Raw genomic sequence first — 57,466 nt, 5'->3', positions numbered from 1 at the left:
CCCGAGCGCGTCAGGCACGCGCCCCGGCAGACCGGCTCCCTTGGACATCCGCACGGTGACGGCGACCGGCTCTTCCGGAAGTGTGAGGTCATCGCGCCTCAAAGCCTGAAGTTCTCCTTTGAGTAGTAGTCCGTTCGGGTGGAAGGCCCTCGCGCCGCGAAGCGCCGCCAGCGCGTGAAATCCGGCGTGGAAAAGCCTGCCGACCGGTCCTGCCTGCGGTGCGTTGTCCTCGGCCACGATTTCCACCCTCCTGGTGACGTGTGTGCTCCGCGGGGGCTACCCCGGGCGAGCCGGATTACACGGGAATTCCCACGGAATCGAGAACGCCGGTTTTCCGGTGTGAGCGGCTTCCGCCCGGGTACTCGACGTGCTGTTCGCTCATCGTGTTCCACCTGGATCGGAGGAAATCCATGACTGCATCGCCGGCCACGGTTCGGCGGGCTCCGCGCCAGCTCATCGCCCTCGGCCTGGTCGCGGTCTTCCTGCTCGTCGGCATTCTCGGCTTCATCCCCGGCATCACGACGAACTACGAGCAGCTGAGCGGTGCCGGGCACCAGTCCGGCGCGTTGCTGCTGGGCGTGTTCCAGGTGTCGATCCTGCACAACATCGTCCACCTGGCGTTCGGCGTCGCGGGCATTTTGCTGGCCCGGACGGCGACCGGCGCGAAAGCGTTCCTCGTCGGCGGCGGGGTGATCTACCTCGTGCTCTGGCTGTACGGGCTGCTGATCGACCACGGGTCGGCGGCGAATTTCGTGCCGGTCAACACCGCCGACAACTGGCTGCATCTCGGGCTCGCCGTCGGGATGATCGCCCTCGGGCTCATTCCGCTCTCCGGTTCGAAGGCGCCGATCGCCGACTCGCGCTAGTCCGTTCCCCTGAATTCTCTGGAGGTTGTCAGTGTTCCGTCATACCAAATCGCTCCAATTCGAGGCCAAACCGGAAAAGCCGGACGCTTTGTACGCCCGTAAGCTGCAGGAGCTCATCGGCGGCGCCTACGGTGAAATGACCGTCACCATGCAGTACCTGTTCCAGGGCTGGAACTGCCGGATCGAGGGCAAGTACAAGGATTTGATCATGGACACGGCGACCGAGGAGATCGGTCACGTGGAAATGCTCGCGACAATGGTCGCCCGGCTCCTCGAAGGGGCGCCTGCCACCACGGTGGCCGAAGCCGCGAAGGATCCGGCCACCGCGGCGATCCTGGGCGGGATGGATCCCCAGCAGGCGATCATCTCCGGTGGCGGCGCCACGCCCAGCGACAGCCAGGGCTATCCCTGGAACGGCCGCTATGTCGTGGCATCCGGCAATCTGCTGGCCGACTTCCGGGCGAACGTCGCGGCCGAGGCGCAGGGCCGCTTGCAGACGGCCCGGTTGTACAACATGACCGACGACCCCGGTGTGAAGGCGATGCTGCAGTTCAACCTCGCGCGGGACACGGTGCACCAGAAGCAGTGGCTCGCCGCGATCGAGGAACTCAAGGCCGACGGCCTGGAAAGTGACATCGCGCCGACGGCGTTGTTCGACGAGGAGAACCGGGAGCACAACAACACCGTTTGGCACCTGTCCGACGGTCCGGACGGTTCGAAGGGCGGCTGGAGCTTCGGTGAGGACGGGATCGAGTACCTGATGGAACCCGAGCCACTCGGCGGACCGGGCACCGCCCCGAAGCCCGATCCGGCGCTTTACGGCACGTACGCGCCGCTGCAGGACGCGGTCGGGACCGTCAAGGGGAAGGTCAAGGACGCCAAGAAGAAGGCCACCAAGTCGAGCAAGAGCTAGGCATCCCTTCAGTAAGGAAAGTCCGTGAAGGCCTCCTTCCCTACCCTGAAAGTAGGGAAGGAGGCCTTCACGGCCAGGCGCATAGATGATCAGTCGGTGGTCTTCGTTTCGGCTTCGGCGACCGCGGCTGCTTCGTCGTCGTCCATCGCCTTGGTGTCACGCGGCGGGAGGAAGGGTTCGTCGTCGGCGGGGGATCCGGCGGCGCGCTCCTTGCCACGCGCGAGTTCGGCGTCCAGTTCGGCGCCGAGGAGGACGGCGATATTCGAGATCCACAGCCAGATCAGGAACACGATGACACCGGCGAGCGAACCGTAGACCTTGTTGTACGACCCGAAATTGCCGACGTAGAAGGCGAACCCGGCGGTGGCCGCGGCCCAGAGCAGTACGGCCACGAGGCCGCCCGGGGTCAGCCAGCGGAATTTCGGCTGCCGCACGTTGGGGCTCACCCAGTAGAGCATCGCGAACGCCAGCCCCGCGAGCAGCACGATCACCGGCCATTTCGCGATGTCCCAGACGAGGACGCCGGTCGAACCGAGGCCGATCAGGTCGCCGAGGTAGCGGGCGATCCCGCCGGTCGCCACCACTCCGGCGGCGCACAAGGCGAGCACGACCAGCACGGCGATGGTGAGTCCGACCCGCAACGGCACGGTCTTCCAGATCGGGCGGCCTTCGGGCATCGAATAGAGGACGTTGGACGCCCGCATGAACGCGCCGATGTAGCCGGACGCGGACCACAACGCGCCTGCGGTGCCGAGGATCGCCGCCGGTCCGGCAAGGCCGCCGGTCTGGGACAGCTCTTCGATCGCACCGATCAGGATGTCCCGGCCCTGACCGGGTGCTATCCGGCCGACGTTTTCGACCAGGGCCTGGGTGGCCGACGGACCGAGTAGACCGAGGATTCCGGTCAGCACGAGCAGACCGGGAAAAAGCGAGAGCACGCCGTAGTAGGTGAGCGCGGCGGCCCAGTCCAGCATGTTGTCGCGGTTGAACTGGACGAACGTCCGTTTGAGCACCGCCCACCACGATCGTCGGGACAACTCGGTGGGACCGTCCGGGTCTTTCGCTGTGGCAGCCACGGGAACCTCCTGCTGGGATTCCTTGGCTTACCCGGTGGTGCCGGGGCGAAACGGGTGGTCAGGCCCGGCGTGGCCGCGATGGTGGTGGCGGGACAGTCTTCGCCAGCACGATGTCCGCCAGCCGGATCGTCGCGAGTCCGCGTTTGGTCTCCACGGTGCACTCCGTGTCGCCACGGGAACGGAGGTAGCCGAGCGCGTCGGTGAACCCGCCCTCGATCCGGTACCGGACGACGACCCTCGTGCCGGGCGGGACGTCCGGAAGGGTCACCGGTTCAGGTGGGCGGTGAGCTCGTCGTCGCTCGGCTCGACCAGGTGGGTGCCGTCCGGCCAGACGATGGTCGGGATGCGCCGCGCACCGTTCTGCAGCGCCCGCACGGTCTCCTCGGCGCCGGAATCCGCTTCGACGTCGATGTAGTCGTACTCGATGCCCTTCGAATCGAGGAGGGCACGGCTGCGTTTGACGTCGGGGCACCAGCCGGCGCCGTACACGATGAGGTCACTCATGGATCACAGCATGCCAGGTCGTGATCCGGCGGCGCGTTCGGCGAGGGCCGCCCGGTCGGCGAGCCCGGTCTTGGCGAGCAGGCTCGCGACGTGCTTCTCGACCGTCCGCGGCGAGATGTGCAGGCGGGCGCCGATGTCCTTGTTGCCCATCCGCTCGGCGAGCAGCACCAGGACCTCGTACTCGCGCACGGTGACGCCGGACGCTCGTAGGTCGCCGGGGACCCGGTCGACCCCGGAGCGGCGCTGCCGGACGGGTGCGCCGAGTTTGCGCAGGAGACTCCGGCAGGCGGCCGCGACCGCTGGGATGTCCCTGCGGTGGAAGTATTCTTCGGCCTCTTTGAGCCAGCCCGCCGGATCACCCCAGCCGTCGGCGGCGGCCGGTTCGGCGATGAGCCGGAGCCCGAGATGGCGGGCCAGGGGATAGGGCGCCGACGTCTCCAGCGCGGCGGCCACCGCCTGTCCTGCCGCCGCCGCGTCACCTCGCCTGCCGTGCTCGACCGCGTGCGCGAATTCGACGAACTGCCGGTTCCACCGCATCCCGCTCACGGCGGATCCGTTCTCCGGGCAGGGCGCGCCGCCGAGGGTGTCGACGAGCGTCCGGAGCCCGTGCTGGCCGGCGAGGTGGAACCGGCTCGGCCGCCGGTCCTCCAGCTCGATGACCTGGTCGAGTTCGCGGCGAACCCGCTCGAAGTCCTCTTCGAGCAGTGAACAGAAGACCCGCGCCAGCCCGATGCTGAGCACCATCTCCTGCGCGTTCTCACCGCCGCTCTCCCGGAAGTCGTCGAGCGCCTGCTCCATCGCGGGGCGGTCGGCCCGGTGCCCGGCGGACATCGCCCTCGTCATATGGGCGTACTGCAGCAACGCGGTCAGCCGGAGCCTGCCCAGCACGGCGAGGTTCTCCGCCAGCAGCGCGTGCGCGGTGCCGAATTCGCAGCGCAGGATCGCGTGCATGGTGCGCACGGAATCGACCGCGCAGTGCAGGGTGATCGACCCGGTGCGCTGGGCGTCCGCGCGGGCGAGCAGCAGGGTCTGCTCGTCGCCGTTCATCAGCACGCGATGCCCGCCCAGCCGGACCAGCGCCTGGGTGCGCAGGTGGTGGAGATGGTTGTCCTCCGCGGTCCGCCGTGCGAGCTGCATGTAGCGCTCGGATTCGGTGAGGTCCCGCGACAGCGCGAGCATGCCGAGCACCTGCAGCGCCTGGCAGACGACGAACGGCTGCTCGGTGGCCTCGGCCACCTTCCAGGCCTGACGGGCGAGCCGTTCCGCCGTGCCCGCCCGGCCGGGCACGTCCAGCCAGAGGTTCGCTTCGACAGCGTCGAGCGCGGCCTGCTGAGCAGGCGAGATCGCCGAACCGAGTGGAGCGCGGGCGCGTTCGATCTGGCCGAGGCATTCGTCGTGCCGTCCGGCGATGTAGGCGGCCCAGGCCAGCTGGGTATGCAGTTTCGCGGCCCGTTCCAGAGTGCCGATCTCGCCGAATCCGGCGGAAAGCTCGACGGCGCGGTCGAATTGACCGGTCTGCCCGAGCGCGTGCACCAGCGTCTCCAGCACCTCGGCCCGATCACCCGCGTCGGCCCCGGCGAGCAGGTCGACGGCCTTGGTGAGCATCGTGACCGCCGAGTCGGCGGCTCCCGCGTCGAGGGCACGGCGACCGGTTTCCGCGAACAGGCGGCCGGCCGCCTGTTCGTCCAGCGCGGTCAGCCGGAGCGACGCGACGAGCGCGCACAGGTCGCCCGGCAGCCCCGGGTACAGCTTTTCGACGGCGTCGGCGGTCTGACGCGCGAGCGCCGCCTTCCGTGCCGGTGACTGGCGTGCCAGTAACGCTTCCGCGGTCAGCGGATGACGGAAGGCGTACCAGCCGGGCGTCGTCTCGTCGGTGGTCACCAGGTTCGCCGAGACCGCGGCGCTCAGGTGGTTGTGCAGGGTGCGGTCGTTCGTGCCGGTGACCGTCTGGACCACCGTCAGCGGGAAGCGGCGGCCGATGATCGCCGCGACCGACAGCAGCTCGCCCGCCTGCTCGCCGAGTTGCTCCATCCGGACGCCGATGCTGGTGACCAGTGCGGCGGGAACGCGGGCGCGGAGCTCGCCGATGACGCGCCAGCCGTCGCGGCCCTCGACCAGCAGTCCGTCGTTCACCATGCCGTGGAGCAGTTCCTCGACGATGAACGGAAGGCCGGCACTGTTGCGCCACAACAGTTCCGCCGCGGCCGACGGAAGCAGTCCCGGCTCGGTCTCGAGGCAGGCGGCGGCGAGGGCGCGGGTGTCGGCGAGGCCGAGCCTGCCCAGTTCGACGAGGGCGCAGCTCATCCGCTGCGCGCCGGAGGTCGCCAGGCGCAGGGCGTCGGAGGGCTCGTTGCGGAGGGTGCCGACGAACAGGGCCTGCGCCGCGGGCAGGTTGTCGACGAGGTATTCGAGAATGAACAGCGTCTCGGCGTCGGCGTCCTGGAGATCGTCGAGGACCAGGAGCGCACCGCGGTCGCGGCTCGTGACGGCCAGCAGCCGGAACACCGCTTCGGCGAGCACCAGCAGGGAGCCCGATTCCCGCGGCCGGTCGCCCCGGCCCCAGTCGGGGACGAGCTGGGCGAGCACGGGGATGAACGGGTCGAGTTCGGCGGCCGCCGGCGGGCCGCCGCCACGGAAATGCGACCACAGCGCCTGGGCCAGCGGCCGGAACGGGACGAGCGGGCCGATCGAACTGGCCCGGCCTTGCAAGACCGGGATGTCGGCGGCGACCGCTCGTGAGGCGGCCTCGATGGCGAGCCGCGATTTGCCGACGCCGCCTTCGCCCACGAGGAAGATCGCGCCGCCGCGGCCTGCGATGGCGCGATCGAGAGCTCCGGAGAGCTCGGCCAGTTCGGCGTCGCGGCCGATCACCCGCGACGAACGGATCCCCACCGCCGTGACTATAGCGAGCGGATTTCCCCGCCACGGCCAATAAATGATCACGAAGGCGGGCGGCGCGAACCCGCCTTCGTGAGCCTGTCTCAGATCCGATAGGCGGAGCTGAGGATGTAGCGCAAAAGTGACCGAACGCGTGAACCCGCCCGGCCGAAAGGCCCGGCTATCGCGGTCGCGGGTTCACCGGCGGCTACTCAGATCCAGCCGCCGGTGAAGACGCTGACGACGGACGGAGAACCGGGGTCCGTGGACAGGGTGGCGAGCGGGTTGGCGCTCAGCCGCGGCTTGCCGCCCGCCAGCGCGTGGTTGCGCGAGCCGACCTCGAGGGCGCGCGGCAGGTTCACGGCGCCGAGGACGTCTTCGGTGGCGGGCAGATCTCTTTCGTACATGCGGGTTTCTCCTCATACTCGATTTACCGGCGGAACAACGGTGGCCGCGGGATGCGGCCGGTCGGGGCGGAGCAGGAGCGCGGAGGGGACCCGGTCACCGAATCCCAGCCGCAGCAGGCCGTAACCGATTCCCGCCAGACCGCTCAGCAGCCCTGGCGAGGGGACCGCGCCAGGTGTCCCGCAGCGGGCACCGCGCTGGTCGATGGCGGCGAGCAGATGACCGGTCCGGCGGCGGACCGCGGCGGCGGCGCCAGTGTGCCCGTTCTCCGCCAATACGCACAACACGTCCACCACTCCGGACTCGCCGTGGCAGAGGCTGAGATCCTTCAACGGTGCCCCGTCGGCCAGCCGCTTGACCGTCCGGTCGAGATCCCTGGCGTGTCCGGGATCGGGCAGGTGAGCGGCAAGGCCGAGCGTGGCACCCGCGAGACCGGCGCACCATCCGCCGGTGCTTTCCGCCCGATCGTCCGCCCTTCCGGGTGGTTCTTCGCCGGAACGATCGTGCGCCCGCAGTACCCAGTCGACGCCGGCCGAACCTCGGGCGAACGACTTCTCTTGTGGACGTTCGCGGCCGAGCAGTTCTCCGGCGTACCGGTCCGCTCGTGCCAGTGCCGAGTCCAGTCCTGTTTGGACATACACCGACCGCATCGACGCGACACCGCCCGCCAGCCCCGTCGTGAACCCGGAGGGTGTTTCGGGGGTCGCGTCGGGCATCAGGTCGACGGCCTGTTCGATGAGATCGCCGGCGGGAAGACCGACCAGCGTGCTGAGCCGCGCGATCGTGTACGCGACGCCGCCGAGCCCGAGAAGGCCGCCGCAGCCGGCGGTGGCGGCCAGCTCGCGGTCCGCGCGGAGCGTGGCGAAAAGGCCGGGGAGCGGGCTGATCGCATACGCGGCCAGATCGCGGTATCGCGCGATCCCGGTCAGTTCGGCGAGCTGGGCGAGGAACAACGCGACACCGCAGTAGCCCTCACCGAGCCCGGCGCCCATCGGCAGCACGGTCCAGTAGCGGTCGTCGACGAGTTCGATCCCGAGCCAGTTGGAGCGGTGTTCGTCGGAGAAGGCGTTGGCGACGATCTGGTCGGCGATACCGCACGCGGTGACCAGCAGTCGTTCCGCGTCGGGCGCCTGGTTCGGCGTCGCCGTTTCCGCGGTCTCGCCGACACCGTGATGACCCTCGGTCGCCGTGCTGATGGCGAGGGTGGCCGAGATCAGCCATTCCTGGTCGCGTTGGTCGAGGGGGTCCATGTCGGCGAGCTTCGCCAGCACGGTGTCCAGCGACGCCCGGTCGACCACCCCCTCGACGCTCTCGCCGCGTGAATCCAGCAGCGACGTCGAGCCGGGGTTCGAGGTGAACATCGGCACGTCGCCCGCCCAGAGGTCGTCCCGCTCGTGTGGCACGAGGCGGAGCAGCTTCTTCTCGTCGGCGGAATCCTCTTCGAGCAGGTCGAACGCGTGGTCGCGGTCGGCGGCGTCGCGAAGCAGATCGGGATGGGTGGTCTCGTCCAGCAGCCGGAAGTAGAAGTTCGTCGGCCGGACGAGCACCCGGATGGGATCCTCGGCGCAGCGCCGGAGGTGCTCGGCGAGTTCGTCCCGCCCGGTGGAGATCGCGTCGTAGCCGAGGCGGAATCCGGCCAGCAGCGCGGCGCTGTGCTCGGCGGGCGTGATGTCGCGGCCGTCGAGCCGCGGCAGGTTGTTCCCGCCCGCGAGTTCGCCGGGCACCCGGACCAGCCGCATGCGGTCGGTGCCCGGATCGGCCCACTCGACGCGGTCGGTGGGAAGCTTGCCGCCGCGGCCGGCGAGACCGGAGATGTCGACGGCGCCGTGTTCGCCGGCGAAGAGCTGGGGGAGCAGCAGCGTGCGCTGGACCGATCGCGCCAGCATCGCCGCCGCGGGGTCGCCCGACGGCGGATCGGGGGGCGACGGCTGGAACAGCGTCTCGATGTCGATCAGCACCGGCTGGTCGCCGCAGGCGATGATGTTCTCGTAATGGACGTCGGTGGCGTCGAGCGCGTACAGGAGCGCCAGGAGGATGCCTTGCCGCCGGTAGAAGCGGTCGACGTCGCCGATATCGGCGCACGGCCGGTGCTCGACGAACCGGAGCCAGCCGTAGCCCGCACGCGGTAACGCGTCCGCGGTCCGCAGTTCGAGCCCGGGCAGTCGTTTGTTCAGCCGCGCGACGATGTCGGTGAACCGTTCGTGCAGGATCAGCGGCCGGGGTTTGTAGATCACCTTGGCGCCGCTGGAGAACCGGAGCAGCCTGACCGAACGCCCGCGTGCGTGCGAGTCACCGATCCCGCCCGCGACCTCGACGAGCGTGCCGAGTTCGCCGTCGACGACCGAACAGGGCAGCAAGGCGGCGTCGGCCGAGAACCTGGCCAGCGTTTCGGCGTGGGCCTCGGCGGCATGGAGGCACGCCTGGGCGACGAGCCGGGCCAGGACCGGGTACTCGCCGAACAACCGGACGAGTCCGGCCGGAGTGGCTTGCCTGCGCACGAAATCGGAGAAGCGCTCTTCGGGAGTCTCTCCCCGGAGTTTTCCGGCCGTGCGGTCGCGGTGGAGTTCGAGGACCAGTGTGCGGATCGCGAGTTTGAGCAGATGCTGGCCGAGTTGGGCCGCGAAACCCCGACGGAGGGCTTCGACATCGGCTCCGGGAAGGTCGTCCGGGATCGCGTCACGCGAAGCGGTGTGGACGAGCGACCTGAAGACCCCGGCGAACTCGACACGCCAGTCACCGACTGGGGGACGCTCCGGCAGAAGCGCGGTGACCGCGTGTTCGGCGAAATCCGCCCATGCGGGCTTGTCCGCTGTCCGTTCGCGCGGGGTCTGGCCGTGCACCCACCACCTCGGCGGCAGGGACGTCGCCGATGGTGGGGGCGTCACGGCGGTCATGGTTTCAGTTCGGCGGGGCACGCACATGGGGGTGGCACCCCCACATTCAGCGCACGCACGAAGATGTCCGGAGAGTGACGGCCGGGCACCCTGGCGGGCCCTCACCGGAATATGGGGTCCCGGCCCCCATGCGCGGGGTCCGGTCCCGGCCGCACCATGGTCGGGTGGCGCGGTGGTCGCCAGGGGGGATCACCGCGGTGCCGGGCGCGGGCCGGTTACTGGGGGTCCGGCCCGCGCCGCCTGTGGGCCGGGCGAAAGAAGAATCCGAGAATCGACGGTCAGCTTTTTCTGCGGTGGAAAACCGGAACCCGGTAAAGGGACACGGGTGTGTCCCTTTACCGGGTCGCAAACACGAGGGGCCGACCCGCGCCAACAGATTGGCCCCCGTCAATCCCTGTTGCTCAGAGCGTCAGACCAGCCATCCGAGCACGTGGGCCAGGTGCGCGAGCAGACCCGAGATCAGGTCGTGGCCGTGGTGCACGTGCTGGGTGAACATCTGCATTGAGGGGCTCCTTGTTTCGGATTTCGTGTTCGGTTGTGCTCTCGCGAGGAGCGACCGAAGATTTTCACCAGGTTGGCGCTCTGTCAAAAAACGATTTCCCGGGCCATCGGCGACTCGTGAATCTTCCTACGATAAACACGTAAGTCTTTCGTGTTTTGCGCCAGGGGTGGGCTTCACGGGCGTTGACACTGTGTGTAGCGAGCCCGAGGCGAGCCGATGTGGAAGCTGGGCCTCCGCTACGGCAAGTGGGCGGGCGCGTGACACGAACCGGTGATCCACATGCCACGAATGGTGAGTCGGCGAGAATCACTGATACGGGTGACGAGCGAGTGGGAAAGGATCGCTTCCGATCGCACAAGGGAAGACGTGTCCGGTGCCGCCGGGTGGTCGTCACCGGGACGGTGAACTGACAGCGCCGCGGGTTCGCGCCCTGTCTCCGGCGGCGCGAATCCGCGCCGCCGGAGCGAGTATCGCGGGCTACCGCTTGATGTAGAGGTCCCACGACCAGGTCGAGGCGGAGCAGAAGTAGGCCGACCATCGGCCACTCTGCTGGCCGGAGTGGCCGTTGATCCGGCAGTCGCCCTCCGTCGACCAACTGGACTCGTAGTAATACTTCGGATCGACACCCGCGCCGGCAGGCTGCGCGAACGCGATCGTCGACGCGAGCGCGCCCAGGACGACGGCGGTCGCCGCGATCTTCTTCTTCACTTGTGTAACCCCAGTTCTCTTCTTGGAACACGTGCGTGCCCAAATAATCATGAATCGGACTCGCTTGTCTGCCGAATGGGTGGTTTCGCCGGGTCCTGGCGGCACTGCCCGACTCACTCGGGAGGGTGAAAACAGGTGGTCGACCGGGTGTTCTACGCTCTTGGCTGAGTGGCCGCCTTGTCCCGCGCGGCCGTAGCGATGGGGGGCAAGGGGGTCGCGATGGCGCTCGCGCAGGTCGAGGAGACGGTTCCGCTGAGACCGGAGCCGGCCGAGCCACGCGTCCAGCGTCCGGATATCCAGGGGTTGCGCGCGCTGGCGGTCGGTTTGGTGATCGTCTACCACCTTCGGCCGGAATGGCTGCCTGGCGGCTTCGTCGGTGTCGACGTCTTCTTCGTCATCTCCGGCTACCTCATCATCGGCACCCTCGCCGGCGAGCTGCGCCGCACCGGCACCATCCGCCTGCGCGAGTTCTACGCTCGCCGCATCCGGCGCCTCTTGCCCGCCGCGTCGGTGGTCCTGCTGAGCACCGTGCTCGTGACCTGGCTGGTCCTGCCGATCTCACGCTGGCCCGCCATCATGAGCGATGTCCTCACGTCCGCGCTGAACGTCCAGAACTGGGCGCTGGCCGCCCAATCCGCCGACTACGCCCACGCCACCGCCGCCGCGTCACCGGTCCAGCACTTCTGGTCGCTCAGTGTCGAAGAGCAGTTCTATCTCGTCATCCCGCTGGTCCTGCTCGTCTGCGCCCGCCTGGCCCACCGCGCCGGGCCGAAGGCCGCCCGTCACGCCGTCACCGCGGTCGCCATCGTCACCGCCGCGTCGTTCGTGTTCTCCGTGGTCTACAGCGAGCTCGACCACGGTCGCGCCTACTTCGTCACGCCCACCCGTATGTGGGAGCTCGGACTCGGCGGCCTCGCCGCGATGACCGTCCACCGGATCCGGCTCAAGGGTGGGGTCCGGCTGCTTGTCGGCTGGAGTGGGATGGTCGCGGTGGTGGTCAGTTCGTTCGTGCTGACCACCGCGATGGCGTTCCCCGGCTACCTCGCCCTCCTGCCGACGCTGGGCACCGTCGGCTTGTTGCTGGCCGGGGTCGTCGCCGCGGACCAGCGCGTGGCACGCCCGGAAGTCGCTTTCGTGCTGGGTCTCCAACCGCTGCGCCATCTCGGCGACATCTCCTACAGCCTGTACCTCTGGCACTGGCCCGTCATCGTGGTGGTCCTGCAGCTCGCGGGCAGCTCGGAACTGACGCGGCGGCAGGCGGTGGGTGCCTTCGTGCTCAGCCTGGCACTGGCCATGGTGTCCAAACACGTGGTCGAAGACGCCTTCCGCGGCGGGAGGACCGCACGGCCGCCGTTCCGGCGCCGCCCGCCCCGGCTCCGCAGCGCCTACCTGCTCGGAGCGGCCTTGGTCGCCGCCACGACGGTCGTCGCGACGGTGCCGTGGCAGTACGCCTCGGCGGAACTCGATCGCCTCGCGTCGGCCACCGGCCTCGATGAAAGCCACCCGGGCGCCCTCGCGCTCGACAGGGACAACCCGAGACCGGCGCCGGAGGGCGTCCCGCTGACCCCTGACCCGGCTGTGGCGGGACGGGACTGGCCGCTGCAGGACCAAACCGTCAACTGCACGTCATACGACATCGAGAACTGGCCGCCCACCGGTGACGAATGCGCCTACGGCACGGCGACCGCGCCGAAGACACTCGTACTGGTCGGTGACTCGCACGCGGCGATGTTCAGTACTGTGTTCGCGCGATTCGTGCGCGAGCATCCTGAGTGGCGGGTGAAGATGATGCTGCGCAACGGCTGCCCCTTCACCGCCGTCGCACCGGCAGGCCTCACCGTCTGCTCCGACCAGAACGAACGTGAACTCGCCGGAATCCTCGCCATGAAGCCGGATCTCGTGGTGACCTCCGCGATGTCCCCCGAGTCCTATGACAAGGACCTGAAATGGCGTTGGGAGTCGCGTGCGCGGACCGTGGACGGTTACGAGTCCCTGTTGCGGCGTATCTCGGACGCCGGTATCCGGTCCGGCGTGATCCGCGACGTGCCCCAGCCCGCCAAGAACACCCCGCGTTGCCTGGAAAGCAACCCCGGCAGGCACGCGAATTGCGACACGGCCGTGGGTGACGCCTTCGGCCGGGACAAGGACCCGTTGGTGGAGGCCGCCGAACGCGTGCCGGGCACGACGGTCGTCGACCTGACTCCGTGGCTGTGCGTCGGCGACGTGTGCCCGGCGGTCATCGGTAACGTCGTGGTGTACCGGGACAATCACCTCACGGACTCGTACGTTCGTACTCTCTACGGACCCCTGACCGCGGGACTCGGCCTGGGATGACAGGCGCCCGAGTGGGTCTTCACACGCCGTCCACCAGGCGGTGGCAGGGGGTCGGCGGGCTCCGACACGCTGGTCGGTGAACGCGCCGCGGCGGAGTACGTCGCCGAGAAGCTCACCGACGCGGGCTACGAGATCACCTATGTCGAGTCCGGGGGCAAGGACCGCCATAACGTGATCGTCCGGCTGCCGGGCGCCGACCCGTCGCGCGGCGCGCTCCTGCCGCGCTGCACCTGTTGTGGCAGCAGTATTTCCTGGCCGATCTCGCGCACCCGCTGGACCACGCGCTGGAAACCCGCCCTGCACGCCTTCGACGGCCGCCTGGCCGCCGGACGCAAGTAGTTTCCTTCAACCCGAGTTACACCGTTCGTTTGACAGACCCTGCGATCATGCCGATGTGCGGACTTTGCCGGGGTTGGTTCGTCTGGTGTGCATTCTGTCGGTATTGCGGTGGAATGGCGTCATGGCTGGACTTCCGATCCGCGATCGTGCCGGCAACGCCTTGGTCGACTTTCGTTTTGTCGCGGAAGAGGAGCTGGGGCGTCTGGTCAAGCACATGGCTGTGCCCGCGTCGTTGGTCGTCGCCATCCACGCGGAAGCAGTCCTGATGATGTTCGATAGCTGGCGGAGGCAGTGGGAGCTTCCGGGAGGAATGCGGGAGACGGGTGAGAGCCCGCGCGAGGCCGCGGTGCGGGAGCTGGGTGAGGAGACCGGCATCCACGGCGTGGACCTGTCGTTCGCCGCCGTGGCCGAGTTCGATCTCACGAAGCCGGAGCGTCGGGAACTCCTAGCCGTATATCGGGTTCACCTCCAGGTCGTGCCTCGGCTGACCGTCAACGGTGAAGCGCTGGACTTTCGTTGGTGGCCGCCATCGGAACCGGTGAGCGAGGATATGAGCCCGCTGGACGCGGAGATCGCCAGGCGCGTGGTCCGATCATCTGCCAGCTGAATGGCCGGTCGTGCTGTCAGACCGCCACCAGGGGTGGCGCGGTGGCCATTGAAAGGGCCACTTCCCAGCTGGGCAGGCAGGTACGATCATGATGATGAACCAGCCCTTGGAAAAGGCAAAGAATTCACCTCACAGGTGCATACGGTTACGATTCAAGCGCAGGAGACCTTCATGCCACATGTCATCTTGTTCGAGCATGTCCGTTTTCATGGAGCACATAAGCACGTCTTCGTCGCGGAACCCAATCTCAACGCGTCAGACGACAGGTTCTTTAATGACAAAGTCTCTTCGGTTGTCGTTCTAGATGGCAGGTGGGCTTTCTTTCGGCACGGCAACTTCAGTGATCTATTAGGCGTTCTCGGGCCAGGCAATTACCCATCGCTGCAAAATGTTGGAATCGCGAACGACGCCGTCTCGTCATTGCGGCCCGCACTCGGCGCAGAGGCAGACAAAGGTCTGATCGAGCCTCAAGGTGAATAGGTACCGGGAAACGCGAAGTCGCGTCTGACCTGCCCGCTGAGCTCCCGGACCGCTGCTGTGTCGGAGAGGTCGAGCCCCTCAGTCCAGCCCCTCGGAAACCCGCATTCTTCATGAGGCAGCAGATAGCCGTGTTCGGCAAGGTATCAGGCGGCCCCCCAGAAGCCGGATGCGCGGATCCGGGCGGAGTGCCGAACATCAGCGTCCAACCGTCGAGAACCGGGCTCGAACGGCTCGACTACCAGTTGATGATGTTCCGCGATGCGTGGGCCCCGCGCGCTGCGCCCGAACGCGCCTCGTTAGAGCGCGGCCATACCCGAGGCGGGCGTAGGCCGCCGTCATCCCGCAAGGTCAACTGGAGCCAGAGCCGGGAATCAGCCGGCCGGAATCGCCGCGATCGCCTCGACTTCGGCCGTGTAGTCCGGCCCTGCCAGTGCGGCGACGACTGCGAGCGTCTGGGCCGGGAAGTCGCCGTCCGGGAACCACTTCGCGAAAGTCTCGGCCTTCGCCGAGTGGTAGCCGGCCAGATGCTCGGTGCCCGCGAGCAAGGTGACGAGCTTGACCAGGTGCTGCGGCCCGACGCCCTGCGCGGCGAGCAGGGCCTCGATGTCGGCGAAGATCCGCCGCGTCTGCGTTTCGGCGTCCGGGCCGGCGAGGGTGCCGTCCGGGTTGACGTCGAGCTGGCCCGCGACGAAGACGAGCCGGTGGCCCGGCGGCACTTCCGCGAGAGGGCTGTACCGCCCGAACGGCGGTGCGACTGCCGGAGGGTTCCAGCGGCGTGGCTTCATGCCACACCCATGATCGCACGACATCCAGTGGGGCAAGGGCGAGACGGAAGCATCATGAGGCGAAGCCACCGTGCTCTGCACAGCCTCTGCCGCGCATCGTCCTTCACGACCCGGTTCGGCGGCTTCTCGCCTTCGACAGTGACCTTGGGCGCGTGATGGCTGTGCCGACGTGACCGATGCGGGCGATGTGCGGCAACGGCTCCAGCGCCGCCCATTGAGCGTCGGTCAAGTCAAACCATCTCCGCCGACTTCGATACAGGCCCTACGCGGCCCCGGCCGACGCGTTGTCGTCCCCGCGCACGCGAGGCTGGTCCGGAGCGGATCGTCGATCTCACGGGACGGTGCTTCCTTGTAGCTGTAAATTCGGCGGAAAGCCGGGGCGCGACCTGCGGACCACCGGCCGGAGCCTGGGGGAGACGAGATGCAGGGCGGATACGGGGGACGCACGCGCGGGGCGGCGGTACGGGAACGGGGAGCTGGACACGTCGGCCGGGGCGGACCGGGGGCAGGCACGCCGCACATACTGTTCGAGGGGGACGATGTCGAGGCGCTGGACGAGGTAGTGACCGGGGAGTTCTCGCCCCATTGTCTGCGCGTCGGCCGAGGGCACCGGTCGCCCGGCCGCTTCCGCCGCCTGCACCGGCGGGGTCTGGCGCTGTACGAGCTGGGGTGGGGCGTCCCGGTTGAGGTCGCGGCAGGCGAACTGCCCGACTTCTACAACGTTCACATCCCGCTCGCGGGTGAAGGTACGGTCCGGGTGGCGGGCCGCGAAGTCACCGCGTCGTGCTCGGTCGCCGGGCCCGGGATGACCCTGGACATGTCCCTGTCGGCCAGGGCGGACACGCTCATCCTGTGTCTGCCGCAGGCGGTGGTGGACAACGCCGTCACCGCGCAGACCGGTGAACCGCCCGCCGCCGCCGTGCGTTTCGCCCCCGCCCTCGCGGACGGCGACCCGGCGGTGGCCGCGTGGCTGGGGACCGCGCGAGCCTTCGCGCAGTTCACCGCGTCACCCCTCGCGGCCCGGTCACCGCTGGCCGCCGCGCACTTCGAACAGGTCCTCGTGCACGGTCTGGTGGACCTCCAGCCGCACGACCATTTCACCGCCCTTCCCGCGTACGCCCATCCGGCGCTGCCGCGTGCCGTGCGACGGGCCATGGCGTACTGCGAGGAACACGCGGGTGAGCCGGTGTCGGTCGCGGACATGGCCGCGGCGGCGCGGGTCAGCCCCCGCACTCTCCAGGAGCGCTTCCGAATCGACTTCGGGACCACCCCGGCGGCCTACCTGCGGCGCGTACGACTGGACCGGGTGCACCAGGACCTGCTGCGCATCGCGGACGGTTCCGCGTCCGGGACGGTCGCCGAGGTCGCGACGCGCTGGGGCTTCACCCACCTGAGCCGGTTCGCCGCTTACTACCGCGAGGCGTACGGACAGGTGCCGTCCCGCACCGCCGAAAGGCGCTACAGCCCGCCGGCTTGAGGCGTACTCACGACCGTTTCAGTAACGGACCCCGGGATTCCCGGGGTCCGTTTTCTTTCCGGGCCTATCCGCCGGAGCGAGACGGGTCCGGGCCGTGCCGGCAAGCCGATACACGCAGATCACTCGGCGGATAACGGATAGAGGGCGGTCGTCCGCCATCCGTACGCTGAACCGAGGCTGTCGTCAGGGTCTAGGGGGTTTCAATGCAGTTTGAAGGACGTTTACGACACAGTTTTAGCCCCGCTACGGTTTGAGAAACGATCCTGATCGTTTTTACTCGAACGCCCATCAGAGTGGATCTGCGAACAGCTGGAGATATCATCTGCAGCGCCAGTGGTAACTGGTCCGCCTGCTGGATCTGAATGGGGTGGCCTTATGCGCAGTCGCACTCGAATGGCGGCAGCCGCAGTCGATCACTGAGTTCAGTTGCACGACGATACCGTCGAGGCCGGAATACCTTCCCGGCTGCTCTCGACACGATCGTTCCTTTCCGACGAAATAGAGGAGAAAGACATGATTTCTCGCGCCAAGGGAATCGCGGCGTTCGCTGCCGCAGTGGCGGCGGTGGCGCTCACGCCGGCCACTTCGGCCCAGGCCGCCACCTCGGCCACCTACGCCGAGTTCTTCGACAACGCCAACTACTGCTGCTCTTCGATCTACGACCCGGGCGACGGCGGCCGGTGCTACAACCTCCCGACTTACTTCGTCAACACGATTTCTTCGGTCCGGTCCAACGCCCGGTGGATCCTGTACTCGCGCGCCAACTGCTGGACGGATTCCGGCGCGCCGGCTCTCGATCACACCGGCAGCCTTTCCTACGTCGGCGACCAGATGAACGACAAAACGGTCTCGGTCAAGGTGTTCTGACACACGGTCGGCGGTGCCGGGTGACGGCACCGCCGACCGCTCCGGCGTCGACCGCGCCGCGTATCCGCATGTCCGGCCGGCCGGCGCTGACACGTGCCAGGTCATAGTACCCGGCAATTGCTGGTATTCCCGGGCCCGACTGCAACGCGCCTGGGCGATGATTCGGATTCGGGCGCCGCCCCCGAGGGGCGTGAGCCGCTCATCGCCGGCACCGGACAGCGGGGCGAACAGTCGGGTAAAGAACCAGTAGGCGAACCGGAAGTCCGATCGGTTGCGCAGGTCCTTGCGCGGGTTCTCGGCACCTTCGCGCTCCACTGCGAGAACACGGGGCTCAAGTTCCGTGCCGCGTGAGCGCACCGATTGAGCAACTCGACCCCTCTAGTGGCGGTCAACGGTAATGGCCGGAAATCAGCGTTCGGTCGAGTGATCGGCAGTCAGGCTTGACGACAATACGCCCGTGTCGTGCATTCGCCTGCTGTGGCCTCGTGACGGGCGCGTCCTGGCTGCCTAGCCTGGTCTCGGCGGGGTGGTGCGCATGGCCACGTTGGTGTTCTCCAAGGAGGAGCCGGATCAGCTGCCTTGGTCACCTGAGATCGACCGAGGGAGGCTGATCGGTTTTGTGCTGGCTCATTTTCCAAGACGACGCCCCTGTTCGTCGCTCGGGCTACAGCACCGAAGCCAGGCCCTTCGCAGCCGGCTCCTGCGCACCGCCGCCACAGGACAGCCGGCGACTTCGAGTGGCACGCACCGGACACGAGCCGGGAAGGCTTGCCGGTACCGGCATTCGAGCCGCGCCACGACACACCATCAGGAGATTCTCATGGAGATGCCCGTGGTGACCACGTGTGAGGTCGACACGTGCTCCTACAACCGCGACCGTGGCTGCCATGCCCTGGCCATCACGATCGGCGACCCCCTGCATGCCCACTGCGACACGTTCTTCCACGCCTCCTTCAAAGGCGGGGATCCAGCCGCCGTCGGGCATGTCGGCGCCTGCAAAATGTCCGACTGTCGGTACAACGTCGACCTGGAGTGCCAGGCACCTGCCATCGAGGTCGGCCATCGTCAGGATGACGCGGACTGCCTGACCTACGCGCCGCTGTAGTACGGCGAGGACGGGTGAGGACCAGCGTGGGCTTCTGTCCCTTGGATATGGCCACGACGCTACGCGGACTCCGACGCCTGGTGCACCGCTGACCGGAGTCCGGAACGAAGTGACCGAGTCGCGCGTCCACGTGCCAGCTGGCGGATCGGCGCCGGCCGGGTGCCCGCGGCCGGCGTCCTGCCCGCGATCATGCGCTCGATCTGGTCGTAGATCGGCCGCCACGGCGGGAGTCCGCTGGCGGTGTCGATGGTGACGCGCAGGGCCGTCATCGGTCAGCTCGTGGCCGCAGCTCCGGACGAATCCTGCTCGATTTGCTTGATGGCCACTGTCTCGTGGTCGACCCTCATCGAACGCCCGATGCCACGCGACGCTTGCCCGGAATGCGGCTTCAGTCTCCAGCGGCCAGCGCCGTTGTGCTGCCAGACGTCGGTAGTGCGTCTCCACGTCGCCGGAAGATCGGTCACTACCAGAGTATGCCGTCGGGAGCTAGGAGACGTCTGTCCGGATCTCGCCCTCCGCGTCGCCTCCGACGGCGACAGCTCCAGGCCCGGAGGCCGCGACGTCGGCGGACGACGGCGGCTGCGTGCTCCCAGTGCCGCGGACCTTCGTCGTGATCGGAGCCGAAGCCGATCCTCCGACGGCGACCGACCCCGCCCCGGACGCCCCCACCGTCGGCTCCTTCCTGCCCGGCGAGTTGAGGACCAGTTGCAGCACCACGTTGAGGACGACGAGGACCCCGAGCGCGAGCCACCATGTCAGTGACCAGCTGTCGCTCAGCACGTTGGTCACCACGCCGGTCGCCGCGGCCACCACGACCGATGCCACTACCGCCACCACGCGTTTGCGGCCGCCTGGACTCATCGGTGCCTCCGATTCGATCTCGGGTTTTTCTCAGGTAAGGGACGTGGCCTGGTGGGCCAGCGCTTCGGGTCCGCCGATCGCGAGCGTGGCCGGTGCTGCGGCTCCGATGATCGCCACCAGGCCCTCGTATCGGGGGACGGCACGCCACAACCGGCGGAGCAGGCCTGCGATCTGATCGATGGTCATCTCGGACGCGAGTGCCCCGATGCGCAGTGCGACGGCGGTGAACACGGCCTTGTCGTTCAAGGCCATGGCGAGCTCGACGGCCTCCGTGAGCTGATCGGCGCTGAGGTGCGCCGCCAGCACGGTCAGCGCTTTCACCGCGACGATCTCGTTCCCTTCGTCCCGGATTCGGCCCAGAGCGTGCTCCGCAGCTTGAGGGCGTTGGTGGCGGTCCAGGCGCGCGATCGCCCTGACCATCACGGTGGTCCGGTCGTGGTCGAAGGTGAGCGAGTCGACGGCGTCGAGTGCGAGGGCTTCGATCTCGGGGGAGGTCACGCGGGCGGCCAGCACGGCGAGCGCTTCGGCACGCTCGGTGGAGTTCGGCGCGGACTTCACGACTTCCACCGCACGACCCAGCTGGGCCTCCTGCACCACCGGCAGAACCAGCAGGACGGTGGACGGCTCCGTGGCGGCGTCGAGCACCTCGTCCACCAGGGGGGTGCGGGCAGCGGGAGGCAGGCTGGGCGCGAGGGCGGCGAGGGCCCCGGCCCGTGACCGCTCACTCCGAATCGCCCGCGCGGTCTCCACAGTTCGATCCAGCAGTTCGGCGGCGTTGTCCTGGGCCGCCAGTCCGGTGACCACCCACGACCAGAATCGCGCGTCGTCGACGGCGATCGCGGCCTGGACGGCCAGGTTGAGCAGATCCCCTCGGGCGGCGGCTCCCAGGGGCGCGACGATGTCGGCCAGCGTCGACTCCCGCATCTGCACGCCGGGATCTCCGATAGCGCGCCGGATCTCGCCGTCGTCGAGGACACGGATGCCGGCCGGGCCGTCCAGCAGGTCGCGGAACTCACGCAGCCGATCGGCGGTCGAACCGGTGGCGTCCGCGTTGGCGGCGCTGATCATCACCCGCTCCAGCCGTCCGGCGTCCACGTGCGGCGCGACCGCGGCCAGCAGCGTCAGTCGCGTGTCCCGCAGCATGAAACTGCTGATGTCGTCCAGCGCCTGGTCCAGGGCGCGGTCGCGGGCGGGACCGGTCAAGTGCGCGGATACACCGATTCCCAGTGGTGCCCGGAACCTCAGGTCCGAGATGGTGGCGATGTCGGCGGCCGAGCGGTGGACGGCGTGCGCGCGGCGTGGGCCGCCGAGATGTGCGGCCATTCTGATGAGTGCTTCGGCTCGTGCCGTTCTGTGCTGTTCGTACTCGAGGCTCACGATGGTCCTGATGAGCTTCTCGACTTGATCGGCGTTCAGGTGGCCGGAAATCGTGCGCAGCACGCGGACGCCGTGGCGGCGTTGGTCTTCGCTCGTGATCATTTCCGTGAGGGCTTCGCGGTCGAGTGAGTTCAGCACGCGGGTCAGTTCGCGCGTCTTGGCCGGCTCCGTCAGGAGGGTGGCGGCCAGAGCGAGTGGTTCCCGGTTGAATTCGCCGATCCTCGATACCTGGTCGTAGGCTGCGACGACGAGGTCGAGCATTTCGTCGCGTAATGGCCCGCTCAGATGCCCGGCGGCGAGGGTGGCTGCTTCGGCCTGGTAGGGGACATGGTCGATCTCGGTGATGGCTTGCCATGCCTGCTCCAGCAAAGGACCACGGAGGAACGCGAACATTCCGGCGAGCACACGTCCGCGGCGGTGCAGGTAGTAGATCTGGCCGGCCATCTCGACGGCTTCTCGCATCGCCCGTTCACCGGCCTCGCCGGTCAGCCGTCGGCTCACCACGGCCAACGCCTCAGCCCGGAGGTCGGAGAAGTACACGTTCCTCGCGATGTCCACGGCTCGTTCGAGCTGGGCGTCGTCGAGCAGGTCGATCACCAGTGCCAGCACCTTCGCCTGTGTCTCGGAAGCGTGGTACTCGAGACCGGCGGTCAGGTCGAGCACCTCGTCCACCAGCGCCGAGCGGGTGGCGTCGTCCAACGGCGCTGTCGCCGCTGACCGCGCCAGCATCACCGCCTTGGTCTCCTCGTGCTCGTCCTCCCGGATCAGATCCAGGACGTGGTCCAGCTGATCGCCAGTGAGGAACCGCGACAGCTCGGCGAGCAGGTCTGCCCGGCTCCACTCGCTTTCGACCGCCTGCACCGCGGCGAGGACCTCGTCCCGGGCGTCGCGGGCCTCGTCGGGGTCCTGGAGCAGGGGCAGCATGGCGAGCAGGTCCTTCGCCCGGCGTTGGGGGTCGGCGATCCGGTTGACGTGGGCGAGTGCGCGGCGGGTGTCCCACATCCCCACGCGCACGAGCGCCGGAAGCAACGCGGTCGGCACCGCCTTCGCGCGTCCCACCAGCACGGCGGCCAGCATCGCGTATTCGCTCTCGAGGGCGATGTCCCGAGCCGGCCCGCCCGCCGCGATCTGAGCGTCGGTCCGCTCTTCCGCGACGGCGCGCCCCAGGGCGATGCTCGCCAGGTAGTCGTCCAGTGTGCCGGCGCGGTCGTGGACGTCGGCCCACAGTGTGCCCGTGGTCATGGCCGGGAACCGGTCGACGCACGTCAGCAGCTGTTGCAGGTCGTCGTGCCGTCCGGCTCGGTGCAGGTGCATGGGCAGGTGGTAGAGCGGATACCGGTCGTCGACGTCCGCCAGTTCGCGGTTCGCCTGCAGCGAAGGCAGGCCTCCGGCCAGGCCGCCGAACTCCGTGAGGTAGAGGTCGGCGAACCGGTGGTGCGCCTCCCGCGCAGCCTGCCGCAGATCCGCCTCCGCCACCGGGTTCGCCTCCGGATCGGCCGGGTCGGTGTCGCCATGAAGGAACTCGCGGAGGCTCGAGTGGTGGATGGCGTAGCTCGGCGCCCGATCGAGGTCAGCGGTGTCGATGGCGAGGAAGGGCCGGTACCTGTGGTTGCACAGCTGCCGAACTACGCCCGGGTCGAGCTTGGTCAGCCGCGTGAGCTGGGCGGCGGTGACGGGCTGGGCGGCGGTCGCAAGGGTCGTCAGCAGCACGAGGTCCTGGGTGTGGAAGAGCGCGTTGTCCCAGGACGCGGTGACTTCCCGCCGGTAGTAGGCGGTGAGGCCCTTCGGCAATCCGTCCAGGGCGGACGCGTCGAACTCGCCGTCCTCGAGCCGCAGCACCATGTACCGCAGGTATACCCAGACACCGCCGGACCGGTCGAGCAGGCGCTCGACGAACTGCGACTCGGTGATGCCCGCGGCAGCGAGCCGGGTGGAGAGTGGCTCGGTGCGCGCCCGAACGGCCAGGAACTGGCGGACATCCTCGAGGTTCGCGGGATCCTCGGCGGCGAAGCGGGCCACCGACACTTGCTCACCTGCGGGCAGACGGGTCGCCGGGACGCCCTCGCGGTAGGTCGCGACGATCTGCACCCCATCCGGCAGCGTGCTGGGCAGCCCTAGGGCACGCTCGGCTCCCGTGGCTTCGTCCAGGCCGTCGACGACTATGCGCAAGGGTTCGCCGGCCGTCGCCGCCACCTCGGCCGCCGCAGCGAGGATCGCGGGGAAACGGGAGGGATCGCCCGCCCAGCCGGGCAGGCGGCCTCCCGGCGCGAACTCCTCTTCGAGCCCGTAGCGGGTGACGAGCTGGGCGGCGAGGCTCTGCAACGCTGTCCTGGTGTCGCCGCCGCCGACCACCTGGGTGAAGTGACGCGGGCACCGCCAGCGCTCGGAAAGCCATGCGGCGAACGCCGTCTTGCCGACGCCTGCCGTCGCCGCCACGAGTACATAGCGGCCCTCGCGCCCGCTCAGCCGCTTTTCAATGGTGTCCAGCAACCACTTACGACCGACGAACCGGTCGAGCCCCGCAGCGGCGAGTACTTGCGAGTAGTTCAGCGTGGCCACCGACAGCGGCAGGATCTCGACACCGTGATAGTGGTCGTCGCCCACTCGCGTGCTGGCATGGGTGAGGGACTCGCCGGCAGCGATGGCACCTGGACCGCTGGCCGTGACCTTCTTACCTGTCACCGGGCCGCCCGTTCACACCGTTCCCGCCGCTCGTCCACGGGTCTTATATCGGCGCCGAGTACCTTTTCGTTCCGCCGCTGCCGGAGAAGACCAGCAGCACGCGGAGCCCTGCAAGCTACGGCCCGCGAATCGGCACCCGCAACAGGGTTTCATGCCACCTCCAGGCGCAGCGCGCTTCTCTTTTCCTCCGCATAGCCTGCAGCCATCCCCGCCCCATCACTTTCCCGACGCGCAGCCGCCGCCGAAGAAGCGCCGCCGCGGCGTGAAAGTCGCGCTCGCGCTGTCTTGGTCGCAGTTCTCGGCTTCGTCGGCACAGCCGTCGTACGCTCGTGGATGTCGCCATCGGCACGAGATAAGACACCCGATCAGCGGACCTCGGACCGGGTTCGGTGACAGATCCCATTAGGTGCACCGTCAACGTTCCCGCCGGCGAATCCACCAGTCCGGACGAAGCACAGTCGCTGATCGAGGCTGGCAGTTCATCACTGGCTGCGACATCGATCTCGGCGCGTGTCGATCTGAGTTGCCCGTCGACATACCTGTGCCTCGAGATGACGAACTCACGTCCGCGTCCGCCCGCCGCTACCAACGGCGGCAGCCCGCCCGAGCCGTACCTATGCCCGTCCCAAAGCCCAAGAACAGACGAACGTCCTTTCATGCCGCGAGGCGGTCGCTACGCGCAACGACCAGGCGCGCGGTCATGCCGATGAGAGGAGGTGGTCGTTGGCGCTGGTACTGCCCCGGCAGGGATAGTGAGATCGTGCCGAATCTCGACTTCTACGCCGTTGACGACGATTGGTCCGCGGTCCTCGAGACCGTATTCGATCTCGGCTTGTTCCGTGTCTTCGAATCCGACTCAGAGCCGGACCGCGAACTGCGCGAATTTCATGCCCTCACGGAGGTCCCTGACGGTCGACAGGGACGAAGCCTGGCGTTGTTCGCCATCGGGTCGGGCCCGGGTCCCATCGCGAAACGGATAGATTTCCTTCCAGGAGTGCATCCCACCGCGACCTTCCGCTACAGCTGCGAAGGCTGGGGACTCATCCAGCTCCACCACGGCGCGGCGGCCGGGACCCGGGAGCTGCGATGGAGCCATACGAACCACAACACGGAGAAACGGGCCGCGGCGTGGTCCGCGACTGTGCAGCGACTCGGTGACCCCGCCGAGTGGAACTGGGCGGCGGTCACCAGCGCCTCCGGCCGGCTCAACCGAGCCATTCGCCGGATGGCCGTGAGCAAGATCGGCTCGCACCCGGTACTGGCGCACGCGGCGCATTTCATCGCGGACGCCGGCTTGCAGTACGAGTACGGCATAGGCGTCCACGCAACTCCCGCCTATGGCATGAGCCGTCGCTGACGGCGCACGCTTCTGCCCCGAGTCGCGCGCGGTCATGCCGATGTGCGTGATCGGCGGTCCGAGCACTGCAGGTTGCGCGATTCAGTAGGTTCGGGTGCCGGAGGTGAGAGTCCACATGGAACTGATGAAACTGGAGATCGAGCGGTACGACTGGGCCGCGATGGAATGTGGGTGCCGTCGTTCCTCAGAGCACCTCGCTGGTGACTTTGTGGCGCTGGCGCGGGGAGCGGAGGGCCTGGATCTGGTCGACCACGTGGTGGCCCCAGGCGAGATCCTCATCGAAGTGTCATTGCCCGCTCTGGCCGTGGCACTGGCTGCGATCACCAGCGGCGTCATGGGGCAGTCGCGGGCCAAGTTCTTCCACGTCATCCTCTGTCTCATCGGGGACAATGGGCACGCGTCCGGTCTGTTCGAGGGAAGGAATCCTGTCGCGGAGTGCCGTGACCTGGCCCGGACAGGGCTATGGACGTTCTATGGTGAGGTGCTGGCGGGACAGTCCGAATCGGCCGCCGCCTCCTACGCCTTCGAAATCGTGAGTATCCTCGAGGCGGACGGAAACAACCGAGATCGAGTACTGCGGGTGCAGGCTGCGGCGGCTGAGCGACTGTCGTGGGACTTGCGCCCGCCGCATGACCCTTTCGAGAACTGATCAGCCGGCCGGCCGGCGCCACCTGCGAAGCATTCACCTCGGCGATCTATCGCGCTCTCATGCCGCGGGTGGCGCGCTCCCCGGCCTTGTGTAAGGAGCGATTTCGCCCAGCATCGAAGGTCATGGAGCCCTCAGACCTGGACGAAACTGTGTTACGACTGGCGGCTGCGGCGTACCTCGCACGCTACTCGGGCGTGTCGCGGACGCATTCGGAGTCGGACCTGCGGATCTTCTTCACCTGGTGCGGCGAACGCGACCTCGCTCCGCTGGCAGCGCGCCGGGCGCAGATTGAGCTGTACGTGCGCTGGATGCACGAGGTGCGACGGTTCAAGCCCTCCACGGTGTCGCGCAGGATGTCAGTGGTCACCGGCTTCTACCGCACCTGCGTCATCGACGCCGTGCTCGAGCACTCGCCGGCGGAGTACGTCCGACGCCCCGTGGTGCCCAACGAGTCACCGACCCTCGGCTTGTCACACCTGCAGTTCGAGGCCCTACTGACTGCGGCCCGGGAGTCGGTCAACCCGTTCGACTTCGCACTGGTCGCGATGCTCGGCCTACTCGGCCTCCGGGTATTCGAGGCCTGCTGCGCAGACATCGGAGACCTCGGCGAGGAACACGGACACCGGGTGCTGCGGGTGGTCGGCAAGGGCAGCAAGGTCGTGCTGGTGCCCCTACCGCCGGCGGTCGGACGGGCTATCGACCGAGCCGTTGGCGACCGCGATCACGGTCCGATCCTGCTCAACCGACGAGGCGTCCGCATGGACCGGCTTTGCGCAACCCACCGGCTACGCCGGCTGGCCGGGGCCGCGGTGGTGCGGCTCCCGAGGATGCACCCGCACATGCTCCGCCACACCTTCATCACCACAATGCTTGACGCGGGGGTCGACCTACGCGACGTCCAGATCGCAGCCTGCCATGCCGACCCGCGCACGACCATGCGCTACGACCGCGCCCGCAAAAACCTCGACCGGCACCCGAATTACATCCTGGCGGCGTACATGGCGTCCGCAACCTGACGCCTGACGCACTGTCTTGCCGACGGTCGTGCGCTGGTTGGCGGACGTGTCGGTGGACCGGCACATAACCGGTCGGGGCGGCTGCTCGTCGAGAGGCCCTGGTCAGGCGTCGTTCGCCGCGTTGGGCCCGTCGAAGGGCCGGGTGATCTCGAAAGCGTCCTGGAACCGCCAGGGGATGCGGGACTCGCCGGCCTTGCGGATCAAGACGTCCTCGGTGCGAGCCGCTTTGTCCAGGAAGAACGGCATGGTTCGCAGGGGGCGGTCGAGGGGGCGCGAGAAGTCGTCCCAGTGCACCGGAACGATGAACGACGGGCTGGCGGCCTCGACGACATGATGCCAGTAGTCGTCCTGGAACTGCTTGCCCTGGGCGCCGACACCTCCGACTCCCAGGCAGAGGAAGTCGACGTCGAGCCCGTCGAACTGGTGAGGGACGAAGTCGGCGCTCGGGTGGACGAGCATTCGTCCAGCGGGGTGGGTGAGCAGGAACGAGTAGCAGCCTCCGGTGCGGTAGGCGGACGCTTTGGTCGATGTGGTCAAGGGCTCGTCGATCGTGCCCGGGTAGTGATCGCCCGGGCTGTGGAGCCCTTGGAAGACGCGAACGGTGAAGTCTCCCAGCTTGACCTGGTCGCCGTCAGCGATCACGCACATGGAGTCGTCGGGCAGGCCCGCTCCGCGGCCGACGTTGAGCGTGGACGGCGAACCGTACAAGGTGCCACCACGAAGGCGGACGACGTCGGGAGCATCCCTGACGTGGTCGTGGTGGGAGTGAGCCACGAACAGGGCATAGAGGTGGTCGATCCCGCCGCGCTCGAGCGCGGCGGTGATGCGCTCTTGATCGGGAGCGATCTTCCCAGCCACGACCCGCGCCCCCTGGAACACCGAGAGGGGACGGCCTGACGGACGCGCCCCACCATGACCGCGGCGGGAGCACGCTGAACGTTCGCGCAGGGCGCGATCAGGGTGTTTCTCAGGCGGATGGGTAGGCTGCCCGCGTGGAGTTCGTGGTTGCCGAGGACGAGGTGTGGCTCACCGCGTTCGGCGTTCTCCCGCAGGCTGAGAAGGTGTCGGGCGACGATTGGGTACGAGAGGTGCGCGTCCCCGTCTCCGTGACCGAAAAGCTTCACATCACCTGGGATGTGATCGGGCAGGGCGTCCGCGTCCGATACGAGCAGTCATCGAAGGTCATCGTCGATGTCTACCGCGAACAGGCAACCCTTCTCACGATTGAGGCTCACGAGACTGGGCCCGTCGTCGCGTTGGAGTACTACGCAGAAGGCTGCCGCGGCCGGACGCGCGTGCAGACTCAACCGAACTTCGCCCTGCAGGACACCTTCCTACGTACGTGACTGTCCGCTTCCCGCGGTGGATCGCGACTCGATCAACGCTGGTCTTCGAGCTCGATCGTCCAGGTGCTCACGCTCGCACGGCAAGATCAAGAGATCCAAGATGTGTCAGGCACCCCTTTGTCAGCGCCCACCCGCTGTGATCGCACGATACCCGAGTGGTCCCTTGTCGTGCACCTCACCCATTTCTAGGGTAGTTACACGGCCGTGAAAATTCGTCGCACTCCGGCGTCCGGCCTGTCGGGGGTTTTCGCAGGCACGGCGGCCGTGGGGACAAATGTTGCCAGTCGCGCGAAAGGAATGGTTATGTCGGTCGCTCCGGACGGTTCGGTCTGCACTCGATGCGGTATGCCCATGGGGTACGACAAATTCATCGCCTGCCTCGATGGCAGGGATCCATCGCCTGATCTCGCACTGTGCACCCATTGTTTGAATCCGCCGGATCCAGCGGAATTGCCTGCCCAGGAAGACCGCGGCAGGTTACTTGATCTGGTCTTCCGAGTGGCCCGCGGCGAAGTGGCGGGAGAAGTACCGGCCGAACTCGACGAACTTGTCGCCAGCGTGCCGGCGCGGCGGCCGCAGGCGAAGGCCGACGCGCTGGTTCTCTACAGTGGCGGCAAGGATTCCAGCTGGATGCTGCACGATCTGGCAGGCAGGGACGTGCGGGTCGTGGCTTGGATGCTCGACCAGGGATATCAATCGCCGCTGGCGATCCGCAACGCCAGTTCACTGTGCGAGAAACTCGACATCGAATTGGTTATCGTGCGTCCGGAACGCGATCCGATGAACACTCTGTTCCGGCTCGGTTTCGCGATGAACGAAGAGGATGACTCGGATCTTCTCCGCGCGGCGATGTCGTGGGGGTCGGCGTGCTGGCCTTGTTTTTCCACCATTCTCGCCCAGGCGTCGGTATATTGTCTGGAAAATTCGATACCGCTATGTTTCGTCGGGACACACAAAGGCCAGAACCGCACTACCGCCGGTGACCGGCCGATCGTGAAGGTAGACGGGCTGACGCCGTTGGCCGACGTCGTCGAGGACCAGGTCTCATTGTTGCGCAGACACGCCGAACGCAAGGCGCCGGAAGCCGCGGAATTGCTCCGGGCCGGGGACAGCGGAACCGCTCTGGTGCCCTTCTACGAGTTCGTGCCGAAGCCGCCGACCGAGCGCATCATCGCCGACCTCGAGGCCATCGGCTGGGAGGTACCCCACAACACCGGCAGCTGCAGCACGAATTGCATGATCAACGAACTCGGCTACCGCATCATGCGCAATCAGTACGGTTTCGACATCTACCAGATCGCCGAAGCCCACGAGCAGCGACTCTCGCCCAACCCGTCGCCCGCGAACATCGCCACCCTCGACGAGGAGGCGATCCGGCGCGGAGCGAAGCTGATCGAGCTGACACCGGTCGAGTCCCGCCGCTGGGGCATCGAAAAGTGACGGCCGAGCCCCACTGGCCCGAGCTGCGGGCCCAGTTCGACCTCGACCCGGCCTACGTGCACCTGGGACTCTCAGTGCTGGCCCCACACCCGCGGCCGGTCCGCGAGGCGATCGAACGGCACCGGCAGGGCCTCGACAGCAACCCGGCGTTGTACTTCCACCATCGCGACGAGCTCCAGCGCCGGGTCCTGGAGAAGGCGGGACGCTACCTCGGTGCTGAGCCGGACACGATCGCGCTCACCGAAAGCACCACCATGGGCCTCGCCGTCGTGTTCACCGGCATGATGCTGCGGCCCGGCGAGGAGATCCTGAGCACCTCGCACGAGCACTACGCGGCCAGGGAACTTTTGCGGTTCAAGGCCGAATCGAGCGGCGCCTCCCACCGGACCATCGAGCTCTACGAGGACCCTCGGACGGCGACCGAGGACGAGATTGTCGATGCCGTGACCCGCGGCATCGGGGACCGGACCAGGCTGCTGGCACTGACCTGGGTGCACTCGGGGACCGGGGTCAAGCTGCCGCTGGCCCGTATCGCGGAGGTCGTCGCGGCCGTCAACGCCGGGCGTACACCCGGTACCGAGGTCCTGACCTGCGTCGACGGGGTGCACGGTATGGGCGTCGAGGATTTCGAGGTGACCGAGCTCGGCTGCGACTTCTTTGCCACAGGTTGCCACAAATGGCTTTTCGGGCCTCGGGGAACGGGCCTGGTCTGGGGCAGTGAGCGGGGCTGGGCCGCGATCCGGCCGATCATCACCTCGTTCGACGTCGAAGTGTTCTGGCCGTGGTACCTGGGTTCCGTGCCGGACGGCAAGGCGCCGGCGGCACGGTTCTGCACCCCGGGTGGGTTCCCGGCCTACGAGCACCGGTGGGCGCTCGCCGAAGCCTTCGACTTCCAACAGGAGCTGGGAAAGCCCTGGGTGGCCGCCCGCATCCACGACCTGAACGCGCACTGCCGCGGTGCGCTCGCCGACGTAGCCGGTGTCCACGTGCGCACGCCTGACGTGGGCGGGCTGACGTCCGGGATGGTGTGCTTCGACGTTTTCGGCATCGACCCGGCCACCGTCGTCGACCTCCTGCTCGCCGAAGGGGTCGTCGCCGGGCAGACGCCGTATCGCAGCAGCGCGGTCCGGTTCGCCCCTGGCGTGCTGAACGACTTCGGCGACGTCGACCGCGGAGCCGAGGCACTGGACCGGATCATCAAAAACCACACCTGAACGGAGAGACGTTGAGCAACAGGGACACCGACCGGGATGCGGTGGTCAGGGTGGCCCGCGGCGCGACCCTGTTCACCCCGTGGGCGTTGCGGGCCGCGGTTACGCTCGGACTGCCGGACCTGGTGGCCGACGGCGTCAATGACCTCGCCGGCCTGGCGCGCCGGTCCGGCGCGGATGTGACTGCCCTTCGGCGGCTGGTCCGGTATCTCGTGCTGCTGGAGGTGTTCCGCGCGCCCGCCGCAGATCGCGTCGAACTCGGAGAGCTCGGGGCGGTCCTGTGCAGCGGCCACCCGGCAGGCTTGGCGAAGGCACTGGACCAGCGCGAAGCCTTTGCCCGTCGTGGTGACGAGGCGATCGCCTCACTACCCGAAGCGGTGCGCACGGGCAAAAGCGTGTGGGCCGGCCTGTTCGGACGCGGCTTTTGGGACGACCTGGCCGCCGATCCGGTGCTCGGCCGGTCCTTCGACGCGGCGATGGCCGCGCACGCCGCCACGCTCGGCCCCGAGGTGGCGCGACGGTACGACTGGTCGGGTGTCCGGCACGTGACCGACGTCGGCGGCGGGACCGGGCACGTCCTCGCGGCCGTACTGGCCGCTCACCCCGGGCTCGCCGGAACGCTGGTGGATCTGCCCGGCACCGTCAGCGCCGCGGACCCGGTGTTGCGGGCGGCGGGGGTGTCGGATCGGGTGACGGTGGTGGGCGGCAGCTTCTTCGATCCGCTGCCCGGCGGGACGGACGTCTGTCTGCTGGCGAACATCCTGCACGACTGGCCCGACGAGGCCGCGGTCGCGATCCTGCGCCGCTGCGGGGCAGCGGTGGTCGCGGGCGGGCAGGTCGTGCTCGTCGAGCGAGTGCTGGACGAGGTGCCCGCAGCCGGTGACGATCCTGGTCAGTTCGTGGCGAGCCAGCGAGACCTGGCCATGCTGCTCCTGCTGGACGCTGCCGAGCGCACCGAAGCACAGTTCGCCCGGCTCGGCCGGGAAGCCGGGCTGCGGCCGGACGGCGTCGCAGGGCTGTTGCCGGAGCAGGGTCTGTTCCTGGTCTGCTTCGACGTCGGCTGACTGCCGGCAGGAGGCTCAGCCGGCCCAGGAAACTTCGAGGGGAAGAGTCCGGAACCCGATGGCCTTGCGCACGTCCTCGGGTCGCACGCGGCCGTCCAGTGAGAACGAGTCCCACCGCTCGAGCACCGCGCGCAGGGCGATGCGCTGCTCGAGCCGGGCCAATGGGGCACCGACGCAGAAGTGGATACCCCGCCCGAATCCCAGATGGCGGTTGGGTTCGCGCCGCGGATCGAAGCGATCCGCTTGCGCGAACTGGCGTTCGTCCCGGTTCGCGGAGGCGATCCAGACGAGCAGTACCTCACCCGCCGGGATGGCCTGGCCGCCGAGGGTGACGTCGCGGGTGGTCCGGCGCGGAGTCGCGGGCAGCTGCCCCCGGAAGCGCAGGACCTCCTCGACGGCGGCAGGGATCAGGCCAGGCTGGCACCGCAGTGCCGCAGCGAGGTCCGGCCGGGTGGCCAGCAGGTGCACGGCGTTGCCGAGCACCAGTGTGGTGGTGATGTGCCCGGCTACCAGCAGGAAGCCGCAGACGCCCAGCACTTCCTCGTCGGCAAGCCGGGTACCGGCCACCTCGACGGCGGCGAGCTTGCTGATCAGGTCGCCGCCCGGATGCCGCCGCCGGTAACGGATGTGGTCGAGGAAATAGGCGTTCATCTCGCCGATCAGCGGTTCGACCGAGCGCAACATCTCCTCGGTCGGCACCACCACCGGTTTGTCCCCGCGGCCCTGGAAGAACAGCGCGTCGGCCCAGGCGCGGAAGCGGTACCGATCGGCCAGCGGGATGTTCATCAGCTCGGCGATCACGATCAGCGGCAGTGGGTAGGCCAGATCGCGGACCAGCTCCACCCGGCGCCGCCCGGCCATCGAGTCGAGCAGCTCGTGCGCGATGGCGGTGATGCGGGGCGCGAGACCGGCGATCATCCGGGGCGTGAGCGCGGTCCTGACCAGTGACCGCAGTTTCGTGTGTGCCGGCGGGTCGAAGCCGTTGAACGCTCCGCGCGCGACGATCGCGAACTGCTCCGGCTGCCGGACAGCCGAGCGCAGGTCCGACGAGAACGTCTCGTGGTCGCCGATGACGCGCACCGCGTCGTCGTAGCGGAACACGTGCCAGTTCCCCAGCTCCGCGTCGTAATGCACCGGCTTCGAGTCCCGCATCCGTGTCCACCAGCGCACCAGGGAGGCGTAGTCGCTGCGCTGGTCGGCCAGTCCCAGTCCTGCGGTCATCCGGTCACCCCGGCCTTCTCGTCGTCACCGGCACGGCCGGGATCGGCGGCCATGATGCCGAAGATCTCATCATGCAGTCCACTGAGGACAGTCCGGTCACCCGGATCGCGGCGGTCGATCAAGCCCAGCTCCGTCGTCCGGACGGTCAGGTCTTCCAGCGTTTCCAACCGGTAATGGTCGAGGAAGGCGCGGACGGCGGGTGAGTAGCGCTCACGGTGTAACGCCGCGGACGGGGCCACGGGTACCGCCAGCCGCGGGTGGTCGGTGAGCTCACCGACCACGCCGCGGAGTACGCGCATGGTCTCCTCGTAGGTGGCCCAGGCAGGCGTCCGGTAGTCCGTCAGCTTGCCGCGGTCCAGCACCCGGCGGCATTGCCGGGCGAGGTCGGCCGGGTCGACGGCGGCGAAGTCGAACGGGCTGGTCCGGCCGGTATCCCCGTGCTGGACCGCGGCCAGTGCGCCGTTGTGCTCGCCGACGAAGTACGGGAAGCCGTCCCAGCGCGGCAGCACCGCGGGCAGTCCGCAGGCCATCGCCTCCAGAGGCGCTTTCCCATAGGTCTCGAAGATGCTGGTGGCACCGGAGACGTAGAGGTCCGCCGCGTTGTACAGGCTCACTGTCTCCTCCCGCGAGAGACGCTGGAACAGCACCACGTGCTCGAGCTGTACGGCGAGCTGGTTGTACAGCACCGCGTCGATGTGTGTCACCGACATCGTCAGCAATGCGTGCGGCACGCTCCGGCGCAGCAGGTGGTACGCCTCGAGCAGGGCGCCGATTCCCTTGTCGGTCATGAACCGGCCGGTATAGAGCAGGATCGGCCGGTCCGGTGGCAGCCCGAACCGGGCCCTGGCCGCCGTACGGTCTCCCGGCCGGTAGATGTCGCGGATGCCGAACGTGCAGATGTTGCGGGCGGGGATCCCGGCGACCTGCTCGTAGGCGGCCGCGGCATTGGTCGAGCCGCACAGGACCAGGTCGCCGGGATGCGCGGTCTCGGCGACCAGCATCAGGTGGCACAGGATATTGAGCGGGTACGGATTCGTGTGCGGGATGATCAGCGCCGGGCACGAGTGGCCGTCCCGCCTCATCAGGTACAGCAAAGGCAGCGCCTCGGTGTACTCCGCCACGACCATGTCCACGGTGGACAGATCGCAGGCCTCGCGCAGTCTGGTGTACACCTGCTCGAAGAACTTGAAGTCGTGTCTGGCCGCCGGCAGCTGCTCGATCCGGAACAGCAGCAGTTCCGTGTCCTGACAGAAGATACTGACGTCGTCAGGCGCGTCGGTCAGCGCCAGTACCCGCTTCATCGTCGTCATCCCGTCCCACCCGCGCCGTCAGGCCGGCAGGCTCTCGAAGTACATCTGCCGAGTACCGAGTTCCGGCCAGCGATCGCGTGCTTCCTTGGCGGACGCGATCACCCGGCGGATACCCTCCTCGACTGTGACCGACGGGTGGAAACCGAGGAGGTTCTCGGCCTTGCGCGTGTCCGCCCACAGCCGCTCCGCGTAGATCGCGATGGGCGTCGGTACGTAGCGGGGCGTGAGGTCCATGCCCAGTTCGGCGCCGATCAGGTCGAGGGTGCGATTGAACGTCGTTTCCAGCCCGGTCCCGACGTTGAACTCGTCGGTCTTGAGGTCGCCTTCCAGCGCGAGCTGAAAGGCGCGGCCGGCGTCGGTGACGTAGATGAAATCGCGGGTCTGCTGCCCGTTCCCCCAGAGGACGGGCGTTTGCCCGCTGAGCGCGGCCCAGACGAACAGCGAGATGACGTTCGCGTAGCCGCCCTTGCTGAACTCGTCGTGCCCGTAGACGCTGAACGGGCGCAGCCCGACCGCGGTGATGCCGTAGCGGTCGGAGTACTGCCGGGCCGCCTCTTCGTTCCACTTCTTCGAAAGCGCTTTCAGATCCGGCGGGGCAAGGGTCATCTCCTCGGTGTAGGGCACCGGGTTCCCCTCGTACACCGCGCTCGTGCTGGCGTACACCAGTTTGCCGACCTCGTTGCGGCGCACGGCCTCCAGGATGTTGAGGAAGCCTTGTGTGGTGACCGACGCGCCGTCGGTGGGGTCTTCCTCGTACATCAGGAAGGAGGACGGCGCGGCGAGGTGGATGACCCCGTCCATACCCTTGGTCAGCTTCGCCACCAGGGAATAGTCGCGGGAGTCGCCTTCGACCCAATTGACCTCGTTGCGGATCTCGTCGTCGACGAACTCCTTCCCGCCGATCTTGTAGTTGTCCAGCGCCGTGATGGTGTACCCGTCACGGACCATCCCGGCAATCATGTTGCGTCCAATGAATCCGGCGCCGCCGGTGACGAGGACGTCCTTGTAGGAAGCCATATCGCTCCTCGGGGGAACTCACTGTGAGAGCCGGTGTCCAGCCCCCCAGGGTGACACCGGCGAGAATTTACCTTCTCCATGGAAGCAGACCACGAAAGGCGGGGGAATCCGCTGATCGAGTGGACGATCATCGATTGGAAAGTGCTTGCTTGTTTTTCCTTTCGTAGCACAAATCGGTAGTTTTGTTTCTGCGGCAAGGCGGAATCCGTAGCGCGGATACGCCGATCGCCAGGCCCGCGGACCGGTGTGTCGGAACCCGTTTGGTGGAAACGGATCCGCCTGCTGACGACAGAGGGCGACGAAGTCGGGCACCGGCGGCCGATTGATCGACACCAAATCCGCGTGTTAGAAATGCTGAGGCGCGATCCACCGGAAGCGAGGATTGGGGGGCTGACGGCCATTCTTGCGCCCACCGCCTTTCGTCCATAAAGGAATTCCGCGCTCGCGCCACTGCCGGGCGCCTTCGTTCCCGTCCGCCTGACGGGAAACCATTCCCGCACTCCTCGTGCCGGGGCTGGCGGCCGGGAGCCGATTCGATTCAGTGAAAGGAGGAACAATGGAGATGAACTGGGTGTCCGACCGGGCGAACTGGGTCTCGGACCGGGCGAACTGGGTCTCGGACCGGGCGAACTGGGTGTCCGACCGGGCGAACTGGGTCTCGGACCGCAGTGAGTGGGTTTCGGACCGGGCGCTGTGCGCGTCGGCCGGTGTCTACGAGCTGGTCTCGGTCTAGCCGACCAGGCCGGCGCGGCCGGTCACAGCGCATGATCGGCCGCGTCGGCCGTACCTGGGGGCAGGTGGCGCCCCGCATCGAAAACCGCGAAAGGTGCCCCGTTGATAGTTCTGGCTGTGCTGCTCGTGCTCGTCGCGGCGTTCGCCCATGCGGGCTGGAACGTGATCGCGAAGAGAATGGGCATGTCGGGTTCGCTGTTCGTTTTCTCCTATATGGCCGTGGGCAGTGTGCTGATACTGCCGCTGGGGATCGGTGCCCTCATCCTCGGCGGTCCGGTCGACCTCGGGCACTGGGCGCTGTCGGCCGTGGTCGGCACCTGCCTGCAGCTCAGCTACTACCTGCTGCTGCAACGCGCCTACCGTACATCGGATCTGTCAGTGGTCTACCCGCTGTCCAGTGGCGCGGCACCGGTATTCGCGATCGCCGCGGCCGTGCTGCTGCTCGGCGAGCGGCCGAGCCCGCTGGCCCTGCTCGGCGCGGCCACGGTGATCGGCGGGGTCCTGGTCATCACCGTGGACCGGTCGCCCGGCCCGATCGGCCGCGCCGCGAGGGTGTCCGCGGCCGGGTTCGGGGTGCTGATCGGTCTTGCCAACGCGCTGGCGACATTGTGGGACAAGAACGTCGTCAGCGGCTTCGGTCTTTCACCGCTGCTCGTCTTCTGGGGCGTGTCGGTCGGGGAGGTGCTTGTCCTGGCTCCGGTCGCGCTCGCGCGCACCCGGGCACTGCGAGAGCTCTGGTCGGCGCACCGGCGCGAAATCGTGGTGGTCGGCACGCTGGTGCCGACCGCGTATGTCCTCGTGCTCTTCGCGATCCGGTGGGCACCGGTCAGCGTAATCGCTCCAGTGAAGGAGTTGAGCATCGTGACCGCGGTCATCTTCGGCTGGTACTTCCTCGGGGAAGGCCATGTTCGCCGCCGGGTCACCGGCGCGCTGGTTGTGATGGGTGGTGTGGCCATGCTGACCTTCGCTTGAGGCCCGACCCGCTCACGGTTGCGAAAGGAACAAGCCCATGAACACGTCGTCACCCGACACAGCGATGCGGCAGACCTTCGACACGGTGGCAGGGGCCTACGACCAGAACGGCGTCGAGTACTTCCGCCCGATCGCCGCACGGCTCGTCGAGCTGGCCGCGCTCAGTGCCGGTGAGTACGTCCTGGACATCGGCTGCGGCCGTGGCGCGGCGCTGTTCGCGGCGGCCGATGCGGTCGGCCCCTCCGGGCAGGTCGTCGGGATTGACGTCTCTCCGGCCATGGTCGCGAAGACGGCGGCGAATCTGCGAAGCAGACACGCCACCGGAGCGGTCGTCGCGGTCATGGATGGCGCCGCTCCCGGCTTCGGACCCGGCTACTTCGACGCCGTCATCGGCAGCAACAGTGTGCACATGGTGCCGCACCTGGAATCCGCCTACGGCCGGTACCGGACCCTCTTGGCTCCCGGCGGACGCCTGGCGGTCTGTGCGCCGGCGTCAGTACTCGAACCCGAGCCCCGAGTGTTCGGGCTGCGGTCCATCGCGGCGGCCGCAGCCAGGTTCTCTGTCTCGGCCCGCGTCTACCCGCAAGAGGAAGCTTTCGGTGGCGCGGAAAAGGCGACCGCGGACCTCCGGCGCGCCGGTTTCTCCGATGTCGCCGTCCACGTCGAGGACGTCCTCCTGCGGGCGGACTCACCGGATCAGCTCGTCAGTTGGACCTGGACGCACGGTATGCGGATGATGTGGGACACGATGCCCGCGGAGCACCACGAGACGGTCGCACAAGAGATCGCGGCCGAAGCAGCCGAGTTCGTGACGGAATCTGGCGTCCTCGAAATCCCGTCACCCGTGCGGTACTTCGTCGCCCGTTGCTGATCGCCGTACTCGAACGTCCTTTAGGTCCACCACGTCCATCGGCCCTGATCATGCGAAAGCAGGCTCTGGTTCTGACAAACAAGGCGCGTTGACGGCTGCGGGGTGGCCGGCATCGCGGTTTCCCCTCCGGCCCGTTCACTGAGTCAAACGTCCGCTCATGCCGCGGGTCGTGTGTTCCCGCCACTGTCTGCTCATGCCGTCGAGCGTGTAACTGAACTATTAAAGGAATGTGGTGTCGCCGAAGCCCATGTCGCGCATCCTCTCGGGCGAGGAGACAACCATGATCTCGTCACCTCCGACGAACACGCGCTGCCACTCCGGCGGCTGTGGGATGGCAGCGACAAACCACACTGCTCCGTGGCGAACTCGAGACGCACAGCCGTCCAGTCGCTCCCAATGAGCGGCGGTCTCGCGAATCGGCGTCCGCAGGTATCGGTCCCACGGACTCCTGGAACCGCCATCGGTCCCGTCGGACTCAGCCGTTTTCACGCAAGGATACCCAGCCGATCATGGCTTCGGGGTCGTTGAAGGCCGACGGCAGATCCTCGGAACCTGAGCGTGGGGGAAGAACTTTGGTCAGTATCGACAGCCCGAAACCACGGGTCGCGCGCAGCACGAGGGCGACCTGCCCAGGCACGCGGATCAACGCCGAGTGGACCAAACCCCGCCCGCGTAGCAGATCGGTGGCCGAAAGCGTGCCCCGCTCCCGGCCACTTCCGCCGGTCCGACGGGACACGAGCGCATCACTGGGCCGTTCTTCGAGGTGTCACCTTCCGCGGGCGCGGCGAAGATTGGCGCGTACGGCCCGGGTTTCGGGGTGGCCGGGCCCCAGTATCCGCTTGTAGGCGGCAAGGGTGGCTTTGTACAGCGGGATCGCTTGCCGGAGATCCCCCGCCGATTCGTAGGCGCCGGCGAGGTTGTGTCGAGAGGACAGAGTGTGCGGGTGACTGGGACCGAGTACCCGTTCGCGGGCGGCGAGAGTGGCCTCGTGCAAAGGGATCGCCCGCCCGAGGTCTCCTGCCAGCCAGCAGGCGTAGGCGAGGTTGTTGCGGGAGATCAGAGTGTCGGGGTGGTCCGGGCCCAGCACCCGCTCACAGTCGGCGAGGGTCGCTTCATACAGCGGGATCGCCTGCTCGAGTTTTCCCGCCATCTCGTAAGCGGCGGCGAGATTGTTGCGGGAGGTCAGAGTACTGGGGTGGTCGGGGCCCAGTAGGCGCTCGCGGTCGGCGAGGTTGGCCTCGTACAGCGGGATCGCCTTCCTGAGATTCCCCGCCATCTCGTAGGCGCCCGCCAGATTGTTACGGGACGTCAACGTCCTGGGGTGGTCGGGGCCCAGGACCCGTTCACAGTCGGCGAGGGTCGCTTCGCACAGCGGGATCGCTTGCCCGGGATCACCTGCTGACCGGTAGGCGCCGGCGAGGTTGTTGCGGGAGGTCAGGGTGTCCGGGTGGTCGAGGCCCAGCACCCGTTCGCGATCGGCCAGAGCGGCCTTGTACAGCCGGATCGCTTGCCGGAGATCCCCCGCCGATTCGTAGGCGCCGGCGAGATTGTTGCGGGAGGTCAGGGTGTCCGGATGGTCGAGGCCCAGCACTCGCTCGCGATCGGCGAGGGTGCCTATATGCAGCGAGATCGCGTATTCGAGATTCCCCGCCGACCGGTAGGCGTAGGCGAGGTTGTTGCGGGAGGTCAGGGTGTCCGGATGGTCGAGGCCCAGCACCCGTTCGCGATCGGCCAGAGCGGCCTCGTACAGCCGGATCGCCTGTCGGAGATCCCCTGCCGACTCGTAGGCGGCGGCGAGGTTGTTGCGGGAGGTCAGAGTGCCGGGGTGGTCAGGACCCAGCACCCGCACACAGTCGATGAGGCAACGGTCCAAGTATCCCGTCGCCATCGCCACTGCTCCCTGGTTCCCCAGAAATCGCCCCAACTGGCCGAGGACGAAGATGGTGTCGCCGGTGTCGTCCTCAGGGGCGGTGTTGCCGATGAGTGATTGAGCGTGGGGCACCAGGACCCGCAGCCCTGGCCAGTCTTGGGGCGCCTCGGGATTCAGCGGTCGGAGTGCCCGGCTCAGAGCGCTGGTGGCGTGGTCGCGTGCGTATGCGACGTCGACCGGGCTGCGATGGAGGTCATCGGGGTCGGGGGTGCGGGTGACCGCCTGCACGAGCCTGTGCACGCTGATCACTGCACCGTTGCGGGTGATCATGGCGTAGGCGGCCAGGCGTCCCAACGCCTTGGTCACGGCGAGCTCGTCATCGATCTCGTTCAGCAGCGTGGTGGGAATGTCGTCGGGGGCGTACCAGGCCAGCACTCGCAACACCTTGCCCGCCAACGGAGTGTCGGCGAGCCGATCAAGGGTGACGCGCCAGATCCGGGCCATGGTCCGCTGCGTGTTCCCGCCCTCGGCGGTTTCGCCGTACATGGTGGCCGGGTATCGGCCGAGCAGGTCGAGGTATTCGCCGGCCGTGGAACCGGTTTCGGCCATGAAGGCGCCGGCCTGCTCGATGGCCAGCGGCAGAAATCCCAGTTCGGCACACAAGGTGTCCGTGCCGTCGGTGCCGGCGGCGGGGTCGTGGTGGGTCAGGATCCGGGTGAGCAGTTCGTGCGCCTGGCCGGGTTCCAGGACGTCGAGCGAGAGCGGCGTGGTGGCGATGTCGTGCCAGCCGGTGGTGCGCCGGCTGGTGATCAGCACCTGGCCCCCGGGCAGGCGAGCCAGCAGCGTCGCCGCGTCATTCGGTCCAGGAAGGTTGTCCAGGATCAGCAACCAGCCGCTGTGGGTGGCCAGCCAGCGCAGGCCGTGCTCGGTCTGCTGCTCCAGCGGCAGAGTTCCCACTGCGGGTTGCAGCGCGACCGCCAGGCGCGCCAAGCCGGTCTCGATGGACGTGGGGGCGTCGGCGGTGATCCACCACACCAGTGAGTGGCCGGCGCGGTGCGTGTCGGCGTAGTGCGCGGCCAGCGTGCTTTTGCCGATCCCGCCCAAGCCGTGCACCGCGGTCACCACCACCGATCCCGACGAGGACGCCGTGATCGCCTCCCGCAGCCGCTGCAGGTCCCCGCCACGGCCGACGAACATCGCGGACCGTTTCGGCAGGTTGACCAGACCGGCCGGTGTGTCGATCTGCTCCATCGGCGTGACGGCCGCGGGTACGTGGACGTGCTGCGCATAGGTGTTGTGCTGGACATTGTGGTTTCCCACCTGCACGCCTTGGCCGCCGCGGATCTCGTACGCGGCGGCCGGTTCTCCGTCGGAACCGTAGGGGTTCGAGGGCATCGGCGACGGTGTCAGCCGAAGGTGTTGGTCTGAGTGTTGTGGTCGCCGACCTGCACGCCTTTGTTGCCGTGCATCAGCACCCGGCACTTTCCCTCCTGGGTTCCGGCGGGATCGGTCAGCTCCAGGACCTTGAGCGCCGCCGCCACAAGCTCGTCATCCGCCCCCGCGTCCGCCGCGGCCAAGGCCGCGGTGAGTTCGCGTCGCCGCGCGGCCCCGTCCTCGATCGGCGTGATCGCGTCGGACTCGACCGCCTCCACCACCTCGGGCGGCACGGAATCGCCGCGGCGCAACGTGCGGAGGGCCAGCGTCTTCACCCCCGAATAAGCGTCCTTCACCGCGTTCGACGCCGTCTCACGCGCCCCCACCGCCGCACCCGCGGCCAACGCCGCTACCACCAGCTCGACCGACTCGATCACACCGAACCCCTCACGTCGCCACGACCGTCAACCGTCGATATCGGCCACGACGCTCAGACCGCTACAGCCCCGCCTTCAGGCGCGAACAGTCAACGCACTCCTGCACGGCCGTTATCCGGCGAACACCGGATAGACCGGCTCGCCGCGGACGAGGGTTCTGCCCCTTCGAGACCTCAGCCATGGCACGGGCCGGGCGGGGCGGCGCCCGGCCCGTGCGTGCCGTCAGGCCAGGCGGACCTGGAAGACGGCGACCCGGGCGTCATGCCCGTCCACGCGCATGTCCACAGTCTTGGTGTCGATGAACTGCTCCTGGACGACGCCGTTGCCCGCCAGCCAGTTGATGCGGTCGATACCGGTGCCGAAGCACCGGCGCTCCGCGTCCAGGCTGGTGGCCTTGTAGTAGTTCGGGTTGTTGGTATCCGCGGTCCAGAAGACCAGGCGCCCGACGTTGTGGTGCGCGAGCACGCGACTGGCGTGGATTCTCTTGTGCTCGTTCCACTCGTCGCGCAGGTCGGTGCGCTGGTCGCCGTTGTACGCGTTGGCGATGTAGTGCGAGTTGATCAGCGCGAACTGGAGCGTCGGGTAGCTCTGGTGACGCACCACGACCTCGTTGATCCAGCGCGGCGGGGTCACCCCGCTGATGCCGCCGTGCACATACGTGGTCTTCGCGCTCGCCACCGCCCACGGCTGCGGGATCGAGATCGGGATCCGGAACGACGTGTTGTGCCGCAGGAACGCGTTGTTGTACAGGGGCCCGAAGTAGTGGTCGATCATCGCGGGCTCACCGGTGTCGCCCTCGTTGATCTCCTGCCAGCCCACCAGAGGCCGCACCAGGGGGTCACAGTTGCGGACGGCGTCGATCGCGGCCTCGCGCGCCCCGAGGTTGTCGCGGCCGATGTTGGCGGTGACGATCGGCAGCCGGATCCATCCCGTCGCGGCGGAAGCCGTGTCGGCACCGGCGGCCAGGACGCCGAGCGCGGCACCACCACCGAGAGCGAGCGCCTTGCGTCTGTTGAGCATTCCGGACACAGCAGATTCCCTTCTCGCGCTGTCACAGCGGGACACAGCCCGTCAAAGTGTCACAGAATGCGGTGCGGTTGTGACCCCCGCGCGCCAAAACTGCCGCTTGCCGGTCAGTGCTTCGGGTGGAGGCGGGCCGCCGCCGTGACCTCGATCCGTCCAGTCGGTCAGCGCGCCACCCGGTCGCCGATCCAGCGTTCCAGGACGACAAGGCGCTCGTCCCGCGGAGGGCAGGGTGCCGGTGGCGGCCGGGACACTGCGTAGGTGGGCCAGGGTCTCGCTGGCGGGTAGCTCGTCGAGCACCTCGTGGGTGAGCGGGCGGTCATCCCGGCCAAGTGCGGCGAGTAGCGCGCTGACGTTGGGGCGTGCGAGCCAGCCCATGGCAGTGTCGGGCCGTTCGACGTGGGTGATCGCGTGGTGCGGTGCCGCGAGCTCGGCGCGGTCGCCGAGGAGGCTGCGTACTCGCTGGCCGAGGGTGCAACGCAGGCAAGGACTCAGGCTCAACTGCCACGTCTGTTGGCAGGTCGGGCAGCGGCCCCAGAAGCTCGGGTCGGATTGACGCATCTCGCGCACAGCGGTGCTACGGTGCCGTGATCGTTCAGCGGCGAAGGTGCTTGTCCGCTTGCGCGCGATCACCCGCTGCCTGCCCATGACGCGGCGGCAGCCGCCTGAGTGGGTCTTCACACGCCGTCCACCAGGCGGTGGCAGCGGGTCGGCGGGCTCCGCCAATGGTAGGAATGCCTGGTGACCGAACCGAATTTGATCGAAGCAGCCGCCGAAGAGGCAGTCACCCTCACCAGTGAACTGATCCGCATCGACACCACCAACACGGGTGACCCCGACACGCTGGTCGGTGAACGCGCCGCGGCGGAGTACGTCGCCGAGAAGCTCACCGACGCGGGCTACGAGATCACCTATGTCGAGTCCGGGGGCAAGGACCGCCATAACGTGATCGTCCGGCTGCCGGGCGCCGACCCGTCGCGCGGCGCGCTCCTGATCCACGGTCATCTCGACGCCGTCCCCGCCGACGCCTCGGAGTGGTCGGTGCACCCGTTCTCCGGTGCGATCCAGGACGACTACGTCTGGGGCCGCGGCGCGGTGGACATGAAGGACATGTGCGGCATGGCGCTCGCGCTGGCCCGGCACTACAAGATCAACGGCATCGTCCCGCCGCGTGACCTCGTCTTCGCCTTCCTGGCCGACGAAGAGGCGGGCGGCAAGTACGGCGCCCAGTGGCTGGTCGAGAACCGGCCCGAGCTGTTCGAAGGCGTCACCGAGGCGATCAGCGAGGTCGGCGGCTTCTCGATCACGCTGAAGGACAACGTCCGCGCGTACCTCATCGAGACGGCCGAAAAGGGCATCCGCTGGATGAAGCTGCGGGTGCGCGGCACCGCCGGTCACGGCTCGATGATCCACCGCGACAACGCCGTCACCAAGCTGTCCGAGGCCGTCGCCAGGCTCGGCAACCACCGCTTCCCGCTGGTCATGACCGACTCCGTCCGCGAGTTCCTGGACGGCGTCACCGAGATCACCGGCTGGGACTTCCCCGAGGACGACATCGAAGGTTCCGTCGCCAAACTCGGCAACATCTCCCGGATGATCGGCGCGACCCTGCGCGACACGGCGAACCCGACGATGCTCACCGCGGGCTACAAGTCGAACGTCATCCCGTCCGTCGCGGAGGCTTCGGTCGACTGCCGGATCCTTCCTGGCAGGCTCGAGGCGTTCAACGCCGAACTGGAGGAGATCCTCGGCCCGGACATCGAGAAGGAGTGGATGGAGCTGCCGCCGGTCGAGACGACCTTCGACGGTGCCCTGGTCGACGCGATGACCAACGCGGTCCTCGCCGAGGACCCGGGCGCCCGCACACTCCCGTACATGCTCTCCGGGGGCACCGACGCGAAGTCGTTCCAGTCGCTCGGGATCCGCAACTTCGGCTTCGCCCCGCTGCAGCTGCCCGCGGACCTAGACTTCTCCGCGCTGTTCCACGGGGTCGACGAGCGTGTCCCGGTCGACGCGCTGAAGTTCGGCGTGCGCGTACTCGACCGCTTCCTCCGCTCTGCCTGATGCCCGGTCTGCTGGCCGCCGACGGGACACCCCTGCACTTCGAGCGCTGGGGTGATCCGTCGGCGCCGGTGACCGTGGTGCTCCTCCACGGGTACGCCCTCGACAGGCGCAGCTGGCGTGCCATCGCGCCGGTGCTCGCCGAGGCGTCCGAGGAACCTCTCGCCGTGGTGGCCTACGACCAGCGCGGCCACGGAGAATCCGGTGAGGTCCGGGCGTCGTCGGCGACCATGGGGAAGCTCGCCGACGATCTGGCCGAGGTGCTGGACAAGGTGGTCCCCGGCGGCAAGGTGGTCCTGGTCGGCCATGACATGGGTGGGCTCGCGATCCTGTCGCTCGCCCAGCGCCACCCGGACGTCTTCGCGGCGAGGGCGGCCGGGATCGGGTTGCTCGCGATGTCGGCGGGCGGCGTCACCCCGGACGCGATCTGGCCGAACGCGCTCGGGAAGCTCGGCCGTGACCTGGAGATCGTCTTCGGGACGAAACTGATCGGCCTGGTACGGGAGCACACGAGCAAGGCGGTGACCGCCGGGCTGAGGTGGTGGCTCTTCGGCGACGACCCGGTGCCCGCCGACGTCGAACTGACCGTGCGGATGATCCGCGGCAACTGGCCGCAGACGGTGTCCGCCTTCCGCCCCGCACTGGACGCCTACACGCGGGAATCGGCGCTGTCGCAGGTCGGGGCTGTGCCGGTGACGGCGATCGTGGGGGAGCGGGACAAGCTCGTGCCGACGGCGGACGTCGAGGAACTGGCGGGCGCGGTGGAGAACGGGACGGCCGTGGTCCTGCCCGGCGTCGGGCACGTCGTCCCGCTCGAGGCGGCCCCGCAGGTCATTCCCCGCCTGCTCGCGCTGGCGAACCAGGCCCGCCGACAAGCCGAACTGTCTTGACAAAATCTGTTTTCGGTGGCACGTTCTTGGCATGTTCTCCGTTGCGGTGATCGAGGACGCGGAAGCGGCCGAAGTGTCGCTGGATCCGGTCCGGGCCCGGCTGCTCGCCGAACTCGCCGAACCGGCGTCGGCCACGATGCTGGCCGCGCGGGTCGATCTGCCGAGACAGAAAGTGAACTACCACCTTCGCGCGCTGGAGAAGCACGGGCTCGTGGAGTTGGTCGAGGAACGGCGGAAGGGCAACGTCACCGAGCGCATGATGCGCGCGACGGCGTCGTCGTACGTCATCTCGCCGACGGCGCTCTCAGCCGTGCAACCAGATCCGGCCCAGTCGCCGGACCGCCTGTCCGCACGCTGGCTGCTGGCCGTGGCCGGCAGGCTGGTGCGCGACGTCGGCCTGCTGATCACCGGAGCGACCAAGGCACGCAAACGGGTCGCGACCTTCGCGATCGACGGCGAGGTGCGGTTCTCCTCCGCAGCGGACAGGGCCGCGTTCGCCGAAGAGCTCACCGTCGCGATCACGAACCTGGTGAGCAAGTACCACGACGAAGGCGCCGAACAGGGCCGCGATCACCGGATCGTCGTCGCCGTCCACCCGAGCGTCCGCACCGAGCCCGAGGAGCGCTGAATGGGCCACGAATTCGAGATCACCGACCGCGTCGAGATCGACGCGACGCCGGAACAGGTCTGGGACGCCATCGCGACCGGGCCGGGGATCACGTCATGGTTCATGGGACGCAACGAGGTCGACGGCGGCGTCGGCGGCACTGTGAAGACCGCTTTCGGCGGCTTTGAACCCACCTCGGCGATCACGGCGTGGGACCCGCTGGAACGCCTGGTCTACGGCACGGAACCCGCGCCGGACGGACGCTTCGTCGCCTACGAGTTCCTCATCGAGGGCCGGTCCGGCGGTAGCACCGTGCTGCGGACCGTGACAAGCGGCTTCCTGCCTGGCGACGACTGGGAAGACGAGTTCGAGGCTATGACCGCGGGCGGCGAGCTGTTCCTCCGCACCCTCGTCGAGTACCTCAACCGTTTCGCCGGCCGGAAAGCGGTGCCGGTGACCGTATTCGGGCCGATGATCGCGGACTGGGACAGCGCTTGGCCGACGCTGGGCCGGGAACTCGGCCTCGCCGGGCGGCCGCGGACGGGGGACCGGGTCCGCCTGTCCACCGGCCCGGTGTCCACTGTGGACGGCGAGGTCTATTTCGCGAACGCGCAGACGGTCGGGATCCGGACCGCGGACGCGCTACTGAGGTTCGTCCGCGGCTTCGCCGGGCCGATGTGCGCGATGCATCACCTGTTCGGCGACGTCGACTCCGCGGAACAGGACGCGCTCTGGGCCGAGTGGCTCGGCCGGGTGTTCAAGTGATGAGGCCGGGCAGGGGTGTGGCGGTGCGCTTGCGGCGCAACCACACCCTCCTGGTCCCATCGGAGTAGAGCCGGACGGTCGACAGTTCCCAGCCCGCGAACTCGGCGTGGATCGACAGCTGCGTCGCCGCCGCCCGCCGGGAAACACCGGGCGGAAGCTGCAACCGCCGGTACTCCCAATCCCCTTCGACCACCGCCTCGTCCACGACTGTCATGGCGTGATCACCTGGATCCCTTCTCCGATGGCCGAGCCGACGACCACACGGCCGCCCTGCTCGTCGACGGTGACCGAATCTGGCTGCCGCACGGTGGGGAACCGGTGTTTCTCGATCGGTTCTCCACCGCGGACGTCGAAACCGACTACCTCGTTGCGTTCGGTGAGCGTGACCCAGACGAGGCCACGGGTGCGGTCGTAGGCGATGCCGTACGCCCCGCCCGGCACGGGATAGCGCTGGCGCAGCAGCAACGGCGTCGTGGAGAACGCCAGCAGCGCGCCCGCCCGCGCGTCGGTGACGAAGACGCGTCCCAGATCGTCGGTGACGGCGTTGGCCGCGCCGTCGCCCGCCCGCAGGCCCTCGCCGATCTTGCCCTCGTCGAGGTCGACGGCGAACAGGGCGGTGCGGAGCTTGTCGAGCACGACCACGCCGTCACCGGTGTTCAGCACGTCGTCGGCGCTGTAGATCTGGCCGGTGATGGTCTTCGGTCCCGCGTTCTTCGACAGCACCTCGACGGCCTTGCGGTCCCGCACCGAGACCAGCGTCGCTTCACCGTCGGCGAGACCGGCCGACGGCTGCCCCGCGACCGGGACCGTCTCCAGCGCGCCACCGGGCAGCGAGACCTTCGCCAGCATGCTCTTGCCAGGGACGCTGGCGAGCACCTGGGAACCGGAGACGGTCAGCCGCTCGGCGGGACCCGGCAAGGCCACGGTCGTCTTAGGGGAGTCCAGGGCGGCGAGATCATAGATTCGCAGCGACGGCGGCTCCGAAACCGCGGCGACCAGCGTCTTGCTCGCCTCGTCGGTCACCAGCGCCTTCACACTCGGCACCGCGAACACCGACCCCGCGGGCTTGACCGTCACCGCGGGGGAGACCGCCGCGGTGGCCGCGACGGGGTTCTGCACGATCTGCAAGGAGTCGTTCGGCGTGTCGTCCGTACTACAGGACGAGAGCACCAGGACACCGGCGAGCGGGATCGCGATCCGGGAAACGGCGGACAGCCGACCCACCTTGGTGCCTCCACCTGCTACTCGTCGAACGGACTTGTCCAGCATCCTCCTGGAACTCCACCACGTCACGTCAGCGTCACCCAACAGTCACCTAATCCAGTATTCGAGACGGCTCAGAGGCCGCGTTCCGGGTATCCGACCTCGATCGCGCTGACGTCGTCGAGCGCCGAGCGGATGGCGGGCGGGAGCGTGATCTCCTCGGCCGTCAGCGAACCGGTCAGCTGACCGGTGTCACGGGCTCCGACCACGGGCGCGACCACTCCGGGCCGGTCGCGGACCCACGCCAGCGCGACCGCCAGCGGCGAGGTGCCGAGGCCGTCCGCGGCCGTCGCGACCGCCTGCACGATCCGGGCCGCGCGATCGGTCCGGTGATGTTCGACATAGCCCGCGAAAACACTCGAAGCGCCGCGCGAATCGGCGGGGGTCCCGCTGCGGTACTTGCCGGTGAGCACGCCCCGGCCGAGCGGCGCCCACGGCAGGAGCCCGATGCCGTGGTGCTCCGCCGCGGGGACGACTTCGCGATCGACCCCGCGCTCCAGCAGCGAGTACTCGACCTGCGTCGAGACCAGCGGAGCGGCGGCGGAGCCGCGGGCCGCGGCGGTCGCCAGCTGCCAGCCCGAGTAGTTGGAGACACCGACGTAGCGGACCTTGCCGCTGGTCACGGCGTACTCGAGGGCGCCGAGGGTCTCGTCGACCGGTACGGTGGTGTCCCACGCGTGCAGCTGCCACAGGTCGATGTGGTCGGTGCCGAGCCGTCGCAGCGAGCCGTCGAGCGCGCTCAAGAGGGCGCCGCGTGAGGCACCGCCACCGAACGGGCCGTCGGTACGGCGGGCCACGGCCTTGGTCGCGAGCACGATGTCGTCCCGGGGGACGAGATCGCCGAGCAACGCCCCGAGGACGCGTTCGCTCTCGCCCTCGCCGTAGATGTCGGCGGTGTCGACCAGGGTGCCCCCGGCGTCGACGAACGCGACCAGCTGGCTGGCCGCCTCCTCCGAGTCGGTGTCGCCACCCCACGTCATGGTCCCGAGGGCCATCCGCGAGACCCGAAGTCCCGACCGGCCGAGCTGTCGCTTTTCCACGACGGGCGAGCCTAGCCGGAAGGCAAGTGCTGGACGCGGAGCAGGTGAGCGTGTCGTGATCGAGTACCACCGTGCGGGTCATCGGCTGTCAACACCCTGAACGGAGGAGTGACACTCCGATGGATACATTCACGCCGTGCGACTCGGACTGAACTTGGGCTATTGGGGCGCGGGAAACGACGCGGCCAACCTGGCATTGGCGAAGAAGGCGGACGAACTGGACTACGCGGTCGTCTGGGCCGCGGAGGCCTACGGTTCGGACGCGCCGACGGTGCTCTCATGGGTGGCGGCGCAGACCTCACGGATCGACGTGGGCAGCGCGGTGTTGCAGATCCCGGCGCGGACACCGGCGATGACCGCGATGACCGCCGCGACCCTGGACACGCTATCCGGCGGCCGGTTCCGTCTCGGCCTCGGTGTTTCCGGCCCGCAGGTCTCCGAGGGCTGGCACGGCGTGAAGTTCGCGTCGCCGCTGGGCCGCACCCGCGAATACGTCGAGATCGTCCGCAAGGCGCTGAGCCGCGAGCGGGTCCGGTACGACGGCGACCACTTCCAGCTGCCCCTGCCCGGCGGGCCCGGCAAGGCGCTGACCCTGACCGTGCACCCCGTTCGCGACGAGATTCCGGTGTACCTGGCCGCCATCGGCCCGAAGAACCTCGAACTGACCGGCGAGATCGCGGACGGCTGGCTGCCGGTGTTCTATTCGCCCGAGCACGCCGGTGAGCAGCTGAAACTGATCCAGGCCGGCGCGGACAAGGCCGGACGCACCCTCGACGGCTTCGACGTCGTCCCCACCGTCCCGCTCGTTGTCGGTGACGACTGGAAGGCCTGCGCCGACGCTGTCCGCGGGTACGCGGCGCTGTACATCGGCGGGATGGGCAGCCGGGAGAAGAACTTCTACAACCAGCTCGCCTGCCGGATGGGCTTCGAGCGCGAAGCCGCCGACGTCCAGCAGAAGTACCTGGGCAGGGACTACGAGGGCGCCATGGCCGCCGTCCCGCTGGAGTTCATCGACGCGACGTCGCTGCTGGGGCCGAAGGAGCGCATCGCCGAACGGATGCAGGCCTTCGCCGGATCCGGCGTCACGACGCTGACCGTCGCGCCCGCCATGCCGGACCCGGAGGGCTCCGCACGCGCCCTCGAGATCGCGGCCGAAGCCATCGAAACGGCCGGTGTCGCCTGATGGGATGGTTCGAAGCGCTGGTCCTGGGTCTCGTCCAGGGCCTGACCGAGTTCCTGCCGATCTCCTCCAGCGCGCACCTGCGGATCACCGCGGCGCTCGCCGGCTGGGACGACCCGGGCGCCGCGTTCACCGCGGTGACCCAGATCGGTACCGAACTCGCGGTCATCCTGTACTTCTCGGCCAAGATCGGGAAGATCCTCCGCGCCTGGTTCTTTTCGATCTACAAGAAGGACTGGCGCCAGGACCCCGACGCCCGGCTGGGCTGGCTGATCATCGTCGGCTCGATGCCGATCGTGGTGCTGGGCCTGCTGCTGCAGGACGCCATCGACGAAACCTTCCGTGACCTGCGGATCACCGCGACGACACTGATCGTGTTCGGCCTGATCCTCCTGGTGGCCGACCGCATCGGGAAGCAGCAGCGGACCCTCGACCACCTGACCGTGCCGCACGGCCTCGGTTTCGGGTTCGCCCAGGCGCTGGCGCTGATCCCGGGTGTCTCGCGTTCCGGCGGCACCACCAGCGCCGGTCTGCTGCTCGGCTACACCCGCGCGGAGGCCGCGGAGTACTCGTTCCTGCTGGCGCTGCCGGCGGTGTTCGGCTCGGGGCTGTACAAGCTGACCGACATCGGCAAGGACGGCGCCCCGGCGCAGTGGGGGCCGACGATCCTGGCGACGCTGATCGCGTTCGGCGTCGGGTACGCCGTCATCGCCTGGCTGATGTCCTACATCAAGACCAAGAGCTTCGTGCCGTTCGTGATCTACCGGCTCGTACTCGGTGTCCTGCTGTTCGTGCTGATCTTCACCGGTGTCCTGGACCCCGGCGCGGGCCCGCACCTGTAGATCCTCACGCATTTAGTCCTCTGGATGCGGTCCTTGCACGCGCAAGGACCGCATCCAGAGGACGAATCGCGTAGCCGGGCAAAGCACGACACGTAGGGTGGGCCACGTGAGTACTGTGATCCTTCTGCGCCACGGCAAGTCCACGGCGAACGGTTCGGGCGTCCTGGCCGGGCGCACGCCCAAGGTCGGCCTTGACGACACCGGCCGGGCGCAGGCCGCCGCGCTCGTCGAGCGCCTGGCGCCGGTCCCGCTCGCCGAGCTGGTGGTCTCGCCGATGCTCCGCTGCCGCCAGACGGTCGCGAAGCTGGCCGAGGCACGCGGTCTGGACAAGCTCAAAGAGCCCGGTTTGTCCGAAGTGGACTACGGCGAATGGACCGGGCGCGCGCTCAAGGATCTGTTCAAGGAACCCCTGTGGCGCGTCGTGCAGGCGCATCCCTCGGCCGCGGTCTTCCCTGGCGGGGAAGGGCTCGCCGAGATGCAGGCGCGGGCGGTCGCCGCCGTTCGCGCGCACGACGCGAGGATCACCGCGAAGCACGGCGAAAACGCGGTGTGGCTCTTATGCAGCCATGGCGATGTGATCAAGGCGATCCTCGCCGACGCGCTCGGCCAGCATCTCGATTCCTTCCAGCGGATCGTGGTCGATCCGGCGTCGGTTTCGGTCGTCCGGTACACCGAGACTCGTCCGTTCGTGTTGCGCGTCAACGACAACGGCGGCGACCTGGCCGGCGTCGCCCCACCCGAACCGAAGGCCAAAGCCAAGCGCGGCAAGGGAAAACGCAGCTCCGACGCGGTGGTGGGCGGTACCACCGGAGCGTGACCACCGCCATCGGTGGCGTCACCGCCACGGACGGCATCCACCGGCCCCTCGCTGCCCGTAAGGTGGCCAGACCAGCAGATTCGACGACCCGGGAGCAACACCGATGATTTCGCAGGACAACCCGTTCGCCGCGCCGAGTGAGCTGCCCTACGCCCTTCCTCCGTTCGACCGGATCGCCGACGAGCACTTCCTTCCCGCCTTCGAAGCGGGCCTGGCCGAGCACGCCGCCGAGATCGAGGAAATCGCCGGCTCGGCCGAGCCGCCGACCTTCGAGAACACCATCGTCGCGCTCGAGAAATCCGGCAGGCTGCTGTCCCGCGTCTCCAGCGTGTTCTTCAACCTCGCCGGGTCGAACGCGAACGACGAGATCCAGCGCGTGCAGGCCGAGATGGCACCGCGACTGGCCGCGCACGCCGACGCCATCAACCTGAACCCGGCGCTGTTCGCCCGGATCGACTCGCTGTTCGAGCGCAGGGACGAACTCGGCCTCGACGCCGAATCGCTACGCCTGCTGGAGCGTCACCACACCGACGTGCGCCGCGCCGGCGCCGGTCTTCCCGAAGCCGACCAGAAGCGTCTGCGCGAGTTGAACGAGCAGATTTCGACGCTGTCGACCCGGTTCCAGCAGAACCTGCTCAAGGACACCAACGAACTGGCCGTGGTCGTCGACGACGTCGCGGAACTCGCGGGTCTCGGCGAGGACGAGATCGCCACGGCCGCCGAAACCGCCGGCGAGGAGGGCAAGTACGTCCTCAAGCTGACCCTGCCGACGGCGCAGGCCGCGCTGGCTTCGTTGGAAGACCGCGCGCTGCGCGAGCGGATCTTCACCGCATCGGTTTCCCGTGGCAACCGGGGCAACGAGTTCGACAACAACGAGGTCGTGGCCCAGCTGGTCCGGTTGCGTGCGGAAAGGGCCGCCGTGCTCGGCTTCCCCGACCACGCTTCGTACGTCATCGAGGACGAGACCGCGAAGACCGCTCAGGCCGCTGTCGGTCTCCTGGAACGGCTCGCGCCCGTTGCGGTCGCCAACGCCAAGGCGGAGGCCGAAGAACTGCAGCGCTACCTCGAAGCCGACATCCCCGGCGCGATCCTGCGGCCGTGGGACTGGGCGTTCTATGCCGAACGCGTCCGCAAGGACCGGTTCGAGGTCGACACCGCCGCGCTGCGCCCGTATTTCGAGCTGAACCGGGTGCTGACCGACGGCGTGTTCTTCGCCGCGTCCAAGCTGTACGGCCTGAGCTTCACCGAGCGGAAAGACCTGCCGAAGTATCACGCCGAGGTCCGAATCTTCGAGGTCTTCGACGCCGACGGCACGGAACTCGGCCTGTTCCTGCTCGACTACTACGCCCGCGACTCGAAGCGCGGCGGCGCCTGGATGAACAACTTCGTCGACCAGACGAGGCTGCTGGGCACGAAGACGGTCGTGGTGAACGTGCTCAACGTCGCCAAGCCACCGGCGGGGGAGCCGACCCTGCTGACCTTCGACGAGGTCGTCACCGCGTTCCACGAGTTCGGGCACGCGCTGCACTCGCTGCTTTCCGATGTCGAGTACCCGATGTTCTCGGGCACCAACGTCCCGCGTGACTTCGTCGAGTACCCCTCGCAGGTCAACGAGATGTGGATGCTCTGGCCCGAGGTGCTGGCCAACTACGCCAAGCACCACGTGACCGGTGAGCCGCTGCCGCAGGAGCAGATCGACAAGCTCCTGGCGTCGCAGCAGTACGGCGAAGGCTTCTCGACCACCGAGTACCTCGCGGCATCCCTCCTCGACCAGGCGTGGCACGCGCTGGGCACCGAGGACAACGTCGAGGACGTCCAGCGGTTCGAGGCCGAGGCGCTGACCAAGGCCGGTGTCGCGCTGGAAGCTGTGCCGCCGCGCTACCGCACCACGTACTTCGCGCACATCTTCAGTGGCGGCTACAGCGCCGGGTACTACTCCTACATCTGGAGCGAGGTCCTCGACGCCGACACCGTCCAGTGGTTCCGTGAGAACGGCGGGCTCAGCAGGGAGAACGGCGACCACTTCCGCCGCGAGCTCCTCGGGCGGGGCGGCAGTGTCGACCCGATGGCGGCCTTCCGCGCGTTCCGTGGCCGCGATCCGGAGATCGAGCCGCTGTTGAAGCGCCGCGGCCTCGCGGGCGCCTGACCTCCCGACGGTTCCCCGCCCGGACACCCCCAGTGTCCAGGCGGGGAACCGCGCTCAGGCGGCCAGCTCGGCGACGGCAGCGGCCACGTCGTCCACTTCCCGTTCGGTGTTGTAGTAATGCGGGCTCAGCCGCAGGCACCACTCGACGTCTTTGTCTCCGAAGTCGAACTGCGCGAACTCCCGGTAGCTCAGCGCCGAATTGATCCGGCGGGCGTCCATCGCCTCCTTGAAGGGCACCGCTTCCCAGCCCTTGATGGAGAACGTCACCAGCGCGCCCAACTCCGGGCCCCGGTCGAGCACTTCGACGCCCGGGATGGCGCTGAGCCCGCCCCGCAGTCTCGCCGCGAGCGCGGGCGTGCGCCGTGAGATCGCCTCCAGACCGACCTCACGGGCATACCTAGCGGCGGCGGCGCAGCCGAGCACGGTGGCGTACGGGAATTCCCATTCTTCGAACCGGGAAGCCGACTTCGCCGGTTCGTACGCGCCGGGCGCGCTCCAGCGGGCTCCGTGCATGTCGATGAACAACGGCTCGTGCCCGGCGTCGAGGAACCGGTCGGAGACGAACAGGAACCCCGAACCGCGCGGACCACGCAGGAATTTGCGGCACGTCGAAGTGAGCAGGTCGGCTCCGATCTCCTCGACGTCGACGGGGTACTGGCCGATCGACTGGCAGGCGTCGACCAGGTAGAGCAGGCCGAGCTCCCGGCAGTGCCGCCCGATCTCGGCGATCGGCTGGACGAGGCCCGAGTTGGTCGGAATGTGCGTTGCGGCGACCAGCTTCGGCTTCCTCGAGCGCATCAGGGTGGCCATGGCCTCCACGTCGACACCGCCCTCCCGCGAGTCCGGTGCGTGCACGACCTCGACTCCGAACCGCTTCCGCAGCGACAGGAACGCGATCTGGTTGGAGATGAAGTCGTTGCGGGTGGTGAGCACGACGTCGCCGGGCTCGAAGCGGATCGAGGAAAGCGCGGTGGAGTAGGCGTGGGTGGCGCTCGCCGCGAAGGCGATGTTGCGGGGCCTCGCGTTGATCAGGGCCGCGATCTCGTCGTAGAAGCCGGTGACCTCGCTCGCGCGCGCCGCGGCGGCCTCGTACCCGCCGGTCTCGGCTTCGAGATTCAGGTGATCGAGCATCGCGGCCAGTACCGGCTTCGCCAGGAGCCCGCAGCCCGCGTTGTTGAAGTGGACGACCTTCTCGCTGCCCGGGGTATCGGCTCGCAGGGCCGGGACGTCCAGTAGTGATCTCACCAGAATCTCAGTAGCACTATCATGTTGCTTCATGTCGGATAGTAGCACTTCCGCGCTCGTCGCCCAGTTGCGTTCGCTCATCCGCACTGCGGCCGCAGGGGAGAGGCTGCCCAGTAGCCGGGAGCTGATCGAGCGCTACCGGGTCGGCCCGGGAACGGTCTCTCGCGCGATCGCCCTGCTGGCCGCCGAGGGCACGGTCGTGACCCGCCCCGGGAGCGGAACCTACGTGGCGCCGAAGGCGACGACGGTGGGCGAACCGCTCGACACGGCGTGGCAGACGGTCGCGCTGACCGATCGCAGCGTCGACACCAGATCCCTCACCGGCGCCCTCGGCCCGCCACCGGAGGGCGCCATCCTCCTCGACGGCGGCTATCCGCACCGGTCACTGCAGGCGACTCGCTTCCTGAGTGCGGCGCTGGCGCGGGCGGGCCGCCGTCCGGACGCCTGGGACCGCGCGCCGGCCGCCGGTCTGCCCGCGCTGAGGTCGGTGTTCGCGGGGCCGGCCGGTGCTTCGCCGGACGACGTCCTGATCACCGCGGGCGGGCAGAGTGGGCTGTCCATGGCGTTCCGGGCGATCGCGGCGCCCGGAAGCCCGGTCCTCGTCGAATCGCCGACGTATCCGGGAGCGCTCGCCGCCGCCCGGGCGGCGGGACTCCGGCCGGTGCCGGTGCCGATCGACGACGACGGAGTCCGCCCGGATCTGCTGGCCGAGGCGTTCGCGATGACCGGCGCCCGGCTCTTCTGCTGCCAGCCCACCTTCCACAACCCGACCGGGACGGTGCTCGCGGCCGAACGGCGCACGCGGGTGCTGGACGTCGCCAGGGCGGCGGGCGCGTTCGTCCTGGAGGACGACTTCGCCCGGTATCTCTCCCATGGGGTGACCGCACCGCGTCCGCTGATCACCGACGACCGGGACGGCACGGTCGTCCATCTGACATCGGTGACCAAGGCCGCCGCGCCGAGTCTTCGGATCGGCGCGGTGATCGCGCGAGGGCCGGTCCTCGACCGGATGAAGGCGATCCGGCAGGTCGACGACTTCTTCGTCTCCCGTCCACTGCAGGAGGCCGCCCTCGAACTGCTCAGCGCGCCGTCCTGGGAACGTCACGTGCGGAAACTGGGCTCCGAACTACGGCAGCGGTGCGGAAAGGCGGCCGCGGCGCTGGCAGGGGAGCGTCCTGAGTGGACTGTCGCGCGGCTGCCCGAGGGCGGACTCCACCTGTGGGTGCGGCTACCGGCGGGGAGTGACGCGAACGCGGTCGCCCGCGCGGCGAGGGAGCGGGGAGTCGTGGTCGGGGCGGGGGACCGGTTCTTCGCCGCCGAACCAGCCGGACCGTTCCTCCGGCTCGGCTTCGCCGCCGCGGCCGACGTCGCCGAACTCGCCGAAGGCATCAGGCGATTAGGTTAAATGTATAACGACCTATACGGCGTGGCTCAGGCCAAAACCACGTCAAGCACAGATAAACCCCACCGCCAAGGACGACACCCGCGGCCATCCCGGCCGTGACCTCGGCTTTGGTGTGATCTCCGAGTTCGACGCGGGACCAGCAGACCCAGGCGACGCCGACGAAGACCAGTGCGAGCCAGGGGCCGTAGACACGGATCAGCATCACGGCCGCACCCGCCGCCACCATCGCATGCATCGAGATCTTGAACTCGAGCCCGAAGGTGATCGCGAGCGCGGCGACCAGGCAGACGAGCTCGGCGGCCGCGAGCGCGATCATCTCGTGCGGGGCACCGCCGACGATCAAGACGGCGAAGCCGGCGGTCAGCGAGCCGATGCAGACCGCGAACGGGACGAGCCGTCCGGCGCGATCGGTGACATGGTGGCTGTCCCACTTGCCCTTCCGGGCGCCGCGCACGATCACGGCCATCGGGATCAGCGAGCCGGTGACGCCGACGACGAGACCCCAGAGCACCGTCTCGCCGACGTGATATCCGGTGACCTTCGCCATCGACGACGGGTCCTCGAAACCCGCGCCGCCGCGCGATCCCGACGGCACCCTGCCCTCGAACGGGACCGTGCCTTCGGGCGGGAGCGCGG

Annotated in this window: 53 protein-coding genes and 1 pseudogene (1 of these 54 cut by a window edge); 28 read left to right on the top strand and 26 right to left on the bottom strand. The window is 68.3% G+C overall.

Going from position 1 to position 57,466, the window contains the following annotated elements; translation table 11 throughout:
- Positions 1–237: the start of a hypothetical protein gene (locus AC069I_RS40925; protein ID WP_478267764.1), read on the bottom strand. It extends 444 nt beyond the left edge of the window; 237 of the gene's 681 nt are visible here — the first part of the coding sequence; its start codon is at positions 235–237; the stop codon falls past the left edge of the window.
- Positions 238–410: 173 nt separating this feature from the next.
- Here AC069I_RS40925 and AC069I_RS40920 point away from each other — a divergent pair, with 173 nt between their 5' ends.
- Together AC069I_RS40920 and AC069I_RS40915 are read left to right on the top strand one after the other, a co-directional pair.
- The gene (locus tag AC069I_RS40920) at positions 411–866 is read left to right on the top strand and encodes a DUF4383 domain-containing protein (protein WP_478267763.1); all 456 of its coding nucleotides are present in this window, start codon (positions 411–413) and stop codon (positions 864–866) included.
- Positions 867–897: 31 nt separating this feature from the next.
- Positions 898–1,779, top strand: a complete 882-nt coding sequence (locus AC069I_RS40915; RefSeq protein WP_478232890.1) for a manganese catalase — start codon at positions 898–900, stop codon at positions 1,777–1,779.
- 89 nt (positions 1,780–1,868) lie between these two features.
- On the opposite strand, the gene AC069I_RS40910 is transcribed toward AC069I_RS40915, so the two are convergent.
- The 7 genes from AC069I_RS40910 to AC069I_RS40880 form a co-directional block, all read right to left on the bottom strand.
- On the bottom strand, positions 1,869–2,855 hold the full coding sequence (locus tag AC069I_RS40910; protein ID WP_478229440.1) for a YihY/virulence factor BrkB family protein: 987 nt from the start codon (positions 2,853–2,855) through the stop codon (positions 1,869–1,871).
- A gap of 58 nt (positions 2,856–2,913) precedes the next feature.
- On the bottom strand, positions 2,914–3,123 hold the full coding sequence (locus AC069I_RS40905) for a putative acetyltransferase (RefSeq protein ID WP_478229441.1): 210 nt from the start codon (positions 3,121–3,123) through the stop codon (positions 2,914–2,916).
- Positions 3,120–3,359 (bottom strand): glutaredoxin family protein, encoded by a 240-nt coding sequence (locus AC069I_RS40900; RefSeq protein WP_478229442.1) that lies wholly within the window; start codon positions 3,357–3,359, stop codon positions 3,120–3,122. The genes AC069I_RS40905 and AC069I_RS40900 overlap by 4 nt, the downstream gene beginning before the upstream one ends.
- A gap of 3 nt (positions 3,360–3,362) precedes the next feature.
- The gene (locus AC069I_RS40895; protein WP_478267762.1) at positions 3,363–6,251 is read right to left on the bottom strand and encodes a helix-turn-helix transcriptional regulator; all 2,889 of its coding nucleotides are present in this window, start codon (positions 6,249–6,251) and stop codon (positions 3,363–3,365) included.
- Positions 6,252–6,448: 197 nt separating this feature from the next.
- Positions 6,449–6,643, bottom strand: a complete 195-nt coding sequence (locus AC069I_RS40890; protein ID WP_034318598.1) for a hypothetical protein — start codon at positions 6,641–6,643, stop codon at positions 6,449–6,451.
- Positions 6,644–6,655: 12 nt separating this feature from the next.
- Entirely contained in the window at positions 6,656–9,535 is a 2,880-nt protein-coding gene (locus AC069I_RS40885; protein WP_478267761.1) for a type 2 lanthipeptide synthetase LanM family protein, read from the bottom strand.
- A gap of 979 nt (positions 9,536–10,514) precedes the next feature.
- Positions 10,515–10,745, bottom strand: coding sequence for a hypothetical protein (locus tag AC069I_RS40880; protein ID WP_478229445.1), 231 nt, complete (start codon positions 10,743–10,745; stop codon positions 10,515–10,517).
- A 168-nt stretch (positions 10,746–10,913) separates the two neighbouring features.
- On the opposite strand from AC069I_RS40880, the gene AC069I_RS40875 reads away from it, so the two are divergent.
- The 4 genes and pseudogenes from AC069I_RS40875 to AC069I_RS40860 all read left to right on the top strand — a co-directional run bounded on the left by AC069I_RS40875 (position 10,914) and on the right by AC069I_RS40860 (position 14,505).
- Positions 10,914–13,079: an acyltransferase family protein gene (locus AC069I_RS40875; RefSeq protein WP_478267760.1), complete on the top strand. Its 2,166-nt coding sequence runs from the start codon at positions 10,914–10,916 to the stop codon at positions 13,077–13,079.
- A 63-nt stretch (positions 13,080–13,142) separates the two neighbouring features.
- A pseudogene (locus AC069I_RS40870) lies at positions 13,143–13,302 on the top strand (M20/M25/M40 family metallo-hydrolase); the annotation flags it as partial.
- Between the two features lie 237 nt (positions 13,303–13,539).
- Positions 13,540–14,025, top strand: a complete 486-nt coding sequence (locus AC069I_RS40865; RefSeq protein WP_478229482.1) for an NUDIX hydrolase — start codon at positions 13,540–13,542, stop codon at positions 14,023–14,025.
- A gap of 171 nt (positions 14,026–14,196) precedes the next feature.
- Positions 14,197–14,505 (top strand): beta/gamma crystallin-related protein, encoded by a 309-nt coding sequence (locus tag AC069I_RS40860; protein ID WP_478267759.1) that lies wholly within the window; start codon positions 14,197–14,199, stop codon positions 14,503–14,505.
- A 371-nt stretch (positions 14,506–14,876) separates the two neighbouring features.
- Here the strand turns inward: AC069I_RS40860 and AC069I_RS40855 are convergent, their stop codons facing one another.
- A complete protein-coding gene (locus AC069I_RS40855) occupies positions 14,877–15,290 on the bottom strand; it encodes a RidA family protein (RefSeq protein WP_478229448.1) in 414 nt (137 codons plus the stop codon).
- Positions 15,291–15,711: 421 nt separating this feature from the next.
- Here AC069I_RS40855 and AC069I_RS40850 point away from each other — a divergent pair, with 421 nt between their 5' ends.
- The 3 genes from AC069I_RS40850 (at position 15,712) to AC069I_RS40840 (ending at position 18,739) form a co-directional block, all read left to right on the top strand.
- Positions 15,712–16,767 carry an AraC family transcriptional regulator gene (locus AC069I_RS40850; RefSeq protein WP_478267758.1) on the top strand — a complete coding sequence of 352 codons (1,056 nt, stop codon included), beginning with the start codon at positions 15,712–15,714 and terminating at the stop codon, positions 16,765–16,767.
- Positions 16,768–17,280: 513 nt separating this feature from the next.
- Positions 17,281–17,634, top strand: coding sequence for a hypothetical protein (locus AC069I_RS40845; protein WP_478229450.1), 354 nt, complete (start codon positions 17,281–17,283; stop codon positions 17,632–17,634).
- Between the two features lie 820 nt (positions 17,635–18,454).
- On the top strand, positions 18,455–18,739 hold the full coding sequence (locus tag AC069I_RS40840) for a DUF1540 domain-containing protein (RefSeq protein WP_340681766.1): 285 nt from the start codon (positions 18,455–18,457) through the stop codon (positions 18,737–18,739).
- A 59-nt stretch (positions 18,740–18,798) separates the two neighbouring features.
- Here AC069I_RS40840 and AC069I_RS40835 read toward each other — a convergent pair whose 3' ends face one another.
- The 3 genes from AC069I_RS40835 to AC069I_RS40825 all read right to left on the bottom strand — a co-directional run bounded on the left by AC069I_RS40835 (position 18,799) and on the right by AC069I_RS40825 (position 23,659).
- A complete protein-coding gene (locus tag AC069I_RS40835; RefSeq protein WP_478229451.1) occupies positions 18,799–19,008 on the bottom strand; it encodes a GntR family transcriptional regulator in 210 nt (69 codons plus the stop codon).
- A gap of 217 nt (positions 19,009–19,225) precedes the next feature.
- A complete protein-coding gene (locus AC069I_RS40830) occupies positions 19,226–19,600 on the bottom strand; it encodes a hypothetical protein (RefSeq protein WP_478229452.1) in 375 nt (124 codons plus the stop codon).
- Between the two features lie 30 nt (positions 19,601–19,630).
- Complete coding sequence (locus AC069I_RS40825; RefSeq protein ID WP_478267757.1) at positions 19,631–23,659, bottom strand: AAA family ATPase; 4,029 nt, start codon at positions 23,657–23,659, stop codon at positions 19,631–19,633.
- Positions 23,660–24,653: 994 nt separating this feature from the next.
- Here AC069I_RS40825 and AC069I_RS40820 point away from each other — a divergent pair.
- The 3 genes from AC069I_RS40820 to AC069I_RS40810 all read left to right on the top strand — a co-directional run bounded on the left by AC069I_RS40820 (position 24,654) and on the right by AC069I_RS40810 (position 26,681).
- Positions 24,654–25,016 carry a hypothetical protein gene (locus AC069I_RS40820; protein WP_478229454.1) on the top strand — a complete coding sequence of 121 codons (363 nt, stop codon included), beginning with the start codon at positions 24,654–24,656 and terminating at the stop codon, positions 25,014–25,016.
- Positions 25,017–25,131: 115 nt separating this feature from the next.
- Positions 25,132–25,665 (top strand): hypothetical protein, encoded by a 534-nt coding sequence (locus AC069I_RS40815; RefSeq protein WP_478267756.1) that lies wholly within the window; start codon positions 25,132–25,134, stop codon positions 25,663–25,665.
- 122 nt (positions 25,666–25,787) lie between these two features.
- Positions 25,788–26,681, top strand: coding sequence for a tyrosine-type recombinase/integrase (locus AC069I_RS40810; protein WP_478267755.1), 894 nt, complete (start codon positions 25,788–25,790; stop codon positions 26,679–26,681).
- A gap of 102 nt (positions 26,682–26,783) precedes the next feature.
- On the opposite strand, the gene AC069I_RS40805 is transcribed toward AC069I_RS40810, so the two are convergent.
- Positions 26,784–27,539, bottom strand: coding sequence for an MBL fold metallo-hydrolase (locus tag AC069I_RS40805; protein ID WP_478267754.1), 756 nt, complete (start codon positions 27,537–27,539; stop codon positions 26,784–26,786).
- A gap of 134 nt (positions 27,540–27,673) precedes the next feature.
- Between AC069I_RS40805 and AC069I_RS40800 the strand changes: the two genes are divergently transcribed.
- From AC069I_RS40800 to AC069I_RS40785, 4 genes are all read left to right on the top strand, one after another.
- Positions 27,674–28,027 carry a hypothetical protein gene (locus AC069I_RS40800; protein WP_478267753.1) on the top strand — a complete coding sequence of 118 codons (354 nt, stop codon included), beginning with the start codon at positions 27,674–27,676 and terminating at the stop codon, positions 28,025–28,027.
- Between the two features lie 351 nt (positions 28,028–28,378).
- Entirely contained in the window at positions 28,379–29,467 is a 1,089-nt protein-coding gene (locus AC069I_RS40795; protein WP_478267752.1) for an adenine nucleotide alpha hydrolase family protein, read from the top strand.
- On the top strand, positions 29,464–30,681 hold the full coding sequence (locus tag AC069I_RS40790; RefSeq protein ID WP_478229460.1) for an aminotransferase class V-fold PLP-dependent enzyme: 1,218 nt from the start codon (positions 29,464–29,466) through the stop codon (positions 30,679–30,681). The genes AC069I_RS40795 and AC069I_RS40790 overlap by 4 nt, the downstream gene beginning before the upstream one ends.
- An 11-nt stretch (positions 30,682–30,692) precedes the next feature.
- On the top strand, positions 30,693–31,742 hold the full coding sequence (locus AC069I_RS40785) for a methyltransferase (protein WP_478267751.1): 1,050 nt from the start codon (positions 30,693–30,695) through the stop codon (positions 31,740–31,742).
- Between the two features lie 15 nt (positions 31,743–31,757).
- Here the strand turns inward: AC069I_RS40785 and AC069I_RS40780 are convergent, their stop codons facing one another.
- Genes AC069I_RS40780 through AC069I_RS40770 form a run of 3 tightly spaced genes read right to left on the bottom strand, consistent with a single transcriptional unit; the run spans position 31,758 to position 35,290 of the window.
- On the bottom strand, positions 31,758–32,963 hold the full coding sequence (locus AC069I_RS40780; protein WP_478267750.1) for a cytochrome P450: 1,206 nt from the start codon (positions 32,961–32,963) through the stop codon (positions 31,758–31,760).
- Positions 32,960–34,273, bottom strand: a complete 1,314-nt coding sequence (locus AC069I_RS40775) for a glycosyltransferase family 4 protein (protein WP_478267749.1) — start codon at positions 34,271–34,273, stop codon at positions 32,960–32,962. The genes AC069I_RS40780 and AC069I_RS40775 overlap by 4 nt, the downstream gene beginning before the upstream one ends.
- 18 nt (positions 34,274–34,291) lie before the next feature.
- Positions 34,292–35,290 (bottom strand): NAD-dependent epimerase/dehydratase family protein, encoded by a 999-nt coding sequence (locus tag AC069I_RS40770; RefSeq protein ID WP_478229464.1) that lies wholly within the window; start codon positions 35,288–35,290, stop codon positions 34,292–34,294.
- A 556-nt stretch (positions 35,291–35,846) separates the two neighbouring features.
- On the opposite strand from AC069I_RS40770, the gene AC069I_RS40765 reads away from it, so the two are divergent.
- The 3 genes from AC069I_RS40765 to AC069I_RS40755 all read left to right on the top strand — a co-directional run bounded on the left by AC069I_RS40765 (position 35,847) and on the right by AC069I_RS40755 (position 37,865).
- Positions 35,847–36,023 carry a hypothetical protein gene (locus tag AC069I_RS40765; protein ID WP_478232875.1) on the top strand — a complete coding sequence of 59 codons (177 nt, stop codon included), beginning with the start codon at positions 35,847–35,849 and terminating at the stop codon, positions 36,021–36,023.
- A gap of 101 nt (positions 36,024–36,124) precedes the next feature.
- Complete coding sequence (locus tag AC069I_RS40760) at positions 36,125–36,994, top strand: EamA family transporter (protein WP_478229466.1); 870 nt, start codon at positions 36,125–36,127, stop codon at positions 36,992–36,994.
- A 37-nt stretch (positions 36,995–37,031) separates the two neighbouring features.
- Positions 37,032–37,865: a class I SAM-dependent methyltransferase gene (locus AC069I_RS40755; protein ID WP_478229467.1), complete on the top strand. Its 834-nt coding sequence runs from the start codon at positions 37,032–37,034 to the stop codon at positions 37,863–37,865.
- Positions 37,866–38,340: 475 nt separating this feature from the next.
- Here AC069I_RS40755 and AC069I_RS40750 read toward each other — a convergent pair whose 3' ends face one another.
- From AC069I_RS40750 to AC069I_RS40730, 5 genes are all read right to left on the bottom strand, one after another.
- Positions 38,341–38,481: a hypothetical protein gene (locus tag AC069I_RS40750; RefSeq protein ID WP_478229468.1), complete on the bottom strand. Its 141-nt coding sequence runs from the start codon at positions 38,479–38,481 to the stop codon at positions 38,341–38,343.
- A gap of 150 nt (positions 38,482–38,631) precedes the next feature.
- The gene (locus AC069I_RS40745; protein ID WP_478267748.1) at positions 38,632–41,130 is read right to left on the bottom strand and encodes a tetratricopeptide repeat protein; all 2,499 of its coding nucleotides are present in this window, start codon (positions 41,128–41,130) and stop codon (positions 38,632–38,634) included.
- A gap of 11 nt (positions 41,131–41,141) precedes the next feature.
- Complete coding sequence (locus tag AC069I_RS40740) at positions 41,142–41,546, bottom strand: hypothetical protein (protein WP_478267747.1); 405 nt, start codon at positions 41,544–41,546, stop codon at positions 41,142–41,144.
- A 222-nt stretch (positions 41,547–41,768) separates the two neighbouring features.
- The gene (locus tag AC069I_RS40735; RefSeq protein WP_478229471.1) at positions 41,769–42,566 is read right to left on the bottom strand and encodes a hypothetical protein; all 798 of its coding nucleotides are present in this window, start codon (positions 42,564–42,566) and stop codon (positions 41,769–41,771) included.
- A 51-nt stretch (positions 42,567–42,617) separates the two neighbouring features.
- The gene (locus tag AC069I_RS40730) at positions 42,618–43,070 is read right to left on the bottom strand and encodes a hypothetical protein (protein WP_478267746.1); all 453 of its coding nucleotides are present in this window, start codon (positions 43,068–43,070) and stop codon (positions 42,618–42,620) included.
- Between the two features lie 240 nt (positions 43,071–43,310).
- Here AC069I_RS40730 and AC069I_RS40725 point away from each other — a divergent pair, with 240 nt between their 5' ends.
- The 4 genes from AC069I_RS40725 to AC069I_RS40710 are packed head-to-tail and all read left to right on the top strand — an operon-like array spanning position 43,311 to position 46,892.
- Positions 43,311–44,633 (top strand): M20/M25/M40 family metallo-hydrolase, encoded by a 1,323-nt coding sequence (locus AC069I_RS40725; protein WP_037338283.1) that lies wholly within the window; start codon positions 43,311–43,313, stop codon positions 44,631–44,633.
- The gene (locus AC069I_RS40720) at positions 44,633–45,520 is read left to right on the top strand and encodes an alpha/beta fold hydrolase (RefSeq protein WP_478229472.1); all 888 of its coding nucleotides are present in this window, start codon (positions 44,633–44,635) and stop codon (positions 45,518–45,520) included. The genes AC069I_RS40725 and AC069I_RS40720 overlap by 1 nt, the downstream gene beginning before the upstream one ends.
- 31 nt (positions 45,521–45,551) lie before the next feature.
- Positions 45,552–46,148: a winged helix-turn-helix domain-containing protein gene (locus AC069I_RS40715; protein WP_007029600.1), complete on the top strand. Its 597-nt coding sequence runs from the start codon at positions 45,552–45,554 to the stop codon at positions 46,146–46,148.
- Positions 46,149–46,892: an SRPBCC family protein gene (locus AC069I_RS40710; RefSeq protein WP_478229473.1), complete on the top strand. Its 744-nt coding sequence runs from the start codon at positions 46,149–46,151 to the stop codon at positions 46,890–46,892. It begins immediately after the preceding gene.
- On the opposite strand, the gene AC069I_RS40705 is transcribed toward AC069I_RS40710, so the two are convergent.
- The 3 genes from AC069I_RS40705 to AC069I_RS40695 form a co-directional block, all read right to left on the bottom strand.
- Positions 46,885–47,106, bottom strand: a complete 222-nt coding sequence (locus tag AC069I_RS40705) for a DUF5703 family protein (RefSeq protein WP_016334446.1) — start codon at positions 47,104–47,106, stop codon at positions 46,885–46,887. The genes AC069I_RS40710 and AC069I_RS40705 overlap by 8 nt on opposite strands.
- Positions 47,103–48,116, bottom strand: coding sequence for a YncE family protein (locus AC069I_RS40700; RefSeq protein WP_478267745.1), 1,014 nt, complete (start codon positions 48,114–48,116; stop codon positions 47,103–47,105). Before AC069I_RS40700 ends, AC069I_RS40705 begins: the two co-directional genes overlap by 4 nt.
- 113 nt (positions 48,117–48,229) lie before the next feature.
- Entirely contained in the window at positions 48,230–49,195 is a 966-nt protein-coding gene (locus AC069I_RS40695; protein WP_478229475.1) for an aldo/keto reductase, read from the bottom strand.
- Between the two features lie 136 nt (positions 49,196–49,331).
- Between AC069I_RS40695 and AC069I_RS40690 the strand changes: the two genes are divergently transcribed.
- From AC069I_RS40690 to AC069I_RS40675, 4 genes are all read left to right on the top strand, one after another.
- A complete protein-coding gene (locus AC069I_RS40690; RefSeq protein ID WP_340681781.1) occupies positions 49,332–50,378 on the top strand; it encodes an LLM class F420-dependent oxidoreductase in 1,047 nt (348 codons plus the stop codon).
- Positions 50,378–51,217: an undecaprenyl-diphosphate phosphatase gene (locus AC069I_RS40685; RefSeq protein ID WP_478267744.1), complete on the top strand. Its 840-nt coding sequence runs from the start codon at positions 50,378–50,380 to the stop codon at positions 51,215–51,217. Before AC069I_RS40690 ends, AC069I_RS40685 begins: the two co-directional genes overlap by 1 nt.
- 106 nt (positions 51,218–51,323) lie before the next feature.
- Positions 51,324–52,034, top strand: a complete 711-nt coding sequence (locus AC069I_RS40680; RefSeq protein ID WP_478229477.1) for a histidine phosphatase family protein — start codon at positions 51,324–51,326, stop codon at positions 52,032–52,034.
- Positions 52,035–52,137: 103 nt separating this feature from the next.
- Entirely contained in the window at positions 52,138–54,180 is a 2,043-nt protein-coding gene (locus AC069I_RS40675; protein WP_478229478.1) for a M3 family metallopeptidase, read from the top strand.
- Between the two features lie 54 nt (positions 54,181–54,234).
- On the opposite strand, the gene AC069I_RS40670 is transcribed toward AC069I_RS40675, so the two are convergent.
- Positions 54,235–55,425: an aminotransferase class V-fold PLP-dependent enzyme gene (locus AC069I_RS40670; protein WP_478229479.1), complete on the bottom strand. Its 1,191-nt coding sequence runs from the start codon at positions 55,423–55,425 to the stop codon at positions 54,235–54,237.
- A gap of 31 nt (positions 55,426–55,456) precedes the next feature.
- On the opposite strand from AC069I_RS40670, the gene AC069I_RS40665 reads away from it, so the two are divergent.
- Positions 55,457–56,830, top strand: coding sequence for an aminotransferase-like domain-containing protein (locus AC069I_RS40665; RefSeq protein WP_478229480.1), 1,374 nt, complete (start codon positions 55,457–55,459; stop codon positions 56,828–56,830).
- Here the strand turns inward: AC069I_RS40665 and AC069I_RS40660 are convergent.
- Entirely contained in the window at positions 56,814–57,425 is a 612-nt protein-coding gene (locus tag AC069I_RS40660; RefSeq protein WP_478229483.1) for a hypothetical protein, read from the bottom strand. The two genes, AC069I_RS40665 and AC069I_RS40660, sit on opposite strands and share 17 nt — an antisense overlap.
- Positions 57,426–57,466: the final 41 nt, after the last annotated feature.

Source organism: Amycolatopsis sp. NPDC043885 (genome assembly GCF_056435685.1).
Note: the sequence above shows the minus strand (reverse complement) of the source record. Positions and strands in the feature narration are given on the sequence as shown.

Bases quoted from the DNA above. Each gene is read 5' to 3' on its own strand.
- AC069I_RS40845 (WP_478229450.1), top strand. From the start codon at position 17,281: ATGATTTCTCGCGCCAAGGGAATCGCGGCGTTCGCTGCCGCAGTGGCG.
- AC069I_RS40840 (WP_340681766.1), top strand. From the start codon at position 18,455: ATGGAGATGCCCGTGGTGACCACGTGTGAGGTCGACACGTGCTCCTAC.
- AC069I_RS40920 (WP_478267763.1), top strand. From the start codon at position 411: ATGACTGCATCGCCGGCCACGGTTCGGCGGGCTCCGCGCCAGCTCATC.
- AC069I_RS40865 (WP_478229482.1), top strand. From the start codon at position 13,540: ATGGCTGGACTTCCGATCCGCGATCGTGCCGGCAACGCCTTGGTCGAC.
- AC069I_RS40860 (WP_478267759.1), top strand. From the start codon at position 14,197: ATGCCACATGTCATCTTGTTCGAGCATGTCCGTTTTCATGGAGCACAT.
- AC069I_RS40705 (WP_016334446.1), bottom strand. From the start codon at position 47,106: ATGACAGTCGTGGACGAGGCGGTGGTCGAAGGGGATTGGGAGTACCGG.
- AC069I_RS40745 (WP_478267748.1), bottom strand. From the start codon at position 41,130: ATGCCCTCGAACCCCTACGGTTCCGACGGAGAACCGGCCGCCGCGTAC.
- AC069I_RS40890 (WP_034318598.1), bottom strand. From the start codon at position 6,643: ATGTACGAAAGAGATCTGCCCGCCACCGAAGACGTCCTCGGCGCCGTG.
- AC069I_RS40710 (WP_478229473.1), top strand. From the start codon at position 46,149: ATGGGCCACGAATTCGAGATCACCGACCGCGTCGAGATCGACGCGACG.
- AC069I_RS40755 (WP_478229467.1), top strand. From the start codon at position 37,032: ATGAACACGTCGTCACCCGACACAGCGATGCGGCAGACCTTCGACACG.
- AC069I_RS40810 (WP_478267755.1), top strand. From the start codon at position 25,788: ATGGAGCCCTCAGACCTGGACGAAACTGTGTTACGACTGGCGGCTGCG.
- AC069I_RS40815 (WP_478267756.1), top strand. From the start codon at position 25,132: ATGGAACTGATGAAACTGGAGATCGAGCGGTACGACTGGGCCGCGATG.
- AC069I_RS40770 (WP_478229464.1), bottom strand. From the start codon at position 35,290: ATGGCTTCCTACAAGGACGTCCTCGTCACCGGCGGCGCCGGATTCATT.
- AC069I_RS40765 (WP_478232875.1), top strand. From the start codon at position 35,847: ATGGAGATGAACTGGGTGTCCGACCGGGCGAACTGGGTCTCGGACCGG.
- AC069I_RS40675 (WP_478229478.1), top strand. From the start codon at position 52,138: ATGATTTCGCAGGACAACCCGTTCGCCGCGCCGAGTGAGCTGCCCTAC.
- AC069I_RS40830 (WP_478229452.1), bottom strand. From the start codon at position 19,600: ATGAGTCCAGGCGGCCGCAAACGCGTGGTGGCGGTAGTGGCATCGGTC.
- AC069I_RS40685 (WP_478267744.1), top strand. From the start codon at position 50,378: ATGGGATGGTTCGAAGCGCTGGTCCTGGGTCTCGTCCAGGGCCTGACC.
- AC069I_RS40780 (WP_478267750.1), bottom strand. From the start codon at position 32,963: ATGACCGCAGGACTGGGACTGGCCGACCAGCGCAGCGACTACGCCTCC.
- AC069I_RS40900 (WP_478229442.1), bottom strand. From the start codon at position 3,359: ATGAGTGACCTCATCGTGTACGGCGCCGGCTGGTGCCCCGACGTCAAA.
- AC069I_RS40715 (WP_007029600.1), top strand. From the start codon at position 45,552: ATGTTCTCCGTTGCGGTGATCGAGGACGCGGAAGCGGCCGAAGTGTCG.
- AC069I_RS40835 (WP_478229451.1), bottom strand. From the start codon at position 19,008: ATGACGGCCCTGCGCGTCACCATCGACACCGCCAGCGGACTCCCGCCG.
- AC069I_RS40775 (WP_478267749.1), bottom strand. From the start codon at position 34,273: ATGACGACGATGAAGCGGGTACTGGCGCTGACCGACGCGCCTGACGAC.
- AC069I_RS40735 (WP_478229471.1), bottom strand. From the start codon at position 42,566: ATGCTCAACAGACGCAAGGCGCTCGCTCTCGGTGGTGGTGCCGCGCTC.
- AC069I_RS40795 (WP_478267752.1), top strand. From the start codon at position 28,379: ATGGGGTACGACAAATTCATCGCCTGCCTCGATGGCAGGGATCCATCG.
- AC069I_RS40720 (WP_478229472.1), top strand. From the start codon at position 44,633: ATGCCCGGTCTGCTGGCCGCCGACGGGACACCCCTGCACTTCGAGCGC.
- AC069I_RS40665 (WP_478229480.1), top strand. From the start codon at position 55,457: ATGTCGGATAGTAGCACTTCCGCGCTCGTCGCCCAGTTGCGTTCGCTC.
- AC069I_RS40850 (WP_478267758.1), top strand. From the start codon at position 15,712: ATGCAGGGCGGATACGGGGGACGCACGCGCGGGGCGGCGGTACGGGAA.
- AC069I_RS40885 (WP_478267761.1), bottom strand. From the start codon at position 9,535: ATGACCGCCGTGACGCCCCCACCATCGGCGACGTCCCTGCCGCCGAGG.
- AC069I_RS40855 (WP_478229448.1), bottom strand. From the start codon at position 15,290: ATGAAGCCACGCCGCTGGAACCCTCCGGCAGTCGCACCGCCGTTCGGG.